Raw genomic sequence first — 57671 nt, 5'->3', positions numbered from 1 at the left:
CTACTAGCATTTTTATCATTGGTCTTGTTATCACTAGGCTTTTTATTAGCCTTGGCGCTATAAGCTCCAGCTTGTAAAGTATCAGTAGCAGTATCTTTATTAACATTAATATCTTTATTAATATCAGTATCGTTATCAACGCTAAATTCAGCTTTAAGTGACAACGATTGCTGCGACAATTTCACGTCATCAGCAACAGCCTGCGGTGCTGAAGCAGTCAGGAACCGTTTGAGTTTTTGCCATAAGCTGAGTTTATTATGTTGACTCATAGTTGTTGTACTAACTTAATAAATGAATAATATTAAAAGCTGATAAATAAGCTAAAACCTCGAATTAATTTTTGCTGAATACGAAACCATCTTTGATGTTAGGTTGCGCATAAAATGCTTGTAACATGTTATAGATATGAGTGGTAAGCCATGTACTTTCAAGAGCGTCATGCACGACAGGAAGTAGGGCGCTACTTAATTGCGTCATGGCCTCTTCATCAATATATAAGCTCGCTGCTACGCTCGCAATCGTATCCGACTGATGATTAGTGTACCAAGTGTCGACGCTAGCTGAGACAAGGCTGCGCAAGTAAGGCGACAAGCGCAGACGGTTATAGCTTTGTTGGATACTGGCTTCGATATGATCAATACTGCTATGGTCAGGCTCATCGTTTAAGTAGGTTTGTAGCTGGCTAATCGGTTGGTCTTTGATGCGTCCCCAACCTGTTATCAAGAGCCGAGCGACTTCTTCATTTGATAAGTGTGCTTGCGCATTCGCCTCTGCTCGGCGAGTTAAGTCTTTAATATTGCGATGCAAGTACGTCTGTAACTTTTCATCCAGGTTTCTGTTGGTTGCCTTCTCAAATGAGCTGCGTCCAAGCTTCATGAGCTTACCAACACCGCCTGCTTTATCCAGCGTGGTTTCCATAAAGTCGTTGATAGCGTGATATAGTGTTTGCGTCAACAAGTCTGCAAAGGTTTCATTGCCGACTAGCGTATGAATCAAGGCATTACGCTGCTCGTCATGGCTACCTATGTAATTGGCAAGAGTTTCAACCTGAGTATCATCCACTAGCTCAGATAAAGGTACGTTGTCGTTGACTGGATGATAAATGACCGTATGCAAGATATCGCGGATATCGGTGCGCATGACATCGCTCATCGGTTGGCTCAGTAGCCAGTCATTAATCAGGTGCTGCAAATCATCGGCGCTAACGTATTTATGTAGTGGCTGCGCGCCTAACCACTGCCAAGCCTCTAGAGCCATCGGCTCTGCTTGCTGCTGTAACCACTGCTGCATAAAGGCAACTTGAGCATCGATTAAGCTATCCATAGTTAGGCTAGCAGCTGATAAGCTTGCGCTAGGATGAGCAGTTGCAGCACCTGTATGAGGCGTTGGAATTTGAGTGTCTGATGCTTGAGTGTTTAGAGTTTGGTTATCTTTTGAAGTCTGCATAGGTTTTGAGGTCATAGTAATCGACAATTTGTTATACTGTGTGGATATAGTGAGCATAAAGTATTATGCCATGAACCATGTATTCGTTTGTGATGAATATTGCTTAGCGCTTGATAAATAATGAGAGATTTAATGACGGCTGTGGATGCACCCTTACTTGTGCTCAATGAGCTGACGGTTCAGCGCGGTGAAATACCTTTATGTGAAGGGGTCACGCTCAACTTACCTGCGGGAAGCATCTGTCATTTAGTTGGTGCAAACGGTACCGGTAAAACGACGCTACTGATGCAACTGGCGGGATTGTTGCCAGTGATGACGGGCAAGGTTCACTACCAAGGCGTAGCAAATCTGCCTATTCAGCCTTTATATGTCTCGCATCAGTTAGGCATTCATCCCAATCTGACGGTCGCGCAAAATCTGACCTTTCTGCTGAACCTATATGGCATTAGCCCAAGTATCGCTGATATTGACGACGCTCTCGCTTGGGTGGGATTGCAAGGCTTTGAGACGATTAGCTCAAGCCATTTATCTGCTGGGCAAACGCGTCGCATCACCCTTGCAAGACTATATTTGTTGACGCCGGACGTAACACCATTATGGTTACTGGATGAGCCTTTTACCGCACTTGATGTCGATATGGTGGCACGAATGGAAGACAGGTTGCGCGAATTTTCCCATACTGGTGGTGCCATATTGATGACCAGTCATCAAACTGTCGGCGTCGCCAATCAGGTGCTCAATTTGTCAGATTACATGGTATAAGCGCGACAAATATAAGTGAAAGGACGAATAATGACAGACAGTCCATTACAAAATAGTCCATTACGAGATAGTCCAGTGCAAGAGAGCACCATGCAAGAAAACCTAATGCAAGACAGTCCAGTACAAGTAGCGAATAAAAGCTCAAACGTTAGCGCATTAGCTGCGCGTGGTATCAGTTTTAGACAGTTATGGCGGCGCGAATGGCACGTGAAGCAGCAAGGTGCCGTGCAGTGGTTATACCCTTTGGTACTGTTTTTGGTAATTATTACCTTATTTCCGCTAGCCGTAGGTAGCGAGCCTGCGCTGTTGCAGCGTCTTGGGGTCTCAGCTGTGTGGATTGCTGCTCTGTTGTCACTGGTGATGGGCGTTGATGGCTTATTTAAACCTGCTCTCGATAATGGCACGCTCGCGCAGTTGGTCGTCGCCAAAGCGTCGCTACCGTTATGGGTACTTATCCGCTTGGTTATCCATTGGATTTTTAGTAGTGGTATTGTGGCCGTGCTCAGTTTACTTGCCGTGCCATTGTTTCAACTTAGCTGGTTTGAAGCGTGGATATTGATGGCTTCTATTGTGACAGGTAGTCCGATGCTGTTGATGTTGTCAGCGGTCGCCAGTAGCTTGACGCTGTCATTAAAGAATGGCGCGGTGCTAGTGCCTTTGATTGCTTTGCCAATGCAGTTGCCAGTACTGATTTTTGCGACAGGAGCAGTTGACTTATTTGCTACTGGTCTTAATGGTTTGCCGATATTGGCTTTATTATTGGCAGGTAGTATTATCTCGGTACTCGTGATGCCATGGGTGATTGCTATGACCCTAAAAATGGCGTGGCTAAATTGAAAAAACCTTTATATTAACAGCATGTTGAAAACGGGCAACTTTGCTATAATAGCCAATTAAATCCATAACAAGTCACTTGTAGATTCTATCCAGTGTTTAACGCCAGCAGGTTAGCAGATAGTAGCGTTCATGATGTAGTATCTGTATAACCAATATGCTGTGCAAATAGGTTTATTCCCATGCCCAACCTGAATAATGTCTCATCTCCTAGCCTATGGCAGCGCATCTGGCAAGGCTTCTTGACCACTGTGGGTACCAAGCAGTTTTTTCGCATCTTTGCGCCTTGGGTTAAGTGGTTGGCAATATTAGCCAGCATTTTTCTACTGATCGGTAGTGTTTGGGGTCTCGCTTTTGCGCCGCCTGACTATTTACAAGGTAATAGCTACCGCATTATTTTTATTCACGTGCCAGCGGCCAGTATCGCTATTTCTATCTATTTTGCCCTCGCCGTATTAGGGGTTATCTTCCTTGTTTGGAAAATCAAGACGGCCAGTCTGGTGGCGCAGGCGCTTGCTCCATTGGGCTTTTTGCTCTGCGTGATTAGCTTAATCACCGGCTCTATTTGGGCAAAACCTACTTGGGGTACTTACTGGGTTTGGGATGCGCGTTTAACGTCTATGCTGATTTTGGCGTTTTTATATGCAGGCGTGATGGCGTTGTTTGCAGCGTTTGAGCATACCGCTAATCGAGGTAAAGCGGCGGCTATTTTATCCATTGTCGGCGCAGTGAATCTACCTATTATTAAATATTCGGTACAGTGGTGGAATACCTTACATCAAGGCTCAACTTTTACCTTAACCGCCGCACCAAAAATGTCAGCCGATATGTGGATGCCATTGCTACTTATGATTATCGGTAGTTACTTACTAGTCGCGACATTAACGATTTATCGTACTAACACCCTCATTTTGTACCGAGATCAAGGTAAAGCGTGGGTCAAAGAATATATTCGTGGACAAGACAAATAATGGCTAGGAGCTGATTATGCAGCCTTACTTTTATAGCATATCTGAGTTTATCGCCATGGGTAAGCATGGCGTGTTTGTCTGGTCGTGTTGGGCAATTACGGTGGGCGTGATGCTGGCTTTTATTATTTATAGCCGTAAGCAGCGACAAACACTTATCAAACAGCTGACCATTCAGCAAGCGCGTCAAGCTCAGCGTACTACTAAAAACCCCAATTCTGTACCCGAGCAAACGTTATAAAAAATATTTTAATATCATTGCCTTAGCATATACTATTACATTTTTTTAAATGATGAAAACATAAGCTTATTAGTGTTTAAAGGCTTATTGATTTGTTTGAAAAATGCTACCATATAACCATTAGAAAACTACGATTAGAAAAATATTTTAAAAAATTTTTCTAATCGTAGTTTCTTTAATATTTTCTGTTTTATAGATTTAGATGGTATTGCCTATATCTTGTAAGGCAAAGACTCATTAATGAGGTAATAGTATGAATGCAGTTCGTCGCAAAAAACTGATGTGGGTAATGTTTACGTTAGCAGGAGCAGCAATTGCCGTGGTACTGGTCATTTATGCTATTGGCCAGCAGACTGACTATTATTTTGATGCGACCGCTATTGCCGAGGGCGAAGCACCCCAAGATAAGCGTATTCGTGCAGGTGGTATGGTCGTTGCTGGTAGCGTACAGCGGGCGCCAGACAATCCATTAAATGTTGAGTTCGCGATTACAGATTTTGAATCAACGGTTCCGGTCACTTATCAAGGTATCTTGCCGGATTTATTTGCTGAAAATTCAGGCGTGGTCGCCACTGGTAAAATGCAGGGCGAGACTTTTGTGGCCGGTGAAGTGCTAGCCAAGCATGACGAAAACTATATGCCACCTGAGGTTGCCAAGTCTATGAAAGCTAATAACCGCAATGGATTGACACCGACTTCTGAGCAGTACAATCCAGCAGAGCCAATCCACGAGTCCAAAACGTTGCAACAGTAGTCTTAAACATCTACTGACAGCAAAAGCGCCGCTAATATTTTATTAACGGCGCTTTTTTTATATGGGTGTTGATATAAAAGTTAGTCATCCCATACAGGAGTATAATCAGGATGTTCGATTTTACGGCCATCGCTACGAGCCAAGTTGCCAATTTTTTCTAATTCATCGGCGCTAAGCTGGACTTCGATAGCATCCAAGTTACCTTGTAAATGATCAGGATTAGAAGTCTTTGGAATAGCCACACGGTCTTTATCCGATAGTATCCAAGCCAATGATATTTGGGCTGGAGTCACGTTATGCTTGTCTGCAATCTCTTTGATAACGTCATTATTAAACACGTCACCGCGTGCGAGTGGTGAGTAAGCTTCCAATAAAATATGGTGATTATTCAAAAAAGACTGCAAGGTGTTTTGTTTGATAAATGGATGAAACTCGACTTGGTTGACGACAATAGGGACATCAGCATGTTTCTTTGCTTCAATAATATTGGCGATATTAAAGTTAGAGACGCCGATATTGCGTGTTAAGCCTTGTTTTTGCAACTCGCACAATGCAGGAATGGTCTCAGATAACGGTACACGGGAATCTGGCCAGTGTAATAGCAATAGGTCGACATAATCGGTATCGAGATTTTCTAAAGAACGTTTGGCCGCTGCGATTAACTTTTCTGGCTCAAACTTCATATCATCAGGGAAAATCTTCGTGGTCAAAAAGAACTTATCACGAGCCACGCCTGATTGTTTGATACCTTTTCCGACTTCGACTTCATTATCATAAGCTTGCGCAGTATCAATATGCTCATAACCCATTTTTAGTGCTTGACTGACGACATCAATACAGTCTTGTCCTGTTGATTGCCAGGTACCAAGTCCTAATACGGGAATATTGGCTTTGCCTGCGGTACGAATTTTATAAGTTTTGGTACTCATATTATTATCCTTATTATGTGTTATTTGTGGTTTTACAGCTTTTTAAATAATTCATGATACGATCTGAGTTAGCAGCTTCTAAACCTGAGTTAACAATCGTTATATCCTAGTATTAATTATAAAACCTAGCCTGATAGAATGACTAAGCAACCCAGCTACTATAGAAAAAAATAGAAAAAAGTGAAAGAGTAAGTGACGGTTTTCTACAAAGGACAAACAGGCTGTAACGTCATTATATGTTTTAAAAAAGCATTGCAATAGTACAGTACGATATCGATTTTGAAGGTATTTAGTTTCTATTTCTTAATCACTTATTAGTCAATAACAGGAGTTTGTCATGATCAAATTTACTAATGCAAATATCTATCGCAATAGCGAAGCTAATGAGATTTTAGTCAAGGACGGAATCATTGAGCAGATTGGTAGAGGCTTGCCTGCCGCTACGGAGGAGATTGATTTAAAGGGCTGTTTGGTGGTACCGCCTTATGTGGACTCACATCTGCATCTTGATTATGTTTATACGGGTGGCGGCGATGATGCCAAGAACGCCTCAGGAACGCTGTTTGAAGGTATTGCACGCTGGCACGATGTCAAAAAAACGCAGTCTTTTGAAGAAGCTAAAACGCGTATGTTAAAAGGTATTCAAGAAGAAGTCTCCAAAGGGGTGCAATATATTCGTACCCATATTGACGTTTGTGATCCTGATCTGACTGGGCTCAAAGCGATGCTGGAGCTGCGCGAAGAGTTAAAAGACAACTTGACTATTCAAATCGTTGCTTTCCCGCAAGAGGGCATGTATGCCTACAAAGGCGCTGTTGAGCTGATAGAGGAAGCTCTCAAGATGGGCGCGGACTGCGTCGGTGGTATTCCACATTTTGAATGGGCGTACGAGTTTGGGCAAGATTCTGTACGTAAAACGGTTGAGCTTGCGCTCAAGTATGACAAACTCATCGACGTGCATTGTGATGAGACCGATGACCCGATGAGTCGTCACGTGCAATTATTGAATGCTTTGGTCATGATTGAAGGTATCGGTGCGCGTACAGCGGCTAGTCATACTTGCTCATTTGGTTCTGCAGATGATGCTTATGCGTTTCGTATGATGGGACTGTTTGAGCAATCAGGTATGAACTTTATTGCACTGCCGACCGAAAACGCTTATCTGCAAGGTCGCCAAGATACTTATCCAAAACGTCGTGGCCTCACGCGAGTGAAAGAATTCTGGGAGAATGGTATTAACATCTCTTTTGGTCAAGATTCCATCAATGATCCTTGGTATCCAGCGGGCAACGGTAACATGATGAATATCTTGGATAATGGTATTCACTTAGCACAAACCATGTCATTACCGCAGCTTGATGTCTGCCTTGACTTCATTACCTTTAATGGCGCGAAAACCTTGAACATCGAAGAAGAGTACGGTATTGAGGTGGGTAAGGCAGCAAACTTCCTAGTATTGGATGCGACAAGTCCATTTGAAGCGGTGCGCCAACGCGCGGATGTACTGGCCTCAATTCGTAATGGTAAGTACCTGTTTAAGAAACCTGAGCCTAGTTATGATATTGAGCTGGACTTGTTTAGAAGCACTATCTAACGATTAGTACAAAAGCTAAATATAAAATTTAGAACGTAAAAAATGCCCATTACTCATAAGTAGTGGGCATTTTTGTGTTTACGACTTGTCTTATTAGCACTGTTAATTAATTCAAATTAGCAGTATTTAATGGTCTAAAACTTTTAGCCATTAAGCTCTTGATTACTGAGCTGCTTCTGCTTCTACAGGAGCAGTGCTTGCAGTAGTTTCGGTAGCTGGTGCAGTGTTACCACCCCAGATTTTTGGATATTTGTAGCCTGGGAAAGTATTATGAGCATACTTTTTGAAGGCTTCTGAGTTATAAGCGTTGGTGACGTCTTCAACCCATTTTTTACCAGCATCAGCAGATTTGACCGCTGACCAGTTAACATAAGCAAAGCTTGGCTCTTGGAACAACGCTTCGGTTAGCTCAATACCAGCATCTGTTGCATAGTTGCCATTGATAACAGCAAAGTCGACTTCGTCACGGGCACGTGGTAATTGAGCCGCTTCTAGTTCAATGATGTCGATGTCATACTTACTGTTATCAGCGATATCAGTTTTTGAAGCAGTCAATGGATCAATATTGTCTTTTAGTGTGATCCAGCCCAGATCGTCCATCATTACCAAGGCACGGGCAAAGTTACTTGGATCATTCGGTGCAGAGACGCTCATGCCTTTGTAGACATCATCAAGAGTGCTTTTTTTGCCTGAATAGATACCGAGCGGAGCGGTTGGTACTTGGAAAACTTCGACCAAATCAAGGTTATTTTCTTTTTTGAAGGTATCAAGATAAGGCTTATGCTGGAAGATATTGATGTCCAAATCACCTTCAGCCAGTGCAAGGTTAGGGCGTACATAGTCAGTAAAAGGTACTAACTCAACTTCATAACCTTGCTCTTCTAGTGAGGCTTTAACTTGATTACGTACCATATCAGCAAAGTCGCCTTCGGTCGTACCGATGACAATTTTAGTGTGTTCAGGATCGATATTGCTAGCAGCAGTTTGAGCTGTTGAACCCTCAGTAACCGCTTCTTTATTTGCTTCTGGTGCAGATGAGTTATTACAACCGACCAACACTAGGCTCGATACACCAACAGCGGCAAATGCAGTCGCCAACTGACGGCTAATATCTGTTAATTTCATAATATTTCCTCAAATAAATAATAAAGTAACCATTAAAAAAGCAACATTATGGATAGTAATGCTGCCTCTACAAAAAATTGGATGACGGTCAAATTAAACCTAGTCGGCTACAATGTCAAGTATTCTACAAAGTGGTTTAGCGTTTATCCAAGCGAGTCGCCAGCCAATTACCAAAAGCTTGAATTGAGATGACCATGATTGATAGCATAATGACAATAAAAATCATGACTTCTGTTTGATAACGGTAATAACCATAACGAATCGCCAGATCACCAAGGCCGCCCCCACCGATCATACCAGCCGCCGCTGAATAAGAAAGTAGGCTGATACATAAAATAGTGACGGATAACACCAGTCCTGATCGCGCCTCATTAAGCAATACTTTAATGATCGTAAAAGGACGTGCGCCCATCGATTCGGTTGCCTCGATAATACCACGTGGTACTTCACGCAGATTTTGCTCGACCAAACGCGCAAAGTAGAACGAGCCGGCAATTGCTAGAACCAAAGAGGCAGCAATAGGACCAATACCTGTGCCGACAATCGCCTTGGTAAATGGACTCATGGCAATCATCAAAATGACAAAAGGGAAGGCACGCATAAAGTTGGTGATACCGCCTAAGATTGCATACAATCCTTTATTCTGTAAAAACTGCCGATCGCTGGACAAAAATAAGAATATCCCAAATAGCCCGCCAATCGTAACAGCAGCAGCGGTCGAGATACCAAGCATGACAAAGGTATCAAACGATGCTTGCCAAATCTCTTTACGCAGCGCATACAGCTTATCTACTGAGGCGGATAGTTCAGTACCAGTTAACATATCTGTTTATTTTACCTCATTAATCTTCAACGACTAAGCCTTTGCCAATCGGAGTGGTTGCTTGAATCAGACCTTCTTTTACTGCTGCAACTTCAAGCAATTTTCCTTGATGAAGTAGTGCTGCTCGATCACAGAGTCTACGAATCACGCTCATCTCATGAGTGACAATCACGATGGTTACGCCAAGCTGGTCATTGATATCACGCAAACAGGTCAGCAAACTGCGAGTCGTTGCAGGGTCAAGCGCGCTGGTCGGCTCATCAGCGAGCAGTACTTTTGGGCTTGGTGCAATGGCGCGAGCAATACCAACACGTTGCTTTTGACCGCCTGATAGCTGCGCAGGATAATGACCTGCACGATCAGTTAGATCCACAATCTCAAGACAATCCATGACACGTTTGCGTACATCGCGACTAGGATAACCTGACACTGTTAAGTTAAACGCCACATTATCAAAGACGGTGCGATTGGACATCAAGTTAAATTGCTGGAAAATCATACCAATATTGTGACGCGCAACACGTAGGTCACTGGCGGACAACGTCGTCAAGTCAGTACCATCGATAATAACCTGACCTGAATCAGGACGCTCAAGCATATTGATTAATCGTAATAAGGTAGATTTACCAGCACCTGAATAGCCCATCAAACCAAAGATTTCACCTTGTCGAACAGACAGGGACGTCGGTTCAACCGCAGTAAACCAATGCGGCTTACCATCTTTGTCTTTTATGGATCGGTCGCTTAAAAAGCTTTTGGTCACGTCATTTAGGACGATCATATCGCTCATGGAATGCTCGAAGTTTAGTAAATAAGGTAGCGGTGATAATGTCGATATACTATTGCAAGATGACAGCGTCAAATCTATATCAATGGCTATATGATAAGGGGCAGTAATATAGCATATTTCTAGACGTTTTGGATATGAACATTCGAGAACCGCTTATAACGATATGGATATTAGCCTTATGCAGTACTCGACGTATAAAGGATATTCATAGAGTCTTGAGATACAGTAGTGGATAGATACAAACAAGTATTAGGTCGAAAAACAGAATTGTTTAGCTTATGTCAATAACTAGATTGGCCATACCTAATCACGGTTATCGTGATTTTTATGTGGGTTATGCTTGACTGGAATGACAACCAAAAACCTAGTATGTCCATTAATAGTATCAGTAATTATTTGGCCTTGATGAGCCGTGACGATTTGTGATACCAGTGATAAACCTAGACCGGAACCTTTGTTTTTTTGCTGTAAGCGCACAAACGGGCTAAAGATTTCTTCGCGCTTGTCTTTCGGGATACCAGTACCTTCATCAATGACTGCAAGTACTGCATATTTTGGTAAAGGGCGTGCATCTTCAGATTTGACTTTTTTAAGATGTTTCTTAAATAGGCTTTCTTTACGTGGTGTGTTATTGCCATCACTATCAACGTTGCTGTTGCTAGCATTACTGTCTTTGGTTGAATTGCCTTTATGGTCAGCAGTATTTGCCTTTTCAATTACTCGCTTGTGAGTGACAGGTTTGACTAGAGCATCACTTAGCTCGCCAGTCTTTAGATGTTGTTCTTGCGATTCTGGGACGATATTCCAAACGACTTTTTTGATTCTATTGGTTAAATCAGAAGCAAGTTTATAGTGGTCATTACGAAGTGTCTTACTATTACCATTGGGAGCTAGGATATCCGCTGTCTGCTTTTGACCTTGGTTATTATAGTTATTATCAGATATGTCTCTTAACTGATCGGTCTCATTATGATCGTGACTGTTTTTATCGTTTTCTTCATCATGACTAACAAGCGTTTCGCCATTTTTAAAAATAACCGGTGCTGGTATGATGTCAGGCTGTTCTGATGCATCGGATGAGGTCTGTTCAACAGACTGGATAGAGGTAGGGCTGTCTTCTTGATCGTCTTTAGACTGTTCTATTATATCGATAGGTTTATCATAAGTTGGGTGACCATAGTTTAAATGACCATAGTCAGCAAAGCTACTACATACGAGCGAATCTAACAAATATTCGGGTAGGGTATCTGCTTCTGCAAGGGTTTGTGCGCCATATAACAAAACAGTTACTGGAGGAACACCATGCAACATAGCGTTATTTAGTAGGTTGCGAATAAGATGAGTCAACATCGGCGGTTGGCCATCGATTACAATATGTTCGCCAATCAATGTTGCCTCTGGATAATGCTGTCGCTCTTGATTCACTAAGTCATATAAGTCCACACGTTCAACCTGCTGCATCGCATGACCTGCATCGAGTCGACTCACTAACAAGATGCTTTCCACCAAATCGTTAAGCCCTGATAAATCACGATTGATCGCTTGGGCACGTTTATCAAACTTTGCCTTTGTATCGCTTGGCATCGAACCTGCCAACATGTCCATCATCTCTATCTGTAGACGAATACGGGTAATGGGTGTGCGTAGCTCATGTGATGCATGTGCCAATAATAAGTTATTAGCGTCAATCAAATGTTCGATTTTTTGCGCTGCTTGGTTAAACCCACGAGCAAGAAAAGCAATTTCATCATTACCACGACTATTGACACGTACAGTAAAGTCACCGTCACCAAGTTGACTCATCTGCTGACTCATGTGATTGATACGCCATGTCATTGAACGTGCAATCCACCATAGTACGCCTGCCATAATCATAAGTAAGAGTAGGGTGCCGGTGAACAAGTTTAGCGCCGCAGATAAAGCTGGTTTTTTGGGCGATAGTCGTGACTCATACAGCAATGTATAGCCTGTACTACTATAGACCTGAGCTTGTTGAGTAGGAGGCGTTTCTGAAAAAGAGGGGAATATAATGGTTAATAACGAAGGCGTTGCAGGTAGCTCTAAGGGCAGATCACTGTTGTCGGTTTGCATGAGCAGACGACCTTTACTGTCATACAGTCCCATTTTAGCTTGCAGTGATTCATCAAAGATATCAAAGCTTTTTTTGACCACGGCTAACATAAAACGCGATTGCAAACGGTTATTCTTACTAACGGCCGTATTTAGTTCATGCAAAAAAGGATCAATTTGTCCAAGTATTTGAGTTGCCACCACCTCAGAGCGAATACCAGCATTTTTATCATGAACGAGCTGTGTCAATAACACCATAGCGACTGCGAACAAAACAAGTGCCAGCATCACACTAGCAAATAGTTTGGCAAACACGGAGCGAAAACCCAACTGCTGCATTATATGCTCTCTATTAACGAACGCTTATATCAATGACTAACAAATAGCCATCGCGGTTGACGTGATGGCTATTTTTATTTGGTCATTACTTCAATAGTTTATTCAAACCGATTTGACGCATCAGATAAGTCGTTAAACCTGATCAGTTGCAAATTGATAACCAACACCGCGCACAGTAATGATACGTTTTGGCTGACGCGGATTGTCTTCAATTAAGGCACGTAAGCGTGAAATATGTACATCAATTGCGCGGTCAATGTTATCAGAGCTATCATCGTTTGGCATTGCCTGCCACAACTGCTCACGATTGAGCACTTTACCAGAATGAGTCGCAAAGTAGTGTAATAGTTGGAACTGATGAGTGGTTAGACGTACTGGCTGCTCATCAATGGTCACTTCATGGCTATCAGGAAACACACTCAAACGCCCAAAAGTTAAACTATCAGATTGACTGTCAGCTTGATTGGGCTGCTCATGGCGACGAACCACAGCACGTATGCGGGCTAGTAGTTCTCGCGGTTCAAAGGGTTTGGCGATATAGTCATCAGCACCCATCTCTAGACCCAGCACCCGATCCGTTGTATCGCCTTTTGCAGTCAACATAATGATGGGTACTTTATTAGTCATGTTGTTTTTGTTGCCACGTATCTTTTGACAGACCTGCATACCATCCATATCAGGTAGCATCAAATCTAGTACAACCAGATCAATGTCACGCTCTTTAGTATCCAATATATCCAAACCTTCTTGACCTAACCCTGCATGATGAACGTCGTAATAGTTCATTGTCAGGTAATCGCTAATCAATTCAGCCAAATCTGGATCGTCTTCAATTAATAGGATTTGTTTACTCATGAGCTGTCCTTTATTGGTGGTCATTATTCAATAATTGTTGTTTTAGTCGTCGTGGTTATTTTTCTGATTTTTCTAAGATACATAGTACTATATCGTATCCATAGCAACAGAAAAATGAGCAATACAAATGTTACTGGCTCTATTTTGCCTAACTTAGGCCTTACCACACAAGATGCGCTTTGTTAATATTTCTACACAATGTAACTCGCGACATCGCTAATATATTTTATGAAGTCGCTATTTTAGTCAGCCTAAATAGGAATACAACGTAGAAAGCAGATAAAATGAATGATATTTTGTTCTGAAAATTCTAAAGTAAAGCTTGAGCATTGGATGGAACAACGTTATGAAACAATTACCTTTTTGCCTACTGACTCTATGGGCAAATCTGCTAAGCAAATGAGGCTATCATTACTAATACCAGCAACCAGATATTGTTCAGTGCTAGGATCGTACTTGATCACTTCTACTGACAAACGAGTTAAGCGTTGATCTTGTTTGATTATCCAAACGTTAGCAGTGATTGGCATAAGCGACTGATAAGGGGGCTTTTTTAGTGCCGACAGATCAGCATCATGGATACCATATTCAGGCATAATGGTACCGACTTCTATCTGTCCATAATCAACCCGTCCAGAAACGAGCATATCAGGTCTGAGCTTATCACGACTGGCTTCGTTTTTGACGACATGAACATAGACCTGTAGCTTGTCGGGCTGATTACTCACGACTAGTTTCCCAACTTGACCAACAAACTTCTCTGATGCGTTCTTGGCTGTAAAATTCACAGTTTGCCCGACTGACAGTTGCGGTTTCATTTTTAGAGGAAGCGTGGCAATAAACTGCAAGTTTTTATCATCGCTTAAACGTAATAAAGGCGTGCGAGCAGTAACTGGTTGGGCATTTTTTACATGTAATTTATCAATACGTCCAGAAAAGCTTGCTCGTACTACAACAGACTGTGCTGTTAAATTGGTCGGTATGGTTTGCTCTACAGTGGCTGTATCTTGATCGTTGTTAGGTTTTTCACTATCTATACTGCTATCTACCTTGTCATCTGTTACATCACGATGGGTCAAAACCTCCTCTATCGACGCTACATTATTATTCGATTCTTCATCATTACTATCTATGTCTTCTTCTTTTGGCATGTTAGTAGCGGGTTTCACCTTGCTAGTAACACCCTTTTCTTTTTGTTCAATATCTTCAGTAGCTGCAGAAGTTGCACTGACTTTATCAACAGACACTTGACGCTTTACTATTAATAGTGGGGTACCTTCCTCTATCCATTGTCCTTCTGTAACCAATACTTTTTGCACAATGATGTCATGCACTGCGACAAAACGTGACTGCTTAGTAGGTTCGATTACTCCTTGCAAGCCAAGACTTGGCTGATAGCGAGAGGGTTTGATATTCAAAATATAATCAGACGCCATAGTGACACTATCGGCACTAGCGATAATAGGAGAGTCTGCCTGTACATCTTTTTCGTTAAGCGGTTGATTGTCTACAGGTGCTGGAGGCTGGCAAGCAATTATAAGTAAGCTACTTAACAAGAAGGCACAGTTCTTGCAGTTGTTAGAAAGTCTTATACGCATCGTCATTAATCATTATGGTGAACGTCATTTTATTATATAGATAAAGAATGAAAGGTGCGATAACTAGTATCTATCTAGATAGCAGTTATTAACGACATCTATGAGACGGAATCATAGAGTGATGCGGGCAATGTAAGACAAAACAGAGCGATCATATCAATTATCCCAATTGTTGTATGCATGGTCTGAGCCATTAAAAGTTTGAGTGAACTATGACAAAACGGGCTTAAGGTATTTTGTTTATACAATATAGTTACAAAACAGACTTAAATATTGGTCGAAAAATTACTGAGACTACTTAATGAAACTCTTGTTTTGTAAGGGTTTGTCGAACAGTAAGTAGCAACCATGTCAAGAATAAATATCTATTCATAGGAAAGTAATAATGGAAAATAATTTTGAAGGGTTAAAGGTCATGGTCATTGATGACTCAAAAACCATTCGTCGTACCGCTGAGACTTTACTACAAAAAGCTGGCTGTGAAGTCGTCACTGCAATTGATGGTTTCGATGCACTTGCAAAGATTGTTGACAATAATCCTGACATCATTTTTGTCGATATTATGATGCCACGTCTTGACGGTTATCAGACCTGCGCCCTGATAAAAAACAACTCTGACTATGCAAGTACCCCCGTCATTATGCTGTCCTCTAAAGATGGACTGTTTGATAAGGCGCGAGGACGCATTGTGGGTTCTGATGAGTATCTCACCAAGCCATTTAGTAAAGATGAGCTGTTTGAGACTATTAACCAGTACCGCACCTAGCTTATATATCGACTCATTATAAAAGATATCGAACCTAAATATGTAACGACCAATTATAGCCAACAACGAGTGATCGTTTATTCAGATGTTTTGAAAAAAAGGCAATACCTCACTGAACGCATTACTTAATGGCTTTGATAATTTATCCGAATGGATAAAAACGACAATAAAAGGAATAACCATGACAACTGTATTGGTCATAGACGATTCGCCATCTGAAATGGCAAAATTTCGCGACATTCTAACGAAGAACAACTTTCAAATACTAGAAGCCAGTAATGGCGAAAAAGGCTGCTCAATGGCTGCTGAATATTTGCCAGATGTGGTGTTAATGGATGTGGTGATGCCTGAAATGAACGGCTTTCAAGCGACTCGCAAAATTACCCGTGGTAAGACAACGGCTCATATCCCTGTCGTCATCGTAAGCACTAAAAACCAGGAGACTGATCGGGTATGGGGCAAACGTCAGGGGGCTAGAGAGTACCTAGTCAAGCCAGTCGACGAAAATGAGCTTGTACGTATTATCCGTACAGTAACGGAGTAAGTTGTGGCTTCCAAAGGATTTATCGAGCTTCTACGCTTAGCTGATCTTGCCCGTGCCCGTAGTAGTGGTCGTCAAGGCGGGCAGGTGTATGATTGGCGTGGCATAGTCTTTGAAATCGGTGGTCAGCGTCTGGTTGCGCCCATGGGAGAGGTGTCTGAGGTGTTAGCTATGCCTGAATATACCAGTATGCCATTAGTAAAGCCTTGGATGCTTGGCATTGCCAACGTCCGAGGACGCCTGCTACCAATCACTGACTTGGCGCAATTCTTGCAAATTCCTAGTCAGCAGCAGAGAAGCCATCGTAAGGTAATAGTTATCGATCATAGCTCAGTGTTTTCAGGTTTATTGGTTGATAGAGTCATTGGTATCGAACAGTTTACTCGTGATCAATATCGCGCTGAAGCCATTGATAGTGACTCGCCATTTGCAGCTTATAACCATGGCAAGTTCTCCAAAGATAGTCAAGACTGGTATATTTTTATGCCGAGTATGCTAGCACGAGATTTAGACTATATTGATGCTGCGATATAAATCAGTATTTGTAGGTAATCGTAACCACTCAATATCTGCCACTAAGTTTGTAGAACTTAGGCAAGAGCATAAAAGTTATAAAGACTGACATTAAAGATGATATGTCAGCATTAAAGAAGATTTTATTAATAGAAATTTTGCCAATGATCGCTAGAAACTATCATTGGACGATGATCATTAACAACGTCAGTCACGATATGACTTAAACGACTGTTTGAAAGGAACGAGCGCAATGAGTGATGTTATAGAAAACCTTACGACTGGTAGCAATCAACAAACATCAGGCCCTAACAATAATATATGGAAGATTCTATTAGGGATTTTCACCTTAGCAAGTGTGGCTTGTTTGATTCTGCTTATTAATACGCTATCGACAGTAAGTAACTACTTAAGTAACGTCAATCAGTTAGAAGTCAGTGCAGCTAACATTGTAAAAAACGTTAATGATGCCACTTTTTCGCGTGACGCTGATGTAAGCGCTAATGCTTATGACGCCTTACAAAATAATGTGCAACGTTATCAAGTAGCATTGATCTCAGCTCAACAAAACGCCACTGATCATAGAGCGGTCTTTGGTGAGCTTAAGACCGAATGGCAAGCCAATAAAGAGAAGATTGATTACGTCCTCAATCATCGCAACGATGTCAATGCACTACAAGACATAAAAGATAATGTCGCTACGGCTACTAAACAGATGCAAAGCGACTATAGTCAAGTTATAGAACAGGCGGTCGCAGCCAACATACCTGTTGCAGCCATCAGTGATATGCAGACTCAGAGCTTACGCGCTGAGCGTTTGCATACTGAGATGGATAAGCTGACTCGTAGTATTGATGGTACGCCAGCAGAATTTGCAGAGCAAGCAGAACTATTTGCTCAAACGTTAGACGTACAACAGCAAAACTATGGTGAGTCGTTACCTGCCTTACAAAGTATATCTGAAACCTTTAATACTGCTGTTGCCCCTGTGGTACAAGAGCTTGCTTCATTAAATAGTCCTGCTATCGAGTCTCGCGAGAACGCGCGTGCTCTAGGCGAGCTTGCTACTAATACTCAAGCACAGTTGGCTAGTATAGATCGTGATATCTTGACACGTACTGGTGTGATGTGGCCTGCGCTTATATTCTTACTAGGTTTGCTTGGTGTTATATACGCGCTCTCCCAACTATTAAAGCAACAAGGTGGTACTGAGCGAGTATTGATTGAAAAAGAAACCCTACGTCGTCGCCAAGAAGCAGAAACTGAATCTGAGCGTGCACGACAAATTCAAGAAGAAAACGAACGTAACCAGATGGCTATTTTACGTTTGCTTGATGAGCTAGGTGACTTAGCGGAAGGTGATTTGACTGTTAATGCAACGGTGTCTGAAGATTTTACTGGTGCGATTGCTGACTCAGTAAACTTCGCCATTGACCAATTGCGTCAGCTGGTATTGGTTATTAACAGCACCGCTGAAAAAGTCTCTCAATCTTCTGAACAGACCCAGATGAATGCCGTTGAACTTGCCGAAGCTTCTGAGCATCAGGCGCAAGAGATTGCTAGTGTCTCTGCTGCGATTAATGAGATGGCAATATCGATTGATCAAGTATCAACCAATGCGACCGAATCTGCATCAGTTGCACAGCGCTCAGTTGCCATTGCCCATAATGGGGGCGACGTGGTACAGCGCTCTATCGAAGGTATGAACGTAATTCGCGATCAGATTCAAGAAACCTCAAAACGTATCAAACGTCTGGGTGAATCATCACAAGAGATTGGTGATATTGTAAGCCTTATCAATGACATTGCAGATCAGACCAACGTTTTGGCATTGAACGCTGCTATTCAGGCATCCATGGCGGGCGACGCTGGTCGTGGTTTTGCGGTAGTTGCTGATGAAGTTCAGCGTCTAGCAGAGCGTTCAGCAAATGCCACCAAGCAGATTGAAACCTTGGTTAAGACCATTCAGGCAGATACTAGTGAAGCAGTTATGTCAATGGAAACAACGACTTCAGAAGTTGTACGCGGGGCACGTTTAGCAAAAGACGCTGGAGAGGCGCTAGAAGAAGTGCAAAGCGTTTCTAATACGTTGGCTGATTTGATTCAAAACATCTCAAATGCGGCGCAGCAACAGGCAGAGTCTGCCGGTCATATTTCTAATGCGATGAATATTATTCAAGATATTACGTCGCAAACCTCATCAGGAACAATGGCAACTGCGCGTTCAGTTGGTGAGTTGAGCGAAATGGCAGCAGCGCTTCAAGAGTCAGTAACAGGCTTTAAATTATCTGATGATGATGAGCAGTTGCATGATTACGAAGAAGACTTTCAAGATCATACTTCCGCTATGGCGTAGATAAAAAATGTCATTTATTACATCTAACGTGGGTACGGATATACACAAGGTAAATGGCTTAAGATCCAGTAAGTTTAAGCTCAATCATTTGAGACGCAACCATCTAAAAATAAATGAGCCGACCCTTTTTCGCTTAAAAGACAGGCCAATTGCAGTTGTTCAGTGGCAACGCTATATAGAACAAGAAATTGGTTTTGTCTTGCCAAGTGAGCAGTCTCAGTGGTTGTTGAATGCGATTGAAACCACTGCCACAGAAAATGAAATGTCTGTAGCAGAGCTTTGGGAAGCTATAAAAAAAGATAACAAACTGAACCAGCAGTTACTTGATACCGTACTTATTCCTGAAAGTCGTTTTTTTCGGCACGAACCTTCAATAGCGTTTATAACATCGCTTGCAAGTCAGTACAGTGCTCGGCTATCGCAAAATATTATTGAAGACTATGCTAACGATAGCATTAGTAGTAACGGTAGTAATACAAGGCTTTTTCGCATATGGAGCGTCGGCTGTGCTACAGGCCAAGAAGTGTGGTCGTTGGCGATGAGTCTAGCTGCAAAAAACACCTCAAATTATGTGTTATTGGGCTCAGATGTTAGTCAAAAAGCGCTCACTAAGGCACGTAAAGGACAATATGATCAGCGACAACGACGACTTATTCCGTCAGTGTATCAGCACTTTACGCAACCATTAGCCGCTACCGACCAAAACGAAAATTCAACATATTGGCAAGTAGTGCCAGAGTTGCATGAACAAGTCAGTTTTATCTGGCACAACATTTTTACTCAGGGTCTAGCGACCTTGCATCTGCAGCAAGTGATTGTATGTCAGAACGTGTTGATATATTTTCGACAGTTTGATCAGCGCGATATTTTGACAAGACTGTCTGCACAGTGTGCGATAGGCGGTTATATCATATTGGCTCCAGGAGAGGCGCTGTTTTGGCGACCTTCAAATATGCGCCGCATTGCCCATCCACAGGTTAATGCATGGCAAAAAATTAGTGCCTAAACGAGTTAGGATAATCCTATGAAAAACCAGCCAAATGAAATGGTGACGCTAGAATGGCTTCTCCCACTTTTTGATCAGCAGTTATCACTAGTGTCTGAGGACTGGCAGTTAGATACTTATCCTGATTTTAAGCGTATAGGAAGAGATTACCACGAGATCAGTGGTGCATTAATAATGGCTAACTTGCCCCAACTGGCTACTTTGGCTACAAAGCTTAGCTTATTAGCCTATAGTAAGAGTGATGGTACACTATTAACTGCTCAGTATTTCCGAGTAGGGCGATTTGCTCATCAATTGTTGCAATATGAGCTGACTCAATATGTTCATACAGGAAGTTACCGAAGTGCGCTTATTGATAGAACGATTGATAAGCTTACACATTTATTACCGCAACAAAATACAATAATAGATAATAGTTTATCGCCAAAGAGCATCTCAGTTGTTGATAAACATCACTTTCCTGCCCAAACAATCGATGTAGCAATACCCAACGCTACAAAGACGAGTGGCTCTTTTTTATCATCCTTATTACCTGAGCAATATAAACAGTTGTTACTGGTATGGCGTCAACAAGTCCAGCAGTTGTTGGCCATCAATAACAATGATGCAACTGTCCTACTGAGCTTAAAAAAGGTTAGTCACTATTTATGGCAAGCTGTCAGCTTACAGCATACAAATAATACCGACGCTCAACAGCGTTTATGGTTTCTAACAGAGCTTTGGTTGAGTAACCTAGCAGACAATTCATTACCACTACCAGCTATCTATGCGCAGCTACTATCCCAGTTAGACGAGGTCTTAGCTAGCCGGTATCAGCAGGCTATCGATGTAAGTAAGCAGCCAAATAACTCATCAAGCAGTAGTATAGATTCTAATCTAATAACTGCTAAAAAAAATGAGAATAAACAAACAGCTCATGAAGATATCGAAGGTTTAATAGCTGATATCTATATACAAATAAGTGGTCTTGAGAATATTGATCAACAGACACATGGTTTGTTAAGTCATTTATCAAAATCGACCGAATCTACATTGCGTTTTTTACCACGTATATTGGTGGAGCTTGAGTCTATAATTTTAGGTCTCAATAACCCACAAGCAGTTATAGCTCCTTTGCAGCAACTCCAAAGACAGCTTGAATGTCGTGGTTGGTCTCGCTACGAAGCACAAGTAACACAAATCTTGCTCGACATTGACAATAACATGATATCAGAGTCGTCATTTGCAGAAGTAAGTGAGCAGATTGAACGTCAGCTTGAAGAGTTATATAGTGCCATTTACAACACTGAACAGTCTATTCATACCAAAATTGGCGATAAAGCGTCTTTTGTGACTTTAGCTGCTTCCGATGATACCGCTATTGATGAGAATGCCCTAAATCCTACCACCTTTACCAATGATAATTTACGCCAGCTACGTATTGCAGTTGAAGACCTAAAACATAATTTTAACGATTATGTGTATCAGCAACAAACCTACCTTTTGCCAACAGCCACTGCTTTTGATGAGATCGGTAATGCTTTTGAAGAGATGGGTTTGACGTCAGTACAGACAGTTAGTGACAAGCTTGCAAAAGTATTTGCTAAATTAGAAACCCACAAAGTAAAAAATATCAGCTGGAATCTAACGCAATCTTTAGCGGAGAGTGTGACAGCGCTTGAGCTATTGCTAGATTATTTAGCCCAGCAAGTATTTGATCGTTCTTTATTGCAGCAAGCCAATGAGCATATAGAGCAGGCGCAAAGATTGGTAGATGCATTGATAGCAGCGCCTGATAAAGTAGTGCCTGCTTTTATAGCAAATGAGACAATGTTATCCGATGTTGTTCGCTATGACGACAGTGGTGAGATCGTGCCTACTGACGAGGCGTTAAATAAAAACGTATTAGATGATGATGCTGGTGTCCAAGTAAGCGCTGCGAAAAAAGTGGATGCTATCAGTCGAGACAGCAAAGAGCTACAAGCTGCACGTACGCAAGTAAAACCTGATAATTTTGATATAGATGAAGAGATTCGCGATATTTTTATCGAAGAAGCAGACGATGTACTTACTGATTTAAAAGACTTTTTACCTATCTGGCAGCAAGATATTCAAGATTTGTCACCATTGACCGAAGTGCGCCGCGGTTTTCATACGTTGAAAGGATCGGGACGTATGGTAGGGGCCTTTACTGTTGGTGAGATGGCATGGGCAATTGAGAATCTATTAAACCGAGTTTTAGATAAGACGTTAGCCGTCACAGAAGACGTGGTCACGTTAGTGACTCAAACAACTGCGCATCTATCAGTGCTGGTCGCAGATTTTGCAGCATTACAAGAGCCTAGTATCGATCCTGCTATTACTATTTTGCAAAGTAACAACCTACTAGCAGGAAAGTCATTATTGGCTGGTTTGGATACATCTGTAGAGTCAGGTTTATTGACATCTGAGTATTCAAAAGAGATTCAGGTCGCGCCAACTGACGCGCAAAACATGGTAGGCCAACATAACACTGCAGCAACTAACTCTACTTCCAAGTCCCAAGACGCTATATTGGACAGCGCTGCCCAAACAAACAATGCCCAAACAAACAATCCTCAAACAAACAAACCAAACATTCCTATCGTGCTTGAACCTTTTATACAACAAGCTCAACAATTACCTGTTGATGCTCAAGATAGTGATCCAGAAATTAAAGAGATCTTTATCGAAGAAGCAGAAGAGGTATTGGATGAAATTACACCAAAATATGAGCAATGGCGTCTAGCGCCTTCTGACTTAACGGGACTAAAAGAAATACGTCGAGGTTTTCATACTTTGAAAGGTTCAGGACGTATGGTTGGCGCTTACTATACAGGTGAGCTTGCTTGGGCTGTCGAAGATATGCTTAATCGTATCTTAGACCATACTATTATAGTGTCTGCAGATATCGTACAACTGGTAGCTGATGTCCTAGCCACTTACCCAGATTTAGTGAAAATATTTGCTAGTAATAGCGAGGGTCACGATGCGGACTACCCAGCGGTAGTACCCTTATGGGTCGCCTGTGCTAATGCGTATAGTAAAAAGCAGGGCGATAAATTTAGTTATGTTAGCCTACGTAAAGTATGGTCCTTAGATAACAAAAACAGTTTAGACAACCAAAATAATATTGGTATGTATGATAGTAAATTCGCTGATGATGATGATAAAAAGCATGGAGACGACAGTAGCGACAACATGCTAGAGACCATTCATTCTATCAATGAGATGATGGCAGACGCACCAGTGGTAATAACACCGCAAAGTGCTGAAGAACAAACTTTTTACAAAATCTTCGTTGAAGAGGCGCATTCACTATTACAGGACATCAATAAGTTTGTCAAAGCTCATGATGGCGCTGAACACATTGAAGTCACTGATGAGATTGTACGCGCCTTCCATACTTTGCGAGCAGCTTCTGGCTCTAGTGCACTCATCTCAATTAGTGAAATTAGTGCAACTATAGAGCATAGCCTAGAGCAACTACAAAATAATGATACACCGATGAGTGATCATCACTTACAAGCGTTAGCGCAATCAGTGAGATTAATTGAAGGGTATCTGGACGCCTATCAGCAAAGTTTGGAGCAAGATTTAACTGATGAGGGTCTACATAATGAAGAAGACCTTATGTCTTTGCAAAAAATACTGAATGAATCCAATGCAGCGCATACATCAGCAGACAATAAACTAAGCGTGGCGAAGCTACTAGAAACAGACGTTGATACCCTATTAAATGCTGAATGGGAGCTGGGTGAAGCATTAAACGATGGCCGTATTGAACATGTCCAAAACTATGTTCAAAAACAAGTTGAACAAATCAATCAGTTGGCAGGCCAGACTAAAGAGTCGCCAAAATTTACCTCGTTATTAGCAGCTTTAAACTCAGCGTATAGCTATCTTAATAGCAATATTGAAGTAGCTTACGACGCAAAAATACAGACAGTATTGTTTGCAGGTCACCGCCAGTTAGTGGGCTTGTTCGATGCTTTGGCAGGTAGCATGTCTTTAAAAGTGGATCAGCAAGTACTAGACGACTTATCTGCAATTGGTACAGCAGATATTGGAAGCAGCTCAAATGTTTCAGATGATAATCTAATAGTATATCAGGAAACAGAAGAGGCCGAGGGTGATGAGTCAACGACGGTAAAAAGCATACAGGCCAATACCTTACAACTTGAAGCAATCGATACCGATATTGAGTTGTTGGAGATATTTTTAGAAGAAGCACAAGAGCTTGATAGTGCTATCGCTCAGTCCTTTAGCAAGTGGCGTGCTGATAGTGGCAATATGGCAGCGTTAAAAGTACTACAGCGTCATCTGCACACCATCAAAGGTGGTGCGCGCATGGCAGGTATCCGTAGTATCGGCGACCTGACGCACGAGGCTGAAAGTATTTATGAAGCGTTTGTTGAACAACGATTGCACCCAACAGCGCAGTGGCTGACCATTATGCAAATGGTACAAGATACTCTGTCTTTACAGATTGATTATGTTGTGCGCTATCAAGAAGCATTTTTTGCTGATGATCTCATTGGACAGTTGCAAGAGTTTGAACGCAGCGCTCAGCTACCAAGAGTTATTACTTTGGTTTTACCAGCGCTCCAAAACCATAATAATGATTCAAATGAGACGCAAGACAGTCATCAAGAGAGCGAGCAAGCTTCTGATACCGCCAGTTTGGATAGCATCATTGCTGAGTCTTGGACAGATGGTCTACCGGATCCTGATATTTTAGAAGTCTTTTTAGAAGAAGCAGATGAGATAGTTGTCAGTAGCAATAAGTATTTGCAGCTGTTTTTAGGCAACGTCAGTGACGTGGCAGCATTGCAAGCACTGCAACGAGATCTGCACACCATTAAAGGCGGCGCACGTATGGTGGCGGCGAATGGTATTGCTGATCTTGCGCATGAGATGGAGACAGTATACGAAGAGTTGGCTATTCTGAGAAAGCCTGCGACCAAAATGATCTCACAGCTGCTAACAGACTGTCATGATTGGTTGGCTGATGCGGTGTTTATCCTAAAACAGCAGGTCAATCCATCAACACCCAACGCATTAATCTTGGCGCTAAAGCAGTTTAGTAAAAACCCTGATGACTTAAAACATATTCCTAATGAAACGTTGCAAGCTCAGCGTAGTACGATTTTAGCAGCCAAAATGCTACAACAGTCAGGTCGTGTAGTCGAAAATTTAAAAGAGATGCCATCTATGGCAGGTAGCTTTGCAGAGCAAGAGCAAAGCACCAGTAGTAACGAGATGATTCGTATCTCTGGTGGTTTGGTTGAACATATGATTAACCTATCGGGTGAGTCTGCAATCAACCGTGCACGTATTGATATGGGTATAAGTAGCTTAACCAATAGTATTGAAGAAATGGGCACTACCGTTCAACGCTTAGCGGATCAGCTACGCCGAATGGAGATTGAGCTTGAAGCGCAAATCTTATCGCAAATTGATGATGATGAATTGGTGAATAACGAGGACTTTGACCCATTAGAGATGGATCAGTACTCTTCATTAAATCAGCTATCTAAATCGCTCACAGAATCAGCTTCTGATTTGATCGAAATCAACAGCACTATGTTAGAAAAGACACGTGATAGTGAGGGTTTGCTGCTGCAACTATCGCGTACCCAAACTGAACTGCAAGATGGGTTAATGAATTCGCGTATGGTGCCATTCACACGTGTGACACCGCGTCTTGAACGTATTGTACGTCAAACTGCTAATGAGCTTAATAAGTCGGTAGAATTGACAATTATCAATGCTGATGACGAAATGGACAGAACCATTCTAGAGCGCATTACCTCGCCATTAGAGCATATGTTGCGTAACGCAGTCGATCACGGTATTGAAAATGTTCAAACTCGTCTAACAGCTGGTAAAAACCGTAGCGGTCATATCACTTTAGAAGTCCTACGTGAAGGCAGTGAAGTTGTCATCAACCTTAGTGATGACGGTCGCGGTATCAATGTTGAGGCAGTCAGAAATAAAGCAATTGCTCAAGGGCTTATTGATGCAAGCGATAACAGTCTGACTGATTTAGACATTATTCAGTATATTTTTAATGCCGGTCTTACGACTACCCAGCAAGTCACCCAAATTTCAGGGCGCGGGGTAGGAATGGATGTAGTTATCAGTGAAATTCGTCAGTTAGGCGGTATGGTAACCGTCACATCTGAGGAAGGTAGAGGATCGCGCTTTACCATACGTTTGCCATTAACAGTGGCGGTATCTGATGCTTTGGTAGTACGTGCAGCGGATCGTTACTACGCCATACCTTTGGTACAGATTGAGCGAGTAATACGAGTGAATCCAGAAAGGCTATATGATTATTATGCATCTGGTGCTACCACTTTACATATCGAAGATGAGGATTACCGAGTCCGTTACCTAAATGAAATCTTATCTGGTAGTAAGCTGAATGAGCTGATGGTCAGTACCAATACTAGCTTACCGCTTATCGTCATTAAAAACCGTGCTGGTCAAAAAATGGCCCTGCAAGTGGACCAAATTGCAGGCTCTCGTATTGAAGTGGTGTTAAAGCCACTTGGTCGTCAGTTATCACATTTGGCAGGTATTTCGGCTGCGACTATTATGGGTGATGGATCGGTTATGTTGATCTTAGACCTTATCGCGCTAATGCGTAATGCATCGACGCAAAACATGGTTCAAATACCAAAGCCTGAACGTAGTGGAGTGGAAACACAAGTGACTGTGCTTGTAGTTGATGACTCTGTGACGGTTCGAAAAGTCACGTCACGTTTACTTGAGCGTCAAGGTATCAATGTAGCTCTTGCAAAAGATGGTGTTGATGCCATTGAGATTTTACAAGAGACCATACCTGACTTGATCTTATTGGATATAGAAATGCCACGTATGGATGGTTTTGAAGTGGCAACACAAGTAAGGTTCGATAAGCGCTTACGAGATATTCCAATCATTATGATAACGTCACGTACTGGTGAAAAACATCGCGAACGCGCATTAGATATTGGGGTAAACGATTATATGGGTAAACCCTTCCAAGAGACTGAACTACTAAATAGAATGCAGATGTTACTTGGTCAAAAGATAAGCTTGAGTCATGATGGATAAAACCTATATGTCCAATGTTATTGATAAAGATAACAAAGACATCAGAGTACTAGTAATTGCAGAACATCAACATCAGCGTTTGGCTTTCACTGATACCGTACGCAGTTTAGGATTTATGCTAATCGATTGCTTATCGCGGCAACAGTTGCAAGATAAGAGTAAGTTATATGGCGTTCAAGTCGATATTTGGTTGATTGATGGCGATTATGACGACAGCATAGCCAGTTTTATTATGGCATCTCAATCTAGTGCAGTGCTGGTAGGGTTTAGCCCAGCACCGTACCTAAATGAGATGCAACATTATGCAAAATGGCAGCGCAAATTAAAGCGTAAACTGGCTAAGCTGCTAAACAAGCCAGCATTGTTAGACAATCCACCGATCGACAACAATCCTGCGCCTTGGCGTTATGTCGTGTTTTTAGGAGCATCTATGGGTGGTCCGCATGCAGTAAAAACGTTCTTAGACAACTTATCGCCTACGCTACCTATCTGTATCTTACTCGCGCACCATTTTAACCAAAATATGATAGAGACCTTACCTCGAATATTAAATCGCCATAACGATTGGCGTTGTCAAGTGATTACGACAACTCAGCGCTTGCGAACAGGACATTGTCTAATCGCACCCATTGATCGACAGATTATATGTGACTCAGATGGTCGAGTCATATTAACAGAACAAACATGGTCAGGAGAGTACAAGCCTGGTATTGGACAGCTGCTCCAAAACACCAGTGATGTTTACGGTAGTGATCTTGTGAGCATTATATTTTCTGGTATGGGCAAGGATGGTGCTCAATACATAGATTTAATTCAAGATAATAACAGTCAGCTATGGGCGCAGAATCCAAGTACAAGTGTTTGTCCTAGTCAGCCACAAGCCATTATTGATTCTGGTCACTGTCAATTTATTGGTAGTCCTGAATTACTTGCCCAAAAACTTACCAATTATATTAGTGAGATGACAGCGGGTATCATTTCACCTTCATTTACTGTGAGCGATGTATGAGCCAAATTATAAAACATTCATTTGAAGCTGTCAGTCTATTGACGACTGATAATGGCATGCTAGAGGTTACTATTATTCCTGCTGCAAATCAGCCAGATTGGATTATTCCAAGCAGTTTGATTCTAAGTGTTGATGACCATAATGAACGTGTATGGGTATATGAGTGGGAACAGACAAAAGTTGCGGTATTTCACTTGTTACCCCATGATCAGCCTATTGATAAAACCATTGTGTTAGAAGGCAATACCAATGCGCATCGATTTGCTTTACAAACAGCAGGGGATTTACATCAAATGAAAGTCAGTATTTCAGAAGTTAAGGATGCTGAGTTGCCCGAACATCATATACAAGTCCCTGTAGACGATAATAATAATATCCCTACCAGTAGTGAGAAAGAGGAGGAGACAGTAAGCGCTCAATTTAAAGAAAATGTCATTACCTCTTATATGTTTCAAGTAGTCACTATCAATGATACCCTTTACTTAATACCAGATTTGGATAAGATTGCTCATCAACTGATCGGTTTAAGTGATGAAGCTCTACTAGATACGCCACGCTCAGCTACCTCAGATTGAAAGACAACTCATAGCTTTTTTTGAAAACGTTGAACTGATTTGCATAAATGGTTGTGCAAAATATATTTTAGAGGTATGGTTTGAACTATTTACTAAAGTGATCTTAATAGGTCAGTAGTGTCAGAATCAAACGGCATGGAATGTTTTATGGATAGTAATAATTCAAACGTAAAAAAATGGTCAGTTAGTAGTCGCATATTCCATTGGATTAGCGCCATTTTACTGCTAGTAACTTGGACAATGATGTTTTTATATAACAATTCTGATAGTAATCTATATATTGGACTACATAAAGCCTTTGGCGTTAGCTTATTGTTTTGGATGATTGCACGAGTGATCAATCGACTGCTTACCAAAGCGCCACCGCCAGTACCAATGCCAAAATGGCAGTTACTGATGTCGCAATTGTCACACTTTGCGCTCTATACACTGTTGATTGCGATGCCGATTGCAGGGCTACTTATGTCTGTCTATGGTGGTCGACCTGTCGACATTTTCGGGCTGTTTCAGATTCCAGTGTTTGTTAATCCAGATCGAGGCCTAGCACGTTTTTATAACGATCTACATACCGACATTATATGGCCGATGATTATTGCCTTTACATTAGTTCATATTGGAGCGGCTTTGCATCATCAATTTATCAAAAAAGACGGACTGATAGCACGCATGAAATAACGACAGATTAAGTTATATACAGATAGTTAAATAAAAAGCCCCCAGTAATTTACTGAGGGCTTTTTTAGTGATAGATGGTTTTGAGATTTAATGCAAATCAAGCATTTATCTATCCGATTTACTTTTTATGTTCAGGCAAACTGATATTCATTTCAAGGACATCAAGTGTATCCTCAGAGCGATGATTGATATTGACGTCGTCAATTTGTACGCCATTAACGTACTTATTGACTACTTCTAATATTTCACGTTTCATCTTTTCGATACGATCAGTGGTCAATCGATTGTTTAACCGATTTTCACTTGCAACAATGACCTTTAAGCGCTCGGTGGCCATATTGGCACTACCTGCATGACTGTTATCATCGGTACCAAACAGACTACTCCAAAATCCTTTCTTTTTACTCATTATTAACCCCCAAACCAGCGCTGTAATAGACTCTTTTTCTTCACGTCGAGATGACGTAATGGACGCTCTTCCCCTAAGAAACGGGCAACGATATCGTCATAGCACTGACCAGCGACCGAATCGGTATAGTGAATTACCGGCTCACCGTGGTTAGACGCTTCAAGCACTGAATGACTTTCAGGAATAACACCAAGTAGTGGTACTTTTAAAATATCATTAGAGATGGTATCAATGTCCATCATCTCATTGGCTGCCGCACGCTCAGCATTGTAGCGCGTGATAATCAAATGCTCACGTATAGAACCTTGGTTTTCTTCTACCTTTTTAGTACGGCTTTGTAAGATACCAATAATACGATCAGAGTCACGTACTGAAGAGATTTCAGGGTTAGTAACAATAATGGCTTCATCAGCATGATACATCGCTAGCTGCGCACCGCGCTCGATACCAGCTGGAGAGTCACAAATAATGTAGTCAAACTGCTTAGATAACTCAGATATAACTTCCGTTACACCTTCATCTGTCAAAGCATCTTTGTCACGTGTCTGACTAGCAGGCAAAATATATAGATTCTCTAATTGCTTGTCTTTGACTAATGCTTGCGATAGACGAGCATTACCGTTGATGACGTCAACGAAGTCATATACGATGCGATTTTCACAGCCCATAATCAAATCTAGATTACGTAAACCCACATCAAAATCAATAACAACCGTCTTATAGCCACGCAATGCTAAACCTGCGGCAAAAGAGGCACTGGTCGTGGTTTTGCCCACGCCGCCTTTACCTGAAGTGATTACAACAATCTTCGCCACAATGGCACACTCCTATAATTCAATGGGATATTCGATAGTTAAAAATCGTTTAATAAACGTGAATATAATGTTGATGCTTACAGCACTGGATATCTATGATTCAGTATTTAATAATAATTATGTATCGTTAAACATAACAAGCATAATACGACTACTATCTGCGAGCGTAAGCCTAGCATAAATCAACAAAAATTTATAGCTTGTCTATAACAAACACTAAAAACCTGTTGAGATAAACCCTATTTTATATAATTGTTTACTAATCTTGTAGATAGTGGCTGACTTACAGATTTATAGTAGGATAGTTTTGTTAAATTACCTTACTTGAATATTAACGAAGTCTTATGTAAGTACTTTTTAACTTTCGCCAAAATAAAAAACAGCCTTAACTATCAAATAGTTTGGCTATTTTTACATAACATAGTTGCATATTAAGTGCTTTCCATGACGGTAAACACCAAGCCTTCCCCTTCTACAAAACGCACTTGTACTGGTTTGTCGATAGTATTTTCAGGCAGGTTGTCACGCAAGCAATAAGTGCCAGCGACAGAGACTAGGGATGGATTAAATACCTGACAAAATATACGCGCGTCTTTGTCGCCCGTAGCTCCCGCAACTAGACGACCTTGGGCGCGCCCGTAAACATGTAAGCTATTATCTGTGATGGCTTCAGCACCACTATTGACACTATTGGTTAGGATTAAATCACCACCAACATGGTTTATACTTTGGCCTGAACGTAGCAGTTGATCGTAAATCATACTGGTGATGTGCTCACTACTGAGCAAGGTCTCAGCCGAAATATCTGCAGTGCTATTATCTTTGTTTACGACTGTATCGTCAGCACTGCTGTCTGCTTTAGCTTGTAAATCTGCTGTTTTTTCAGCGTTGGTTTGGCTCAACTGAGTGACTGATTTTTTACTAGACACAATACGCTCTATGCGTTTGCCATCTGCTGGGAATATCGCCAGTCTTTGAGCCTGCGCTTGCCTATCAAGCAATCCTGTTACGACACCGATAGGCTGTAAACCCCACGACCACAAAAGCTCAATCAAAGCGGACAAATCTTGTTCAACGCTACTGTCGATGATGACAGGAATCTGACTGCTCTTGTTGCTTAACATGTCTGATAAATGTGCTTCAATAGCGGTTAAATCATTGGTTCTCAGTTGCAGGCGTGAAAACGTCAGCATCTTTCCATAAAAGGTTATCGCAGGTTGAGATGTCATATCATCATGCTGGCCTGTATTCGAAGTCGTCATAATGCAAATCCTTAAAAGATACTAATAACGCTGCGATCACGGCGCAGTTGTTACTATAAATAAATCGTTAGTTTGTTCGCTATCAACGAGCAGTGTACTAAGGGTTGCTGGTATTTAACAAGCCCCTAGTCATACAAAAATTGACATAAATAGTTACATAAAAATTGAAATCCGATCATCATAAAGGCCTGTTTTTAGCAGTACCTAGGTCATAGAAGTTATAAATTGAGCATATCTTGATGTTTCCATTGCTGAATTTTGATTTGTGCTTCAAATTCGCTCAAGCTATCATTGATGATACTTGCAAGCAACGCCTCCAGTGCTGCATTATTGATATCAATATTTACAATACTATGGGCAATATTTACCATCAATGCGTCAATATGCTCAGCTTTCAGCAGACGCTCGTTGAGAGAGTAGACGACATTTTCTCCAATATTATGCCCAATATGTTGAAGTTGTGATTCAATGAGGCTACCTGCAATCGGAATCAGACGCAGGTAACGCCGCAGCTCAGGAGTGTTAGCGAGTCCGTCTTGAATGGCATTACCAACCTCGTTTGCTATCATCTGACCACCTTCTGATTTATCAGTAAGCTTTTGAAGCATGGGCGCAAGCTCTTGACGTAACAACGATAACAACATCGCTTCGATCTGCTCGCGATTGCGCTCAATAGTCGATTTAATCAGCGATTTATGAGCGTTAGAGTCAGTAAGCTGTTGCCGAAAGTTATAGATAGTCGTCAAAATGACACGATCAGACAGTTCTTCTAGTAACACATCGATATAAAACTTGATACGGTTGATCCAGGGTTGCGGTAGTACCTGATAACCAAGCTGATGCAAGCGTCGACCGATTATCACAGCTCGAAACAGACGTAGTGCACGTAGCTGCGGGAAGCAGCCAAGTACTTCATACCAATGGACAAATGGAAAGAAAAACCATCGATAATAGACCTTATCTTTAATAGCAATTGCCCAACGTACCAGCAGCTCAATAATCAAAAATATGGTAAAGAACCCACCTATGGTACGTAGCGGATCGTGCAAGCTGGTCTGATACCAGCTAAGTCCATCACTAATCGCCAACCATCCTGCCACATGGCTACTAAAGTTACTCATCAAAATTGCATCGATGCTAATAAATAGTAGGTCAATACTAATAGCGATAAGCATCACAATATCATAAGCCAACTTTAACCGGTTCGGCTGTGGACGCCTAGGAGGCTTTGGTTCTGATAACGAGGTTTTTAGCTGATTGGGCAGCGGCTTGGTATCTGTAACAAAAGGAGTAGTAGAGGCGGACACAATCATACCTTATATCGTCGATGGTTATATTAGAGCAATTTAGTCTTAAGCATTGTTAGGTTCAGAGTTGGAGACAAACTCAGCGAGCATAGTATCGATACGTTCATTTTTTTGTTGCCATACGTCCCCAACCCAATCAAACATCTCAGCTTTAATCGATTCATCTTTTTCGTAACCACCTTTTTGGATAGCAGTGAACAGCGTGTCAGGCATCTCGATATAGCGGACATCGACTCCCAAGCGTTTGATGTTGCCTTTCCACAAATCGCTATAGCTTGGTATGCCATCAGGATAAACGATGGTCATGTCTAAAATACCATCGATATCCTCACCCAAAGCATTAATAGCGAGTGCAAGACCGCCTGCACGAGGCTTGAGTAAATGACTATAAGGCGATTGCTGCTTAGCGTGTTTGGCTTTAGTAAAACGCGTACCCTCTAAGTAGTTTAATAGGGTAAAAGGTTTGCTTTTTAACAAAGCACAAGCACGTTTGGCCTCCTCTATATCCTTACCTTGTAGAGCTGGGTTTTTCGCTACCGCTTCTTTTGAATGCCGGCGCATCATAGGAAAGTCTAAAAAATAAAAGGCTTGTCCAATGACAGGAATATAGATCAGCTCAAACTTGGTAAAAAAACGCGTTAATGGTAAGCGCTTTTCGCTAACATACTGTACGATACTGGTATCGACCCATGATTGATGATTACTAATCAGCAAGTATTTACCCTTCGAATGCACGTCATCAGGTAGGTTAATACGCCAATCTTTATTAGGTAAAATATTATCAATCAAAGCATTATTGCTATTTATCCAATAATTGGTCACTTTAATGACAGTATCATCAGCAATTTTCGCGCCAGTAATGGTTTTGGCAGCGCCCATAAACCATATAGGTATGCTCGCGCCGATACTATTCCCAGTAATAACACCCGTAGCCGTCGCAAGAGAGAGGGCTTTGCCGAGTCTGGGAGCGCGCTCATGCAGTTTTTGAATAGTAGAAGTCAATTGCACGATAAGTCCTTTTTTATTTGTCGTAGTAATCGTTGCTAATGTTATAAGGGCTGCTAATACTATAGAGAAAATACAAGTGGTTTATATAGATATAGCAACGTGAGCCATATAAATTTAAATAAAACGATAAATTTATAGTACTAAGCAGGCACGAGTTTAGCAGAAAGCAATAACAGTGTACGAGTGTTAACATCACTTTCGGTAGCAAATACTACAAATATTTCGTTATATTTACGGTTATAACTATTGGCTAAAATCGAGAATATTTTGAATAATAATATTTTTACTATTTAGAAAAAAGTATATATTGAGGACGTTTTACAGTATTTACTGCCTTTATATAATCGTATCGATAACAGTGTGTGTAAGGTCTCATGCACTTCTTATACATAGATGTGACAAAATATTACACATAGACAGAACTTGCTTGCGATAATAATGACGAGTGTGAATAACACCTAACAAGCTGTTTAATGTTTGGTATCTTGTGAACTTATACGACTGTCAAATATAACTGCTTTTGATTCTTTTCAAAAACGTTATAATCGTTAACTGTACTAAACCCTAATATGTCGCATATCAATCATATTAATAGCGTGTTTTTAGAGGAAAAATTCTAGAATACAACAGAGTACAATGAATAAATTTAACTTAAGAGGGAATATTATGCGTAATAAATTAATGATTGCAGCAGTAGCATCAGGTCTAGCATTGAGCGGTTGTACCACTGATCCAAACACTGGACAACAGCGTTTGAATAAAACGGCTTTGGGTACTTTAGTTGGTGCAGCAGGTGGTGCGACAATCTCAAAGGCTACTGGTGGCGATAAGACTGGTCGTGATGCTGCTATCGGTGCGGCGCTAGGTGCTGGCGTTGGTTACTATATGGAACGTCAAGCAAAGCAGCTTGAGCAACAAATGGCTGGCACGGGCGTCACGGTCGAGCAAAATCCGAATACGGGTAACATTGACTTGGTTATGCCAGGTAATATTACTTTCTCATTTGACGATGCAACATTGAGTTCTTCTTTCAAGCCAACATTAGATAAGCTTGCATCAACAATGAACCAATATAATAAAACGACAGTAAATATTGCAGGCCACACTGATAGCAAAGGTTCGGATGCTTATAACATGCGTCTATCGCGTGACCGCGCTTACTCAGTCGCTAACTATTTGACTGCACGTGGCGTATCTTCCAACCGTATCAATGTGGTTGCATATGGCGAGTCTCGTCCAGTTGCTGATAATGGTACAGATTATGGTCGTCAGCAAAACCGCCGCGTAGAGTTGACTATCAACTCACCACAAAGCATAAACTAAGCACCAAATACGTATTTGTATCGAATAACATTTTATTGAATAACGAAAAAAAAGAGCTGGCACTTTGCTGGCTCTTTTTTTTGCTGTAAATTTATGAAAGGTAGAGAGTAGTTATTGAAAAAATATTAATATTAAATTAAATATTGATAATGATTATCAATAACTTTATACTTCATTAGTATTTATTATGGCTGTAACGCTAACATTTTTATTATGCATAATTAGATGTATGACTAAAAAGAGTCGTCATATAAAGATAAGTGCGCTTACGACTCTAGGGACAAAATGCCTAATAATATTTGGTCAAACTTTAGTATTTGGTCAAAATTGATAAATTCTTTTGCAAAAATTTTTGAGGATGTGTATGACATTTACCACAGTAACGAGCCGCAAGATTTTACCAACTACTTTAGCTACTGCACTTACCGCGATACTAATGGTGTCGGGTTGTACCAAACAGACAGAAGAGGACACTACTGTTACACAGACAGAAGTGCAAAGCGCAGAAACATCTGATGATGGACAGCGCTCAGCTGCCGAGCAAGCTCACATTGATCGACTGGTAAGTAGCTATGCCAATATGGCACATGCTGCCTATAAAGACTCACTAGACACAGCAAAAGCCCTACAAACTGCGGTCGAAACCTACGTAGCAACACCAACTAAAGCTAACCTAGATGCTGCAAAAGCTGCTTATAAAGCGGCGCGTCAGCCCTATTCACAAACCGAAGTGTTCCGTTTTGATGAAGGTTTTGTCACGGCTAATGACGAGCGTGCCATCGGCAGCGTCGATGGGTGGGAAGGTCAAATAAATGCATGGCCACTTGATGAAGCGTTGATTGATTATGTCAGTGATAGCTATGAAGGTGAGTACAATAGCCAGGACAATATTATCAATAGCGATAGTATTACGGTTGGCAGTATTAAACAAGATACCAGCGAAATTACCCCTGAGCTACTAGCAGAAATGAATGAGATCGGTGGTAGTGAAGCCAATGTCACAACAGGCTATCATGCAATTGAGTTTATGCTATGGGGTCAAGACACCAATGGTGTGAGTGCGGGTGCAGGAGAGCGTCCAGTGACTGACTATGCCACTGAAGCTGGGCAATGTACCAGTGGTGATATCGTCAATGATGACGCCAGTATATGTGAACGTCGCGGTAATTTTTTAAAGGCGGCGACTCAGCTATTGGTTGATGACTTAACAGCGATGGAAGCTGAGTGGCAACCTGATAGCGAAAATACTTTACGTAGTGATCTTATAGCGCGTAAAAATGATAATGCTTTACGTCAAATCATGTATCAAATGGGCAGCTTAGCACTGGGTGAGCTGGCTTCTGAGCGCATACAGGTAGCGTTTGTGACTGGGTCAACAGAAGACGAGCACGAATGCTTTAGTGATTTGACTCACTTAAGTTATGCCAATAATGCACGTGGTATCCAAAATGTATTCAGTGGTAGCTATCAAACAGTCACTGGCGAAACCGTTGGGGGTTACGGTATTCATCAGTATCTTATTGATAACGGACACTCAGACGCCGCTGATAAATTGGCCATTGACTTTATCAAAGTAGAAGATGCTTTTAATTTCATCGTTAAAAAAGGCGAAGAAGAAGGCATTAAGGTTGATCAAATGATTGCTACAGCAGGTCAAGTGAGTAAACAAGGTATCTCGGCTGAAGAGCAAAACACGCGTCGTGGCTGGATTGAGAGTAGCATTACTAGCTTACAAGAACTGACTGCTGGTATCGAAAATGCAGCAAAAGCGGTCGGTATCGACAACTTAGATGCCGATGCAGGCTCTCAGTTTTAAGTTGACGCTTATCTGTTTAAATAGATTGGTTTATACTGCTTGTCATGTCTGTTGAGTCATTATAAGTTTGTAAGACAAGTCCTGATAAAAGCGTCAATCAGATATAATATATACGTTGCTGGCAATGGTTGGCAGCGTATTTTTGAGCATTAAAATAAGCCGATAGGCCAGTGTGTACCAGTATATCAGTCAACAGACTGATTAAAACCGTATAGCATCTGATTTTAATGGTTCTACTTGTGAACTAAGGCAACTTCTATGAGCGTCACTTCTGCCAAACCCTCTGCCATCCCTGCTTTAATCCTCCAACGTACTATCTATAAACTTACGCTAACACTCATAGGCGCAGTGGCGATCAGCGCTTGTCAACCGACTGATAGTGTATCTGAAAATAAAAACGAGGTAGCGGATAGCGCAGAGGCACAAGCGGTCACACCTAAGCGTGCTCAAGATATTGAAGCGCTGGCGGGCGTGCCAATGACGCAGCTTGCGACATTTGACCCGCAAGAGATCAAGCAAGGCGGTGATACTGGTATTAGCATTACGAGTAGCGAGAGTTACTCTAAACCGTCCTCCAATCTATCGGCCTCACGTAAGGGTAGCTTTTTTATTGGTAATGCGTTCTTTCGCCAGCCATGGGTCGTCGCCCCTGCCAGTACCGATAGCCGTGATGGTTTGGGCGCGTTATTTAACGTCGCTGCCTGCCAGTCTTGTCACATCAAAGACGGCCGTGGTCATGCGCCGATGAGTAGTGAGGACGATGCCGACAGCTTGCTGATTCGTCTAGCGATGCCTGCGACTACAGCTGAGGAGCGTCAGCAGCTGCAAGACTCGCTGATCGAAAAAGTCGTCCATCCAATGTATGGCGGCCAACTGCAAGATCGCGGTATTCAGGGCGTGCCCGCTGAAGCACGTATTAGTGTGCAGTGGACCGACAAGCCCGTTACTTTTGCTGATGGTCACGTTGAGACCCTGCGCGCGCCAACCTTTGATCTGACACGCCCAGGTTATGGCGCGTTTGATGACGAACTAATGGTGTCGCCGCGCGTTGCTCTACCGATGATAGGGCTTGGGCTGCTGGAGCAAATACCTGACGACGACATTAAAAAACAAGTAGTGGAAAATAACAGTGACGATATCAGCGGTAAGTTTAACTGGGTTATGGATCCACAAACAGGTAAAACTGCATTGGGACGCTTTGGTTGGAAGGCCGGCCAGACTAAGCTTTTAACACAAAACCAAAGCGCCTTTAATGAAGATATGGGGTTGACCTCTAACATTCGTCCTCATGAATCCTGTATGCCAACGCAGACAGCGTGTGTCAACGCGACCACGGGCGCTGATGAGCAGGTCAATGGCAAGCCGCCTGTGGAAGTCAATGATGAAGTGGCCAAGTTTGTCGAATTTTATACGCGCAATCTTGCCGTCCCGCATCGCCGCAATGCCGACGATAAACTAGTACTTGCGGGCAAAAAACGCTTTTATGATATGGGTTGCCAAAGCTGTCATACGCCAAGATATCAGTTGCCAAAAACCGACGATGACCATCTTGAGCAGCATGGACAAGTGATCTATCCTTATACTGATTTGCTGCTGCATGACATGGGCGACGAGCTTGCCGATCGGACGGCCGCTGGTAAGCTGCCGCCAAAAGACACGCAAGTAGAGTTTTTAGCCAATTCCTATGAATGGCGAACGCCAGCTTTATGGGGGATTGGCCTTGCGCAAACGGTCGATCCACAAGCGACGTTTCTACACGATGGCCGCGCTCGTACATTGATGGAAGCTGTACTTTGGCATGGCGGTGAGGCAGAAAAACAAAAGCAAAAAGTACTACAGCTAGATAAGCAAGGACGCGCTGAATTGACAGCGTTCTTACAATCGTTATAAAAAGAGCCGTTATAAAAGCGCGGATCAGCGTTGATCGTTAACGGCTACAATTTTAATGACTGAATATATTGATATTACTGTGATTGCTTTTATCAACTTTTCAGCCATCATGTTCATACAAATACCGAGAAACTTATGAAAATAAACCATGCTTTAGCGATGACGCTCTCTGCTTTGAGTGCTGGGCTACTGATCAGCTGTGTCAAACCTGCAGATGAAAACAAAACGCCAGAGACTGATAGCCAAAAAGTCGTACAAGATAGCGCTACTACGTCTTCTGTAAACGATAAAAATAATAGTATAGAGAAAATTGTCGCTGTCGATATTAGTGCTGAGACAGAAAAAACCTATCTGACTCACGTGGCAAATGATATCGTTATTCCCGCCTATGCTGATGCTGTAGAGCAAAGCGAGCTGATGCATAAACTGGCGCAAAAGCATTGTCAGTCAGGAGCAGTCAGCGGTGATGAGCTACAAGCGCTGCGTGATCAATGGCTGATGTTAGCCCAAGCGTGGGCGCGCGCTGAGATGATCAATTTTGGCCCTGCGACCGCCAGTATGAGCAACTTATATATCAATTATTATCCTGATGAGCGTGGACTGGTACATAGTGGTGTGGCAGATCTTATCGCTGCCAATCCAAACCTAAGCGCTGAGCAGCTCGCTAACGAAAGTGCCATTGTACAAGGAGTGCCAGGGTTGGAAGAGGCACTTTATGCTAACGAGAGTTTGGATGCTGGCCAGTGTGCTTACGTGATAAGCGCAAGTCATGCCTTGAGTACGCGCTTACAAGATATCGGAAACCACTGGCAAAAGAATGCCACTGAGCTGTTGGCAATTGATAAGACGGTAGATAGCGATCAAGGCTTGAACCAATGGTTTAATTCTTTGTTGTCGTTGGTTGAGACCATGAAATCTAACGCCGTTGATCAGCCTTTGGGACTGACGGGTAAAGCCAAAGGTCATCTACCAGCCGCGACAGCGGGTCAAAGCCGCGCCATCATCAATACCAAATTAGCCACGTTAAATGAAGCGCTGACTGATCCTGTCTTAACCGCTATCCTCGGCAGTAATAGCGAAAACGAAGTCGCTGATAATTTATCAACGGCACTTGTAGACGCCACCACTCTGTTGGCACAAATGCCAGAAGATATTGCTACAGCTGATAAGGCCGTGCAGCAAGAATTATATGATCATCTGACTACCATTACCCGTATTATGAAGCGCCAGATGATTCCGACACTCGGTATTCGTGTGGGCTTTAATAGTACTGATGGTGATTAAGCAATGCATAAACGTATTAATGAAACGAAGACTAGCATGTTGGCGCTTGATATTAGCGATCAGTCCAGTCAGAGGTTATTAACGTCATCTGTGCTGACAGCGCTCGCTAGTATCACAGGCACGGCAGCACTGGTCGGCATCCATCATTATTATCGAAAGCGGCACCAGCCCGATGCAAGCTTGCAAGATTACGTGACCGGTGTCCGCGCACAGTGGCAGGCATGGCAGCAAGCGTATCAGCAGTATTATCAAGAGACAACAAATGCTCCTGATTTTACTGCTTTGCATACCACCACCATGGTGGCACGTCCCGTAAGCTGGGTAAGCGGTGTGGCATCTATGCCAAAGAATATTACTGGTGCTAATAGCTCTAACAGGCAGCTTGACAGCGACTTTGGTGTCGTCGGTATCGATGCTGATAGACAGATCGTCTGGCAGACCACCATGCCTGAGCGTGTGCACGATATCGTTGTGCAGCCATCTGTTGATGATTTATGTGGTATGCCGCATGTTACTCAAGATAGCGTGAAAAATCAGCCTCCTTGCCGTGATGTCGTGGTGATGGGTCGTCGCCCTAGTGAGAGGTTTTGGGTGCTAGACACCGCTAGTGGACAAGTCACGAACGCTATCAAAGCGGTAAGCCAGCGGCATTTTTATGGTCATGCTTGCTATAGCTTAGATGGAAAGCTTTTATATGTGACTGAAAATGATACAGTAAGCCTAGATGGTAAAATCGGTATCTATGACGCTGCTGATGGCTATAAGAAAATCGCAGAATATGACGCTTATGGTATCGGCCCTCATGAGCTGATTATGCATCCTGACGGCAACACACTAGTGATCGCCAATGGCGGTATCAAAACCGAGCGCGCGTCTCGAGAAGAGCTAAACCTCGATAGCATGCGCCCTTCGCTTGTGTATCTCAATCGTCATACTGGCGCATTGCTGGAGCAAGTTATCCCAGCGCACAATCAGATGAGTGTGCGTCATCTCGCTATGCATGACGATGGTACAGTGATGATTGGCATTCAGTTTCAAGGGGATAAACATATCAATGTACCACTGGTACTGACGCATAGGCGCGGTGATGCTAATTTTGAACCGCTCATCATGCCTCATGATCAGTGGCAGCGCTTTCACCAGTATATCGCCAGTGTCGCTGTCGATAGCGAGTGTGATTTATTGTGTGTCACCACGCCCATCGGCGGCTGTGCGGCGATTTACGATTTAGATACGCGGCAGCTAATTGATGATGTCAGTTTGCCAGATTGTGCTGGAGCTTCTATGTTAGCCAGTCAAGCCTTTAAAGAGCAAACTTCTAAAAAGAGTGGCAGCGAAAAATCAGGCTTTATCGTTAGTGATGGACAAGGGCAGTTAACGACGTTAGAAATACAAGATACGTTAGCGTCAGGCGCAATCGACACGCGTAAGATTGAAAGAGTTCCGCGTATTATCAAAGACAGTCAGGTGCATCAGATGTCTTTTGACAATCATTTGCAAGCACTGCAACTGGGGTAAGTGCTAAATAAAAAATCATAATAATGGTCGATGGGCATAATCGTCCTTATGTGCTGCGAAAAGCTTATCTTCGTAGCTTTTATTTAGTAGCCCTTATTTTTCAGTGGCGCAACTCTAACGATGACTAAGCAAGGAGATGTGGCATCAGTTTACATACGATTAGACAACATCTTGCGCAGGCCGGCATTGAGCTATACGTGACCAAAAAACGCGTCAAAAATATCAATTTTCGCTTGAAACCCTATGCTTTGATGGTGTCTGTCCCAGTATTTATCAGTACAGCGCAAATTGAGCAAGCTGTTGCCAAGCGCATACCTTGGGCGCTTGCCAATCATGCCCAAGTTTTAGAGCAGCACCAGCGTAAACAAATCCATTCAGCACAATTTTCAACCGCTGACAGCCCTGTTTTGCTTTGGGGTACCGAGCAATCTATCACCCTCAGCCATGATGAAAAACTCGCCTATTATCGGCAACATCTCGCTTCTATCATGCCATCGCTGTTTGAAAAGTGGCAACCAGTGATCGGTGCTTATGCCAATGAAATACGCCTAAAAAAAATGCATACGCGCTGGGGCAGCTGCAATACGCGAGCGCGGCGAATTTGGCTGTCTATATATTTGCCAGCCTATCCGATTGAGTGTACTGAATACGTCATCGTTCATGAGCTGTGTCACTTACATCACGCCAATCATAGCCATGCTTTTTGGCAAACGGTGGCGACAGCGATGCCAGATTATCGGCACTGGCATGATATGCTGGCAGGTAGGACAGGGCAGTTGGATTAGGGATGGTATATTAATAATAGAGTCAATTAACCTGCATAATACTGATATGATAGCCCATAATGGTACAAAGCGTATTACTTAAAACAAGTAAGCAAGGATAAATATCATATGGAAAACGTCAATCAAGCCGAGTTTTGGCAGCAACGTTATAAGACGGGCAGTATACAATGGGATATGGGGCAGGTATCACCGCCGCTCAAAGCTTATGTAGATCAATTGCCTGAATCTGCTAAGCAGCAGGCCATTTTAGTGCCAGGGGCAGGTAATGCTTACGAGGTTGGCTATCTGCACGAGCAAGGCTTTACTAATGTCACGTTGGTGGACTTTGCCCCAGCGCCAATTAATGACTTTGCCGAGCGCTATCCTGACTTTCCGACTGAACATTTAATCTGTGCTGACTTTTTTGAATTGTCTGCTGAGCAGTATCAGTTTGATTGGATACTTGAGCAGACGTTTTTTTGTGCGATAAATTCGTCACGCCGTGATGAATATGTCCAGCAAATGGCAGCGCTACTAAAACCGCAAGGCAAGTTAGTTGGCTTATTATTTAACGTCGATTTTGGACGTCAAGAACCACCTTTTGGCGGTACAAAAGAAGAGTACCAACAACGTTTCGAGAAGCATTTCGATATTGAAATAATGGAAACGAGCTATAATTCACATCCTGCACGGCAGGGCAGTGAATTATTTATTAAGCTGCAAGTAAAGTAAGTTCGCGTTTGATATTATCCCGTGCTTGCATCTCAAGCCGCTCATAGTAATAGTTGGTCAGATAAAGTTTAGGATGCGCCAAGAGTCCGTTTAATACAGCCATTCGTCCCGTACAATAATCCGTCAGCGGAACGTGACTATATTCTTGGCGTACGGCTTTTGTATATTGTTCATACTCAGGCCAAGACGCACCCAAAACACTCAAATCCATATCTAGTAAATAAGCGGCATCACTGATTTTGTTAGGGTTTGCCAACTCATCAAGCTGATGGTTAGCGGTCATCATGATAAGCGCTGAGATATACTGGCATTGTTCAACGCTTAGGTAGTGACTTAACGCTTCTACAGCATGTTCTGCACTTTTTTGTTCGTTATTAGTGCTTGTTGGATTGTATATCACATCATGATAATAAAGCGCTAATGCAATGATATGTGGCTCATAAAGCTTATGCTTAACCTGTTCAAACTGTGCAAACAATTGCTGAAGGTGGCGTAGAGTATGATAAGCACGTGTTGCTTCATTATAGCGAGTAGCGATATCTTGCCAAAGCGCATCAACCTCCGCCGACTTGATATCACTATCAATCGCAGATAAGTGCCTTGCAAAACCAAGACCAAGCGCAGCTTCTGTTTGCGACAAATCGTCCATATTTTACCTTTATGACGGTTAATGAGCTAATACACTATACCGCCCTATTACTCTTTGTCAGCAGCTTCTTCAAACGCTTGTTTAAACACTTTACCGAGCAAGTTAACATCATCGACGCGCGCATAGTTTAGTCGAGTTACAAAGGCGATATGACGATGGGGCCCTTCCTCTGCTAGCGGTACAGCGACTGCATTTTGATTTTCTAGATGCAGCTGATCTAACGCCATTTCTGGTACTAACGTCGTCCCCATATTGGCAAGTGCCATCTGTATCAAGGTATTTAAACTGGCATCGGAAAAGCTCGATTTCATTTGCTCACGATCAAAGTGACAGACCGATAATGTTTGATCAGTCAAGCAATGTCCTTCACCAAGTAGCATCAAATTGGCTGTCGCGAGCTCATCAGCATTGATGGTCTCAAGCTTGGCATGGTTATCATCTTTGGGAAATACAGCAAAAAAGTCCTCACTCCAAAACTCAAAACTATGCAGCCCATCGACGGCATATGGTAGGGCAATAATGGCAGTATCGATATGTCCGTAGCGGACCTGTTCGAGTAGGCGCTCGGTTTGTTGCTCAACGATGGTCATACGAAACTCAGGATAATGCTGTCGCAGTGCGGGCAATACTTTGGGAAGTAAGTATGGCGCAATCGTTGGAATAATCCCGACCGTCATCGGATAAGCAAGTGGCGTCTGATGGCTATGCGCGCGCGTGGTCAGATCACTGACTTCAGAGAACACCCGCTGCGCTCGCGTCAAAATATCTTGTCCAATCGGGGTGATAAGCACTTGCTTGTTATTACGCTCAAAAATCTGCGTATCAAGCTGCTTTTCTAACTCAGCGATACCGAGGCTGAGCGCAGATTGTGAAATGTTACACTCTTCAGCTGCGCGTTTAAAGTGACGGTGTTTCGCAACGGCTAAGGCAAATTCAAGTTGACGTAAAGTAATCATAAAACCTCTCTATTAACGAGCTTGTTAACACAATTTATTATAGTAATTTAACCGAGACAATAATTTGACACAAGGTGGTGATTTACCTATAAAACACTGATGATAAAAATTAGAGATAATAGTTTAACAAGTTTAATAAAACAAAACATCACATTAAAAACTTTTAACTGGATTAACCATAAAATTCGCGTATAGTTTGTCTGGTAGCCAAGAGAGTTAAAGGCTTAGCAGAAATAGTCAAATATATGACCAAAATTTATTTTAAGAACATTCAATCAAAAAAGGAGCCAATCATGGCAGCTATTATCAATCAAGAAATTCCAGAATTCTCAACAGAAGCTTTTGTAAATGGTGAGTTTAAAACAATTACTTCAGAAGACGTAAAAGGCAGCTGGGCGATCTTTATGTTCTACCCACATGACTTTACCTTTGTTTGCCCAACTGAATTAGAAGACATGGCCAACCATTATGAAGAGCTAAAGGGCCTCGGCGTTGAAGTATACGCAGTATCAACTGACACGCATTTCGTACACAAAGCATGGCATGATTCTTCAGAAGCGATTGGTAAAGTACAGTATCCAATGCTAGGCGACGGTACTGGTAAAATTACTCGTGGCTTTAACATCATGATCGAAGAAGACAACGCTGCGCTTCGTGGTACTTTCTTAGTAGATCCAGATGGCCTAATCAAAGTTGCTGAAATTCATGACTTAGGCATTGGCCGTAGCGCAAAAGACATGGTTCGTAAAGTAAAAGCGGCCCAGTATGTGCGTGACAACGACGGTGAAGTATGTCCAGCAGCTTGGGAACAAGGTCAAGCAACGCTAAAACCAAGCCTTGATTTGGTTGGTAAAATCTAAGTAGTCGATTTATTATTTAGATACTTCTATAGGACTGGCTACTAAGTACGTTTAGAGCTAGTAACATAGACAAAGACTCTATCAGCAGATGTTGATAGGGTCTTTTTTTACATCTCGTCTACAGGCTGACACCAGATTTTACCTAATCCTTATTTTAGATTCTTTAAGCTGATAACAAGCTTTAAACGATAAGAAGCGGTGGGTTATTCAAAAGCTCGTTTAATCACGACTACTATAAGAATGAATATGATAATAAAGGAGTAAAATCATGAGTAATCAATCAGAAAATAAAGATTTTCCTCATCAAGAGCAGTCTTTGCCAGGTTCGCAAAAACAACAACACCCAAATCCTGAAGTATTGCCGCGCGACTATCCAAACGGCAAGCTGGCTGGAAAAGTGGCGATTGTGACGGGATCCGATAGCGGTATTGGCCAAGCGGTAGCTATTTTGTTTGCCAAAGAAGGCGCAGACGTGGTGGTAAGCTACCTTTGTGAAGATGAAGATGCCAAAGTGACTAAAAAGCATATTGAGTCTTATGAGCGCCGCTGCCTATTGGTTGCCTCTGACTTGTCAAAGGAGGCTAACTGTAAAGAGCTGATAGACAAAACGCTCACTGAGTTCGGCCGTATCGATATTTTGGTCAATAATGCGGGCCGACAAGTCGAGCAGCAAACGCTAACGGATATCAGCACCGAGCAGCTCAACGAGACAATTCATACCAATTTTTATCCGCATTTTTGGCTGAGTAAATATGCCCTGCCACATATGCAGGTGGGCAGTAGTATCATCAATACTACCTCTATCACCGCCTACCGAGGTAGCGATCATCTCATTGATTATGCAGCGACCAAGGGCGCTATCTTGTCCTTTACCCGTGCGCTCTCCAACAATTTGATGGGTAATGACAAAGGTATTCGAGTTAATGGTGTCGCACCAGGACCGATCTGGACACCGCTTATCGTGGCATCATTCACGCCCAATGAGGTCGAAAAATTTGGTCAAAGCTCGCCGATGGGACGGGCGGGTCAACCGAACGAGGTCGCGCCTGCTTACTTGTACTTAGCAAGTGATGATGCAAGCTATGTGACAGGCCAAGTGATACATGTCAATGGCGGCGAAATCATAGGCGGTTAATAATTATTGATAAATATTCAAAGCGATTCGTTAGTTGTGCTATGAAATAAAACCCCCATCAGTAAAAGTTGATAAGGGTTTTATACTATTAAAAAATGTTTGTATTTTTGCACTAATAAGATATGAAGCGCTAAGCCTGAGATTGTAGTTTATTTTTATCAATTATTTTATAAATCTCATCTTTTAAATATAGCTTTCGTCGCTTCATTTTTTCGATTTCGTCATCTCTACTTGCATGTGTAACCATATCTTTATCAAGCTGATTGATTTGCTGATCAAGCGCTGTGTGTTCATCAAAAATACTGGCAAAATGGCTATCTTTCTGCTTAAGTTCGGCAATAATGTCTCTATTGTCTTGTAACGTATCAGTCTTTCTCATATTGTCATCCTTGTTATAAAACACAACCCTGCAATAAGCATCAGTGTCTTGTCTTAAAGGTTGTCATGATGCATTGCTCTGATTGTAAGTCTTAGGTTTTATTGAACCTAGTTGAGGTTTGATTCAATAGTGATAAAGCTTAATATCAGCAGAAATGTCTTTCGATAAACCAGCATAAAAGCGAATCTGCCACTAGACAAATAGGAACTCTTCCTATTCGCTTCATTTGATTGTAGCGAAAAAATCACGGCTATACCATGGTTATTATTCGTCCATAAGTTTATATTTAATTAATTAAACGTATTTACGATTTGTTTTATAAAACATAAAGTTTGAGTTTACCAGCTTGCTCAAAATCATGAAACCTATGATAATAGGGACATTAAAGGGTATCAGCCTATTGTTTATAAGATATTAAACAAAATTGTTAGTACTAAAAAATTTGTATTCAAACGTACAATAGGCGCATTGCCGTTACATAACCAATAATGATAAGGAACAAATATGATAGATCAAAGCTTATTAGATGCTGTCAAAAGCTATAGTGAAAACATGACTCGTCCGATTACCTTTGTATTGGGTAGTGGTGAGCATGAAAAACGTGACGAGTTGGTTGATTTTTTGACCAAAATTGCTGGTACCACCGATAAGATTAACTTCGATGCACAAATAAACGACGACAGCTTGCCAAGCCCAATCAGCTTTGCGGTTCGTAGTCATATTGATGAGACACCTACCGATACAGGCATTGTATTTAGCGGTATCCCAGGCGGTCACGAATTTACGTCGCTTATCTTAGCAATTCTTCAGGCTGGTGGACATACATTAAAGCTAGATGAAGGCATTCAAAAGCTCATTAAGCGTTTTAATAAACCATTACAGTTCCAAACCTACGTATCGTTGTCTTGCCACAGTTGCCCAGAAGTTGTGCAGGCGTTGAACCAATTCGCACTCTTAAATGATGATATCAGTAACGAGATGATCGATGGCGCGCTGTTCCAAGAGCAGGTTGAGGCGAACAATATCCAAGGCGTACCAGCTGTATTTTTAAACGGTAAGCCATTTGCGAATGGTCTGATTGATACCGCTAAGCTGATCGAAAAGCTACAAGAGCAGTTTCCTGATTTATTAGCAGAAGCGGGTGGTGACGAAGAGCAGTTAGAGCAGCAGGATGTTACTATTATCGGTGCGGGACCTGCTGGGGTAGCGGCAGCGATTTATACTGCGCGCAAAGGTCTTAAAGTGACGATGGTCGCTGACCGTATTGGTGGACAGGTAAAAGACACACAGGATATCGAAAACCTGATTTCTGTACCCTTAACTAACGGCACTGACTTATCGACCAATTTTGTGAAACACCTACATGAATATAATATTACGTCAAAAGAGCATGTCAGTGTTAAAGAGATTGGCGAGACCAAAGACGAAAATTATAGCATCCATCTTAACACGGGTGAGACGTTTGAGACTCGCAGTATTATTCTAGCAACTGGTGCCCAATGGCGTAAGCTTGGCGTACCAGGTGAAGAAGAAAATGTCGGTAAAGGTGTTGCTTACTGTGCGCATTGTGACGGTCCTTTTTTCAAAGGTAAAGATATTTCAGTCATTGGCGGCGGCAACTCAGGTGTGGAAGCGGCGTTAGATCTTGCAGGTATTGTGAAGCATGTAACGGTACTCGAGTTCGCTGATGAATTAAAAGCGGATCAAGTATTGATTAATAAAGCTAAAGAAAAAGACAATATCGAATTTATCACTGGTGCAGCGACGCAAGAGATTAAAGCGACTGATGGCAAAGTGACTTCTATCGTGTATCAAGATCGCAGCTCAGGTGAGACCTATGAGCGTGACTTAGCAGGGGTGTTCGTACAGATTGGCTTAGTGCCAAATACTGGATTTATCAAAGGCTTTGTCGATTTAAACCGTTTTGGTGAGATTGAGATTGATGAGCGTTGCCGCACTGACCGAAAAGGTATCTTTGCTTGTGGAGACGTGACGACTGTACCCTTTAAGCAGATTAATATTGCAATGGGTGAGGGTAGTAAAGCAGCACTGTCAGCGTTTGAATATTTAATCATGCAGTAAGCTGTTCAGCTACAAAGTTAGTTTAAGAAGCCACCTCTTTTGAGGTGGTTTTTTTGTCAGATATAATCAGTTCTTATTTCGAATCAAAGCAATAATCGGTAGCGCAATCACATACATGAGCACCCCATATACGGCGGCAGGTAGGGCGATAGCGGGTAAACCAACCGCTGTTCCCATAATAATAGGGGCTAAAGTAATCGCAGTTGTACTGTTTTGAATGCTGGTCTCTATCGAAATCGTTTTGGTGTCAAACCAGCTAAGTTTTGACACCTTAGACGTTAAAATGCTTAATACAAACAACGCCATAATAATAAGAACTAGCTCAAGTCCCATCGATGTTAACTGTGACTTTAGTAGTTCCCAGTTAGAAGCGATGGCTGCAAAAACAATCAACACAAAAAAGATACTGGCCAAGCTATTTAGAATGCTGCTCCTACGCACCATAAAGCGAGTGAATTTACGGCGAGCGAGCATGCCGAGGGTCACAGGTAGGGTGGTCAATAAAAACATGACAAGACCAATTTTGATAGCACTAATAGAGCCTGCTTGCCCTTTCATAAAATGATTAAAAGCCAGAGTGATCAAGATAGGCAAGGTGACGACTGATAACAAACTGACCACACCAGTGAGCGCAACAGAAAGTGCAACATTACCTTTAGCATAATAAGTAAGCATATTACTGGTCACGCCGCCTGGGCAAAAACTAATCAGCATAATACCAAAGGCAATTTCTGGTGGCGGTGCCATTACTAAGACAACTGCTAAAGCAATTAAAGGGACCAAAACGACTTGATTCATTAAGCCTACAAAAAAGGCTTTGGGATAGGTAATAATAATTTTAAAGTCGCTAGGTTTTAGCCCTGTTCCTAAGGTAAACATGATATAGGCGAGTGCCAGAGGAAGTAGCGCCAATGCGGTATTACTCATGAAACGTTCCTTGTAAAATTAACAGTCATATCAGAATGACTCTTTAAATAGCCCACAATCCTTGTGGCAATAACATTATAAATATACCCTAAAACATACTTACAGATACAATAAAAGCCCATATATTTATATGAGCTTTTAGTTATTTCGCTAAGTTTTGACTGTCAGGATTTATCTCAGTAGTATTACATCGGTTTTGAATTGCATTATCTATCCTAAATTGGATAGATCAGTCGTCTAATAAATCCATACGCTTAGCAGCTTCATAAATACCTGTCGAGCGATTGCCCGTACGGCAGAATATGAGCATTGGCTGCTCGGCTTGATTAAAAAAATCTGCAAATTCTTCGACGTGATTTTGATTGAGATCACTACCTGCAAATGATACTTCTTTATAAGCAAGACCTGCATCGGTAGCAGCCGCTTCAATATCAGCACTGGTTGGCTGGCCTGGCTCTTCGCCATCGGGACGATTATTAATAATGGTCTTAAAGCCATTCTCAGCAATCATAGGGATTTGATCAGGGGTGATTTGTCCAGTAATACTAACTTGATGGCTCATAAGAGCTCCTTTTTTAGAATGATTTATTAAATGTAGTTAGTGTCTGTTTAAGACGTTACTTTCTCAGATACGTTATTTCTTAACAGATACGGTTTTTGAGACCCATTGTTTTAAGCTAAATATATATAAACGTTATAACAAACCTTGCATCAACGCACTTTGGTACAGTAGCTTGGCGCGTGCCCCAGTCCCGCAAAACATCAATATAGGTTTGGGTGCGGTACGATAAAAATCAGCAAATTGCTGCACAGTCATCATACTCAAACGCTCATCATCAAAAGGTAGATGATGATAAGTTAGGTTTGCTTGCTCGGTAGCTGTGGCCAAATCACAGCTATTAGGCTGCGTATCAACCTCAGCATCAGGACGTATATTGAGCACTGAGCGATAGCCAAGCTCGGCGATTTTGATACATTGGCTTGGATAAATTTGTCTATAAATGGTTATATCATTGGTCATAACTGTATTCAATTGAGTTTGTTAAAGTAGGGTTATCAAAGAAGATTGTAGCGTATTAAACCAGTAAAGATATGGAAGCTAATAGAGTCTATTTCAACCAATTTGTCTATACAACAAGATAGCATAATACGTACTCTATCATAACGATATTTTGTGACAGACGACACCAGCAATTGATGCTATGTCGTAAAAACCCAGTCATCGCTCGCTATCTTTTAGTGCATTCTTTTAATGCGTTGACGGCATCTAAAGTGCTTAGATACACCTGCCCTGATAGCTTGGTAATCAGTGAAGTATGACCAATGACATCCATGACTGGCCCTTTTACAAAGCTAAAATGCAGGCGTTTATTTTGCAGCGCTAGCTCATCATTAAGTGTGCTGAGCATTTCTTGCGCAGTCAGGTCAATATGATTGACTGCGGACATGATTAAGATAAGTTCATTCGCGTCTGGGTAGCGCTGCAAAGCGTTTAAAATACGCAGGTGTACTGACTCACTATTACCAAAGAATAGACTCTCATCAATACGCAATAGTAATAAATTATTAAAGGTCACTACATTATGACGGTTGATATTGCGAAAGTGTCCTGTACCGTTTAACTGTCCAACGATGGCAACATGCGGCTTACTCGATTGCCAGATAAGGCTGGCGAACGATACCATCAAACCGATAACCAGTCCAATATTCAATCCGAATATTAGCACGCCTGCAAACGCGGCGATAAAATTTGCTGCATCCAATCGATCTCGCTGCCACGCAGACTTTAACGTGTCAATGTCAATCAGTCCAATAATGGAGGCCATGATAGTTGCACCAAGCAAAGCATAAGGTAGTGGAGCAAGTACATGACCAAAAGCGATCAGTGCGGCAATCATCACTAACACCGTAACCAGACTGGCCACCGGAGTTTTAGCGCCTGAATCAACGTTGATAGCAGTACGTGAAAAGCCACCAGCGACCGCAAAACTTTGAAACAGTCCGCCAGATAGATTGGCAAGTCCAAGTCCAGTCAGCTCGCGGTTGGCATCGAAGTTTTCACCGCGTAGCCGGGCATAAGTGCTAGCAACTGAGCTGCTGGACACAAATATAATAAGCGCCATCAGTCCTGCTGTTGGTAGCAGTCTAAGCGCTTCTTGAACATCTGGCACATGAGGTACCGTAAAGCTTGGCAATCCTTGCGGAATACTACCGATGGTTGCCACTCCTAGCGCATTCCAGTGCAATGCCATACTCAGCAAAATTGCGATACCAAGTAAGATAAGTGGGAACAAGCGCTCCGCCCATTTGGTATAAGACGATGATAGCCATGTGCGCCATACCCATCTGCTCGCATAGCGATTTGTTACCAAAAGCGCGAAGGCGACAGTACCAATAAGTAGCGTCAACGGATGTAGCTGACGGGCATACAACTGCATACTCGACAAATAGCTGATTAAGCTGCTACCAGAGACGGGGATATCGGTTAAATATTTAAGCTGGCTGATAAAAATTAGAACAGCGGCTCCGCTCACGAACCCTGCTGAGACCCCGCGACTGATAAACTGCATGATCCAGCCAAGCTTAAGACGCCCAGCTATCCATAGCAGCGCTCCTATCATAAATGCAAGAAGGCTTGCCATCAGCGCATACTGCTCAGCACCCTTATCGGCATAAGGTAGTAGGCTACTGGCCGTCATGATCGCAGTGATGGCGACGGGACCGACCGCTTGTACATTACTAGAACCAAGCCAGGCATAGACGATGACGGGTACAATCGCTGCATATAGACCATAAACGGGCGGTAACCCTGCCAGTACAGCATAGCCAAGGCTCTGCGGAATGACGAGTACCCCTACGACCAATCCAGCGATGACATCAGTTGGTAAGGTCGTAAGCTGGTATTGACGCAGCCATGTAGGAATCAAGCGAGCAGCGATAGTAGGCATGTCAGTACGTCATCACATCAAAAATCGTTATCACAATGGATAGCATTTTTATACTAAGTTCAAGTGTTTGAATGCAGCACTATATTATTGCTCTGCCTTGGCACAAAAACGTTGATACAGTAACTCTAGTACCGCTAAAGCATCATCGCTTGCGATACTGTAGTAGATTTGCTTGCCCTCACGGCGAGTAGCGACCAGATCATCTTTACGCAATATCCCTAGCTGTTGTGACAGACTTGGCTGCCCGACACCGACCAAGCTTTCAAGCTCGCCGACGCAGTATTCACCTTGAGTTAGCTGACACAATAATAGCAGGCGATCAGGATGTGAGAGCGATTTTAGTAGTTGGCTGGCTTGCATGGATGCTTGCTGCATTTGTTTGGCAAGATCGATAGGGGCAAAGTCTGCTGAATTAGACGATGCATCGTCATCTATACTGTGAGTAGATGTACCCAGTGCTGAAATAGAAGTAGTCAGAATGAGCTCCTTAAATAAGATAGCAATATGTTTTGGATTATTATCTAACAATATATGGTTCATTATCAATGATATCACCAATTATATCAAGTTATCATTATTTACATTATATAAATTGATAAATTGTATGATCATTGTTATATTGTTAGACATAGATAAGTAGTCGGTATGTCAAATATTATATACGATTCAATATCATACTTAAGTGTTATTTAAAGTTTCAAACATTCTTATAGCGAGGTTGGCATGCAAGTTCATTCTTTCTTACATAACGATACTGAAACGTACACACACGTACTCGCTGATGTTGAGCAAAAGTTATGTGCCATCATTGACCCGGTATTAGACTTTGATGCCAAATCTGGCCACACTGCCACCAGCAGCATCGATGAAGTCATTGCGTTTGTCCGCGAGCAAGGCTGGGAGCTGGTCTATGTTATCGAAACGCACGCCCACGCCGATCATATATCAGCGGCCATTCATGTCAAAGAAATGCTTGGCGGTCAGTTAGTGATAGGTCAGCATATCACTGAAGTACAAAAAACCTTTAAACAAATCTTTAACTTTGATACCCGTTTTCGTACCGATGCCAGTCAGTTTGATATCTTGATAGATGATGGTGAGATATTAGAGATTGGGAGCATTACTATTACGGCGATGTATGTGCCAGGTCATACGCGTGCTGACATGGCCTATATCGCTGCTGATAAAGAAAATACCGTGGTGTTTGTCGGTGATACTTTGTTTGCCCCTGATGTAGGTACAGCGCGCTGTGACTTTCCAGGTGGTGATGCTAAAGCACTGTATCAGTCTATCCAAAAACTGTTGGCACTTCCTGAGGATACCATCATGTATCTATGTCACGACTATCCAAGTAAGGGTCGCAAGCATTGTCCAACTACTACAGTTGCAGCGCAAAAAATGGGTAATATCCATGTAAAAGAGGGTATTAATGAGGCAGAATTTGTGCAAATGCGCGAGCGCCGTGATGCCACTCTTGAGATGCCGCGTCTGATCATTCCAGCGGTACAAATCAATATTGATGCTGGTCATTTACCGTCGCCAGAAGACAATGGTATTCGCTATCTAAAGGTACCGATTAACGCATTGGGATAAAGCTACTGGCTAACTTGTTTTTAAAATACTAAGTGATAAAGCTTAAAGAGTCAGAAATGAAGGCAAATGTCGGAAGTACTGAGAGAACGTTACGTATTATAGCTGGGTTGATCATTATTGGGCTGGGAGTGTATTATCAAAGCTTATGGGGTGTGCTTGGGTTAATACCTTTGCTAACAGGATTATTTCGTTTTTGCTCTTTGTACAGAATGCTTGGCATGAACACTTGCAAGCGTTAAGCTACTACTACAAGTCTCAGCATGAATAAATGAAGACATAAGAAATAAAGATCTACAATGCTATCAATAATTGTCTTTGCTATTTGTATTTGTATAGGAGTTCTATAATGAATGAGCAAAATTGCCATCTTGTCTGTCCACATTGTCAAGTGACCAATCGCGTGCCAGCCGCACGGCTTAGTGCTGCACCAAATTGTGGTAAATGCAGTCAACCATTATTAACTGGCAGCCCACATGAGCTAAACGCACAAACGGCTAGTAAAGTCATTCAAAAAAATGATGTGCTGACTATCGTTGATTTTTGGGCGAGTTGGTGTCAGCCTTGTATTATGATGGCACCGCAGTTTAAAGCGGCTGCCAATCAGCTGCCACAAGTAGTCTTTGCTAAAGTCCAAACGGACAAATATGAGCAAGCTGCCGCGCCCTATAATATTCGTAGCTTACCGACGATGGTGGCTTTTAGAGGCGGCAAAGAGATCGCGCGACAGTCGGGCGCGCTGCCAAGCCAGCAGATCGCCCAATGGGTACAAAGCTTACAAACATAACAACTGGTTTAAATTTGTTTTTTGCAAACCAAAAAAGCCAATACGTTGATGGCGTATTGGCTTTTTTTAGTGACTTAAAGACAGTATTTTATCAGTACTGTATGCAAATTATTTTAACTTATTCGCCATAAATTTTGATGCCATTGACGAAGCTACAGCGCTGGATACGAGCAGATTGGACTATCGCATCACGTTCGCCGTAGAGCCGTGAAAGTTTAGCATCGCGGGCTTTGGTATTGTTGCTTTTACCTACACCAAAGCTGATATTAGGCGAGATACCCCAGCGCCCAGCAGAGACACCAACACCTACCCCTGAAGCAGACAACGTTGATTGCTGATTACGAGCCGATTCAACGTAACGGTTTATACGGTTATATTCTTGACTAAGTGCTTGGCAGTCATAATTTTGATAGGTACTTGGTGGCACATATTGCGGGGTAATATTACCAGTTGAGGCGCAGCCAACAAGACCAAAAGCGCCAACTGTTGCCACTAGGGTTGCGGCGGTAAGAATGTTCATAATGGCTCCATAAGGCTAAGTTGTTGTAATTGCTATTATTGTACTCTTAATGAACATACTTTCAATCACTAACATTTAAAGTACGCTGATTATTAAATGATCTTTTATAGGCTCATTTATACGTAAATATTGTGTATTAAATTAATATTACTTCAATATCAAAACAAGTTTGCAGGTTTTGTGAATGCAAGTATTACAATACCGATATACGCAATCGCTGAAATTAAAATCCCTGTCTTTCTTTGAATAGGTGTTGCATGATTGTGAAAGGCTTTTATGCTTGCACTGATGGCAGCAACAAGTAAAATAATTTTGGCAAATACCCATTGTATAGGGGCGTTTGCACTCATTAATTGCATCAACATTAAAGCCCCTGAGAAAATAACTAAAGCATAAACAATATGATTGGCTACTTTTACCATCTTTGGCGCGCGTCTGTTGGCACTTAATACTAGATAGCTTTGATATAAGAACAATACAATTACCAATACTGCCATTAGCATATGCAAGTGTTTCATTGAGTATCGTCTCCTCTAAGGTTACGGCAATTAGACTTATTATTTGTGTCTGATGATTGTTCAAGTAGGGTTTATTATTTGTTTTGTCCAGCACACAATGGGCTGTCTGGACTTTGACCTTGCCATTCTGTTGGCGTATAGGCATGAATAGCCAGTGCATGCACCGAGCCGCCTTGAGAAGTAAGTAGGGGCGCGACTAGACCATAAACCAGTTGATGACGAGCAACCAAACGCTTACTCTCAAAAGCATCGCTTACGATGGTAAGTTTAAAATGGCTTTCTTTGCCTTCAAAATAACCAGCGTGGTTCATTGATTCATTGATTAGCTCAATATACTGCGGTTGTAATGATTTTAGCTCAGCATTTAGCGCATCAGCGGTAGGGGTAGTACTCATAGCAGTCCTTTTTTATATCGTGTCAACGTCTATTACGTATTAGCACCTTTCGGTGATTTATGATCGCTATTATAGCAGACACTACCAATGATACTTTGTCATTCAATAGACATTAAGCTTGTAACGA

The 57671-nt window shown here is 42.1% G+C and carries 53 protein-coding genes (1 of these 53 running past the window's edge); 28 read left to right on the top strand and 25 right to left on the bottom strand.

The annotated features are described in order from the left end of the window. Together ACS8FC_RS02725 and ACS8FC_RS02720 are read right to left on the bottom strand one after the other, a co-directional pair. A protein-coding gene (locus ACS8FC_RS02725; protein ID WP_439295794.1) for a YbjN domain-containing protein crosses the window boundary here: on the bottom strand, nucleotides 1–269 show its 5' end (the start). 640 nt of this gene lie to the left of the window's left edge; the window shows 269 of its 909 coding nt (coding positions 1–269); its start codon is at nucleotides 267–269; the stop codon falls past the left edge of the window. A gap of 64 nt (nucleotides 270–333) precedes the next feature. Further along, nucleotides 334–1446: a hypothetical protein gene (locus tag ACS8FC_RS02720; protein WP_439295793.1), complete on the bottom strand. Its 1113-nt coding sequence runs from the start codon at nucleotides 1444–1446 to the stop codon at nucleotides 334–336. A gap of 132 nt (nucleotides 1447–1578) precedes the next feature. Here ACS8FC_RS02720 and ccmA point away from each other — a divergent pair, with 132 nt between their 5' ends. From ccmA to ccmE, 5 genes are all read left to right on the top strand, one after another. Then, complete coding sequence (ccmA, locus tag ACS8FC_RS02715; RefSeq protein WP_439295792.1) at nucleotides 1579–2208, top strand: heme ABC exporter ATP-binding protein CcmA; 630 nt, start codon at nucleotides 1579–1581, stop codon at nucleotides 2206–2208. A gap of 105 nt (nucleotides 2209–2313) precedes the next feature. Next, nucleotides 2314–3045, top strand: coding sequence for a heme exporter protein CcmB (locus ACS8FC_RS02710; protein WP_439295811.1), 732 nt, complete (start codon nucleotides 2314–2316; stop codon nucleotides 3043–3045). 179 nt (nucleotides 3046–3224) lie between these two features. Next, nucleotides 3225–4013 (top strand): heme ABC transporter permease CcmC, encoded by a 789-nt coding sequence (ccmC, locus tag ACS8FC_RS02705; protein WP_439262042.1) that lies wholly within the window; start codon nucleotides 3225–3227, stop codon nucleotides 4011–4013. A gap of 16 nt (nucleotides 4014–4029) precedes the next feature. Further along, complete coding sequence (gene ccmD, locus ACS8FC_RS02700) at nucleotides 4030–4251, top strand: heme exporter protein CcmD (protein ID WP_439262040.1); 222 nt, start codon at nucleotides 4030–4032, stop codon at nucleotides 4249–4251. A gap of 253 nt (nucleotides 4252–4504) precedes the next feature. After that, a complete protein-coding gene (gene ccmE, locus ACS8FC_RS02695) occupies nucleotides 4505–5005 on the top strand; it encodes a cytochrome c maturation protein CcmE (protein ID WP_299217813.1) in 501 nt (166 codons plus the stop codon). An 80-nt stretch (nucleotides 5006–5085) separates the two neighbouring features. Here the strand turns inward: ccmE and ACS8FC_RS02690 are convergent, their stop codons facing one another. Beyond that, the gene (locus ACS8FC_RS02690) at nucleotides 5086–5934 is read right to left on the bottom strand and encodes an aldo/keto reductase (RefSeq protein ID WP_439262038.1); all 849 of its coding nucleotides are present in this window, start codon (nucleotides 5932–5934) and stop codon (nucleotides 5086–5088) included. A gap of 337 nt (nucleotides 5935–6271) precedes the next feature. On the opposite strand from ACS8FC_RS02690, the gene ACS8FC_RS02685 reads away from it, so the two are divergent. Continuing rightward, nucleotides 6272–7528: an amidohydrolase family protein gene (locus ACS8FC_RS02685; RefSeq protein WP_439295791.1), complete on the top strand. Its 1257-nt coding sequence runs from the start codon at nucleotides 6272–6274 to the stop codon at nucleotides 7526–7528. Between the two features lie 162 nt (nucleotides 7529–7690). Here ACS8FC_RS02685 and ACS8FC_RS02680 read toward each other — a convergent pair whose 3' ends face one another. From ACS8FC_RS02680 to ACS8FC_RS02655, 6 genes are all read right to left on the bottom strand, one after another. Next, a complete protein-coding gene (locus tag ACS8FC_RS02680) occupies nucleotides 7691–8653 on the bottom strand; it encodes a MetQ/NlpA family ABC transporter substrate-binding protein (RefSeq protein WP_439295790.1) in 963 nt (320 codons plus the stop codon). A 136-nt stretch (nucleotides 8654–8789) separates the two neighbouring features. Next, nucleotides 8790–9476 carry a methionine ABC transporter permease gene (locus ACS8FC_RS02675; protein WP_420884158.1) on the bottom strand — a complete coding sequence of 229 codons (687 nt, stop codon included), beginning with the start codon at nucleotides 9474–9476 and terminating at the stop codon, nucleotides 8790–8792. 19 nt (nucleotides 9477–9495) lie between these two features. Continuing rightward, entirely contained in the window at nucleotides 9496–10266 is a 771-nt protein-coding gene (locus ACS8FC_RS02670; protein WP_439295789.1) for a methionine ABC transporter ATP-binding protein, read from the bottom strand. 303 nt (nucleotides 10267–10569) lie between these two features. Further along, nucleotides 10570–12675 carry an ATP-binding protein gene (locus tag ACS8FC_RS02665; protein WP_439295788.1) on the bottom strand — a complete coding sequence of 702 codons (2106 nt, stop codon included), beginning with the start codon at nucleotides 12673–12675 and terminating at the stop codon, nucleotides 10570–10572. Nucleotides 12676–12807: 132 nt separating this feature from the next. Continuing rightward, nucleotides 12808–13530, bottom strand: coding sequence for a response regulator transcription factor (locus ACS8FC_RS02660; protein WP_299186927.1), 723 nt, complete (start codon nucleotides 13528–13530; stop codon nucleotides 12808–12810). Between the two features lie 344 nt (nucleotides 13531–13874). Then, the gene (locus tag ACS8FC_RS02655) at nucleotides 13875–15128 is read right to left on the bottom strand and encodes an HlyD family efflux transporter periplasmic adaptor subunit (protein ID WP_439295787.1); all 1254 of its coding nucleotides are present in this window, start codon (nucleotides 15126–15128) and stop codon (nucleotides 13875–13877) included. Between the two features lie 385 nt (nucleotides 15129–15513). On the opposite strand from ACS8FC_RS02655, the gene pilG reads away from it, so the two are divergent. The 9 genes from pilG to ACS8FC_RS02610 all read left to right on the top strand — a co-directional run bounded on the left by pilG (nucleotide 15514) and on the right by ACS8FC_RS02610 (nucleotide 29670). Continuing rightward, nucleotides 15514–15894: a twitching motility response regulator PilG gene (gene pilG / locus ACS8FC_RS02650; protein WP_299217802.1), complete on the top strand. Its 381-nt coding sequence runs from the start codon at nucleotides 15514–15516 to the stop codon at nucleotides 15892–15894. Between the two features lie 181 nt (nucleotides 15895–16075). Continuing rightward, nucleotides 16076–16438 (top strand): response regulator, encoded by a 363-nt coding sequence (locus tag ACS8FC_RS02645; RefSeq protein ID WP_299217801.1) that lies wholly within the window; start codon nucleotides 16076–16078, stop codon nucleotides 16436–16438. Between the two features lie 3 nt (nucleotides 16439–16441). After that, complete coding sequence (locus tag ACS8FC_RS02640) at nucleotides 16442–16969, top strand: chemotaxis protein CheW (RefSeq protein ID WP_439262024.1); 528 nt, start codon at nucleotides 16442–16444, stop codon at nucleotides 16967–16969. A 232-nt stretch (nucleotides 16970–17201) separates the two neighbouring features. After that, on the top strand, nucleotides 17202–19304 hold the full coding sequence (locus tag ACS8FC_RS02635; protein ID WP_439262022.1) for a methyl-accepting chemotaxis protein: 2103 nt from the start codon (nucleotides 17202–17204) through the stop codon (nucleotides 19302–19304). A gap of 7 nt (nucleotides 19305–19311) precedes the next feature. Next, nucleotides 19312–20310, top strand: coding sequence for a CheR family methyltransferase (locus ACS8FC_RS02630; protein WP_439295786.1), 999 nt, complete (start codon nucleotides 19312–19314; stop codon nucleotides 20308–20310). A gap of 18 nt (nucleotides 20311–20328) precedes the next feature. Beyond that, nucleotides 20329–27411, top strand: a complete 7083-nt coding sequence (locus tag ACS8FC_RS02625) for an Hpt domain-containing protein (RefSeq protein WP_439295785.1) — start codon at nucleotides 20329–20331, stop codon at nucleotides 27409–27411. 7 nt (nucleotides 27412–27418) lie between these two features. Then, entirely contained in the window at nucleotides 27419–28420 is a 1002-nt protein-coding gene (locus ACS8FC_RS02620) for a chemotaxis protein CheB (RefSeq protein WP_299217794.1), read from the top strand. Continuing rightward, the gene (locus ACS8FC_RS02615; protein WP_439262014.1) at nucleotides 28417–28995 is read left to right on the top strand and encodes a hypothetical protein; all 579 of its coding nucleotides are present in this window, start codon (nucleotides 28417–28419) and stop codon (nucleotides 28993–28995) included. Before ACS8FC_RS02620 ends, ACS8FC_RS02615 begins: the two co-directional genes overlap by 4 nt. Nucleotides 28996–29142: 147 nt before the next feature. Then, the gene (locus tag ACS8FC_RS02610; RefSeq protein ID WP_439262012.1) at nucleotides 29143–29670 is read left to right on the top strand and encodes a cytochrome b; all 528 of its coding nucleotides are present in this window, start codon (nucleotides 29143–29145) and stop codon (nucleotides 29668–29670) included. Nucleotides 29671–29788: 118 nt separating this feature from the next. On the opposite strand, the gene minE is transcribed toward ACS8FC_RS02610, so the two are convergent. The 5 genes from minE to ACS8FC_RS02585 form a co-directional block, all read right to left on the bottom strand. After that, a complete protein-coding gene (gene minE, locus ACS8FC_RS02605) occupies nucleotides 29789–30079 on the bottom strand; it encodes a cell division topological specificity factor MinE (RefSeq protein ID WP_299217788.1) in 291 nt (96 codons plus the stop codon). A gap of 2 nt (nucleotides 30080–30081) precedes the next feature. Next, nucleotides 30082–30894, bottom strand: coding sequence for a septum site-determining protein MinD (gene minD, locus ACS8FC_RS02600; RefSeq protein ID WP_058369466.1), 813 nt, complete (start codon nucleotides 30892–30894; stop codon nucleotides 30082–30084). A gap of 431 nt (nucleotides 30895–31325) precedes the next feature. Continuing rightward, nucleotides 31326–32156: a septum site-determining protein MinC gene (gene minC / locus ACS8FC_RS02595; protein ID WP_439262009.1), complete on the bottom strand. Its 831-nt coding sequence runs from the start codon at nucleotides 32154–32156 to the stop codon at nucleotides 31326–31328. Between the two features lie 218 nt (nucleotides 32157–32374). Continuing rightward, on the bottom strand, nucleotides 32375–33469 hold the full coding sequence (locus ACS8FC_RS02590; protein ID WP_439295784.1) for a hypothetical protein: 1095 nt from the start codon (nucleotides 33467–33469) through the stop codon (nucleotides 32375–32377). Nucleotides 33470–33508: 39 nt separating this feature from the next. Further along, entirely contained in the window at nucleotides 33509–34471 is a 963-nt protein-coding gene (locus ACS8FC_RS02585; RefSeq protein WP_439295783.1) for an acyltransferase, read from the bottom strand. A 666-nt stretch (nucleotides 34472–35137) separates the two neighbouring features. Here ACS8FC_RS02585 and ACS8FC_RS02580 point away from each other — a divergent pair. From ACS8FC_RS02580 to ACS8FC_RS02550, 7 genes are all read left to right on the top strand, one after another. After that, nucleotides 35138–35794, top strand: coding sequence for an OmpA family protein (locus tag ACS8FC_RS02580; protein WP_299217780.1), 657 nt, complete (start codon nucleotides 35138–35140; stop codon nucleotides 35792–35794). Between the two features lie 364 nt (nucleotides 35795–36158). Further along, nucleotides 36159–37610 carry an imelysin family protein gene (locus ACS8FC_RS02575; protein WP_439295782.1) on the top strand — a complete coding sequence of 484 codons (1452 nt, stop codon included), beginning with the start codon at nucleotides 36159–36161 and terminating at the stop codon, nucleotides 37608–37610. Nucleotides 37611–37868: 258 nt separating this feature from the next. Next, nucleotides 37869–39500: a di-heme oxidoreductase family protein gene (locus ACS8FC_RS02570; RefSeq protein WP_439262001.1), complete on the top strand. Its 1632-nt coding sequence runs from the start codon at nucleotides 37869–37871 to the stop codon at nucleotides 39498–39500. A gap of 135 nt (nucleotides 39501–39635) precedes the next feature. Beyond that, nucleotides 39636–40784 (top strand): imelysin family protein, encoded by a 1149-nt coding sequence (locus ACS8FC_RS02565; protein WP_439295781.1) that lies wholly within the window; start codon nucleotides 39636–39638, stop codon nucleotides 40782–40784. Nucleotides 40785–40787: 3 nt separating this feature from the next. Beyond that, a complete protein-coding gene (locus ACS8FC_RS02560) occupies nucleotides 40788–42302 on the top strand; it encodes a DUF1513 domain-containing protein (RefSeq protein WP_439295780.1) in 1515 nt (504 codons plus the stop codon). 197 nt (nucleotides 42303–42499) lie between these two features. Continuing rightward, a complete protein-coding gene (locus ACS8FC_RS02555; RefSeq protein ID WP_439261995.1) occupies nucleotides 42500–43087 on the top strand; it encodes a M48 family metallopeptidase in 588 nt (195 codons plus the stop codon). A gap of 108 nt (nucleotides 43088–43195) precedes the next feature. Continuing rightward, nucleotides 43196–43798, top strand: coding sequence for a methyltransferase domain-containing protein (locus ACS8FC_RS02550; protein ID WP_439295779.1), 603 nt, complete (start codon nucleotides 43196–43198; stop codon nucleotides 43796–43798). Here ACS8FC_RS02550 and ACS8FC_RS02545 read toward each other — a convergent pair. Both ACS8FC_RS02545 and ACS8FC_RS02540 read right to left on the bottom strand, forming a co-directional pair. Next, the gene (locus tag ACS8FC_RS02545; protein WP_439295778.1) at nucleotides 43779–44447 is read right to left on the bottom strand and encodes an HD domain-containing protein; all 669 of its coding nucleotides are present in this window, start codon (nucleotides 44445–44447) and stop codon (nucleotides 43779–43781) included. The genes ACS8FC_RS02550 and ACS8FC_RS02545 overlap by 20 nt on opposite strands. A 47-nt stretch (nucleotides 44448–44494) precedes the next feature. After that, nucleotides 44495–45403 (bottom strand): hydrogen peroxide-inducible genes activator, encoded by a 909-nt coding sequence (locus tag ACS8FC_RS02540; RefSeq protein ID WP_299217766.1) that lies wholly within the window; start codon nucleotides 45401–45403, stop codon nucleotides 44495–44497. 293 nt (nucleotides 45404–45696) lie between these two features. On the opposite strand from ACS8FC_RS02540, the gene ahpC reads away from it, so the two are divergent. Both ahpC and ACS8FC_RS02530 read left to right on the top strand, forming a co-directional pair. Then, nucleotides 45697–46263: an alkyl hydroperoxide reductase subunit C gene (ahpC, locus tag ACS8FC_RS02535; protein ID WP_439261989.1), complete on the top strand. Its 567-nt coding sequence runs from the start codon at nucleotides 45697–45699 to the stop codon at nucleotides 46261–46263. Between the two features lie 268 nt (nucleotides 46264–46531). Beyond that, entirely contained in the window at nucleotides 46532–47398 is an 867-nt protein-coding gene (locus tag ACS8FC_RS02530) for an SDR family oxidoreductase (protein ID WP_439295777.1), read from the top strand. Between the two features lie 130 nt (nucleotides 47399–47528). On the opposite strand, the gene ACS8FC_RS02525 is transcribed toward ACS8FC_RS02530, so the two are convergent. After that, entirely contained in the window at nucleotides 47529–47777 is a 249-nt protein-coding gene (locus ACS8FC_RS02525) for a YdcH family protein (protein WP_439261986.1), read from the bottom strand. Nucleotides 47778–48281: 504 nt separating this feature from the next. On the opposite strand from ACS8FC_RS02525, the gene ahpF reads away from it, so the two are divergent. Then, nucleotides 48282–49859 (top strand): alkyl hydroperoxide reductase subunit F, encoded by a 1578-nt coding sequence (gene ahpF / locus ACS8FC_RS02520; protein WP_439295776.1) that lies wholly within the window; start codon nucleotides 48282–48284, stop codon nucleotides 49857–49859. Between the two features lie 66 nt (nucleotides 49860–49925). Here ahpF and ACS8FC_RS02515 read toward each other — a convergent pair whose 3' ends face one another. The 5 genes from ACS8FC_RS02515 to ACS8FC_RS02495 all read right to left on the bottom strand — a co-directional run bounded on the left by ACS8FC_RS02515 (nucleotide 49926) and on the right by ACS8FC_RS02495 (nucleotide 54274). Further along, nucleotides 49926–50786, bottom strand: a complete 861-nt coding sequence (locus ACS8FC_RS02515; RefSeq protein ID WP_439295775.1) for a bile acid:sodium symporter family protein — start codon at nucleotides 50784–50786, stop codon at nucleotides 49926–49928. 229 nt (nucleotides 50787–51015) lie between these two features. Further along, nucleotides 51016–51348 carry a protein tyrosine phosphatase family protein gene (locus ACS8FC_RS02510; RefSeq protein WP_439261980.1) on the bottom strand — a complete coding sequence of 111 codons (333 nt, stop codon included), beginning with the start codon at nucleotides 51346–51348 and terminating at the stop codon, nucleotides 51016–51018. Between the two features lie 132 nt (nucleotides 51349–51480). Then, nucleotides 51481–51807: a protein tyrosine phosphatase family protein gene (locus ACS8FC_RS02505; RefSeq protein ID WP_299217749.1), complete on the bottom strand. Its 327-nt coding sequence runs from the start codon at nucleotides 51805–51807 to the stop codon at nucleotides 51481–51483. Between the two features lie 208 nt (nucleotides 51808–52015). Further along, on the bottom strand, nucleotides 52016–53734 hold the full coding sequence (locus ACS8FC_RS02500; protein WP_439295774.1) for a SulP family inorganic anion transporter: 1719 nt from the start codon (nucleotides 53732–53734) through the stop codon (nucleotides 52016–52018). A gap of 84 nt (nucleotides 53735–53818) precedes the next feature. Then, on the bottom strand, nucleotides 53819–54274 hold the full coding sequence (locus ACS8FC_RS02495; protein ID WP_439261976.1) for an ArsR/SmtB family transcription factor: 456 nt from the start codon (nucleotides 54272–54274) through the stop codon (nucleotides 53819–53821). A gap of 183 nt (nucleotides 54275–54457) precedes the next feature. On the opposite strand from ACS8FC_RS02495, the gene ACS8FC_RS02490 reads away from it, so the two are divergent. The 3 genes from ACS8FC_RS02490 to trxA all read left to right on the top strand — a co-directional run bounded on the left by ACS8FC_RS02490 (nucleotide 54458) and on the right by trxA (nucleotide 56111). Continuing rightward, on the top strand, nucleotides 54458–55327 hold the full coding sequence (locus ACS8FC_RS02490; RefSeq protein WP_439295773.1) for an MBL fold metallo-hydrolase: 870 nt from the start codon (nucleotides 54458–54460) through the stop codon (nucleotides 55325–55327). Nucleotides 55328–55383: 56 nt separating this feature from the next. Next, nucleotides 55384–55566 (top strand): YgaP family membrane protein, encoded by a 183-nt coding sequence (locus ACS8FC_RS02485; RefSeq protein ID WP_439295772.1) that lies wholly within the window; start codon nucleotides 55384–55386, stop codon nucleotides 55564–55566. 107 nt (nucleotides 55567–55673) lie between these two features. After that, entirely contained in the window at nucleotides 55674–56111 is a 438-nt protein-coding gene (gene trxA / locus ACS8FC_RS02480; protein WP_439295771.1) for a thioredoxin, read from the top strand. Between the two features lie 118 nt (nucleotides 56112–56229). On the opposite strand, the gene ACS8FC_RS02475 is transcribed toward trxA, so the two are convergent. The 3 genes from ACS8FC_RS02475 to ACS8FC_RS02465 form a co-directional block, all read right to left on the bottom strand. Continuing rightward, nucleotides 56230–56631, bottom strand: a complete 402-nt coding sequence (locus tag ACS8FC_RS02475; RefSeq protein WP_439261970.1) for a hypothetical protein — start codon at nucleotides 56629–56631, stop codon at nucleotides 56230–56232. A 158-nt stretch (nucleotides 56632–56789) separates the two neighbouring features. Beyond that, on the bottom strand, nucleotides 56790–57149 hold the full coding sequence (locus tag ACS8FC_RS02470) for a SirB2 family protein (protein ID WP_439295770.1): 360 nt from the start codon (nucleotides 57147–57149) through the stop codon (nucleotides 56790–56792). A 74-nt stretch (nucleotides 57150–57223) separates the two neighbouring features. Then, a complete protein-coding gene (locus tag ACS8FC_RS02465) occupies nucleotides 57224–57544 on the bottom strand; it encodes a BolA family protein (protein WP_439295769.1) in 321 nt (106 codons plus the stop codon). Between the last annotated feature and the right edge of the window lie 127 nt (nucleotides 57545–57671).

The organism is Psychrobacter sp. 1Y4, from assembly GCF_051847555.1.
The sequence above is the reverse complement of the archived record's forward strand: the minus strand, read 5'-3'. Positions and strand labels throughout refer to the sequence as shown.

What these genes read in the sequence shown, in the direction of transcription:
- ACS8FC_RS02720 (WP_439295793.1), bottom strand. Translation starts at nt 1,446, where the DNA reads ATGCAGACTTCAAAAGATAACCAAACTCTAAACACTCAAGCATCAGAC.
- ccmA (WP_439295792.1), top strand. Translation starts at nt 1,579, where the DNA reads ATGACGGCTGTGGATGCACCCTTACTTGTGCTCAATGAGCTGACGGTT.
- ACS8FC_RS02710 (WP_439295811.1), top strand. Translation starts at nt 2,314, where the DNA reads ATGCAAGACAGTCCAGTACAAGTAGCGAATAAAAGCTCAAACGTTAGC.
- ccmC (WP_439262042.1), top strand. Translation starts at nt 3,225, where the DNA reads ATGCCCAACCTGAATAATGTCTCATCTCCTAGCCTATGGCAGCGCATC.
- ccmD (WP_439262040.1), top strand. Translation starts at nt 4,030, where the DNA reads ATGCAGCCTTACTTTTATAGCATATCTGAGTTTATCGCCATGGGTAAG.
- ccmE (WP_299217813.1), top strand. Translation starts at nt 4,505, where the DNA reads ATGAATGCAGTTCGTCGCAAAAAACTGATGTGGGTAATGTTTACGTTA.
- ACS8FC_RS02690 (WP_439262038.1), bottom strand. Translation starts at nt 5,934, where the DNA reads ATGAGTACCAAAACTTATAAAATTCGTACCGCAGGCAAAGCCAATATT.
- ACS8FC_RS02685 (WP_439295791.1), top strand. Translation starts at nt 6,272, where the DNA reads ATGATCAAATTTACTAATGCAAATATCTATCGCAATAGCGAAGCTAAT.
- ACS8FC_RS02680 (WP_439295790.1), bottom strand. Translation starts at nt 8,653, where the DNA reads ATGAAATTAACAGATATTAGCCGTCAGTTGGCGACTGCATTTGCCGCT.
- ACS8FC_RS02675 (WP_420884158.1), bottom strand. Translation starts at nt 9,476, where the DNA reads ATGTTAACTGGTACTGAACTATCCGCCTCAGTAGATAAGCTGTATGCG.
- ACS8FC_RS02670 (WP_439295789.1), bottom strand. Translation starts at nt 10,266, where the DNA reads ATGAGCGATATGATCGTCCTAAATGACGTGACCAAAAGCTTTTTAAGC.
- ACS8FC_RS02665 (WP_439295788.1), bottom strand. Translation starts at nt 12,675, where the DNA reads ATGCAGCAGTTGGGTTTTCGCTCCGTGTTTGCCAAACTATTTGCTAGT.
- ACS8FC_RS02660 (WP_299186927.1), bottom strand. Translation starts at nt 13,530, where the DNA reads ATGAGTAAACAAATCCTATTAATTGAAGACGATCCAGATTTGGCTGAA.
- ACS8FC_RS02655 (WP_439295787.1), bottom strand. Translation starts at nt 15,128, where the DNA reads ATGCGTATAAGACTTTCTAACAACTGCAAGAACTGTGCCTTCTTGTTA.
- pilG (WP_299217802.1), top strand. Translation starts at nt 15,514, where the DNA reads ATGGAAAATAATTTTGAAGGGTTAAAGGTCATGGTCATTGATGACTCA.
- ACS8FC_RS02645 (WP_299217801.1), top strand. Translation starts at nt 16,076, where the DNA reads ATGACAACTGTATTGGTCATAGACGATTCGCCATCTGAAATGGCAAAA.
- ACS8FC_RS02635 (WP_439262022.1), top strand. Translation starts at nt 17,202, where the DNA reads ATGAGTGATGTTATAGAAAACCTTACGACTGGTAGCAATCAACAAACA.
- ACS8FC_RS02630 (WP_439295786.1), top strand. Translation starts at nt 19,312, where the DNA reads ATGTCATTTATTACATCTAACGTGGGTACGGATATACACAAGGTAAAT.
- ACS8FC_RS02625 (WP_439295785.1), top strand. Translation starts at nt 20,329, where the DNA reads ATGAAAAACCAGCCAAATGAAATGGTGACGCTAGAATGGCTTCTCCCA.
- ACS8FC_RS02620 (WP_299217794.1), top strand. Translation starts at nt 27,419, where the DNA reads ATGTCCAATGTTATTGATAAAGATAACAAAGACATCAGAGTACTAGTA.
- ACS8FC_RS02615 (WP_439262014.1), top strand. Translation starts at nt 28,417, where the DNA reads ATGAGCCAAATTATAAAACATTCATTTGAAGCTGTCAGTCTATTGACG.
- ACS8FC_RS02610 (WP_439262012.1), top strand. Translation starts at nt 29,143, where the DNA reads ATGGATAGTAATAATTCAAACGTAAAAAAATGGTCAGTTAGTAGTCGC.
- minE (WP_299217788.1), bottom strand. Translation starts at nt 30,079, where the DNA reads ATGAGTAAAAAGAAAGGATTTTGGAGTAGTCTGTTTGGTACCGATGAT.
- minC (WP_439262009.1), bottom strand. Translation starts at nt 32,156, where the DNA reads ATGACGACTTCGAATACAGGCCAGCATGATGATATGACATCTCAACCT.
- ACS8FC_RS02590 (WP_439295784.1), bottom strand. Translation starts at nt 33,469, where the DNA reads ATGATTGTGTCCGCCTCTACTACTCCTTTTGTTACAGATACCAAGCCG.
- ACS8FC_RS02580 (WP_299217780.1), top strand. Translation starts at nt 35,138, where the DNA reads ATGCGTAATAAATTAATGATTGCAGCAGTAGCATCAGGTCTAGCATTG.
- ACS8FC_RS02575 (WP_439295782.1), top strand. Translation starts at nt 36,159, where the DNA reads ATGACATTTACCACAGTAACGAGCCGCAAGATTTTACCAACTACTTTA.
- ACS8FC_RS02570 (WP_439262001.1), top strand. Translation starts at nt 37,869, where the DNA reads ATGAGCGTCACTTCTGCCAAACCCTCTGCCATCCCTGCTTTAATCCTC.
- ACS8FC_RS02565 (WP_439295781.1), top strand. Translation starts at nt 39,636, where the DNA reads ATGAAAATAAACCATGCTTTAGCGATGACGCTCTCTGCTTTGAGTGCT.
- ACS8FC_RS02560 (WP_439295780.1), top strand. Translation starts at nt 40,788, where the DNA reads ATGCATAAACGTATTAATGAAACGAAGACTAGCATGTTGGCGCTTGAT.
- ACS8FC_RS02550 (WP_439295779.1), top strand. Translation starts at nt 43,196, where the DNA reads ATGGAAAACGTCAATCAAGCCGAGTTTTGGCAGCAACGTTATAAGACG.
- ACS8FC_RS02545 (WP_439295778.1), bottom strand. Translation starts at nt 44,447, where the DNA reads ATGGACGATTTGTCGCAAACAGAAGCTGCGCTTGGTCTTGGTTTTGCA.
- ACS8FC_RS02540 (WP_299217766.1), bottom strand. Translation starts at nt 45,403, where the DNA reads ATGATTACTTTACGTCAACTTGAATTTGCCTTAGCCGTTGCGAAACAC.
- ahpC (WP_439261989.1), top strand. Translation starts at nt 45,697, where the DNA reads ATGGCAGCTATTATCAATCAAGAAATTCCAGAATTCTCAACAGAAGCT.
- ACS8FC_RS02530 (WP_439295777.1), top strand. Translation starts at nt 46,532, where the DNA reads ATGAGTAATCAATCAGAAAATAAAGATTTTCCTCATCAAGAGCAGTCT.
- ACS8FC_RS02525 (WP_439261986.1), bottom strand. Translation starts at nt 47,777, where the DNA reads ATGAGAAAGACTGATACGTTACAAGACAATAGAGACATTATTGCCGAA.
- ahpF (WP_439295776.1), top strand. Translation starts at nt 48,282, where the DNA reads ATGATAGATCAAAGCTTATTAGATGCTGTCAAAAGCTATAGTGAAAAC.
- ACS8FC_RS02515 (WP_439295775.1), bottom strand. Translation starts at nt 50,786, where the DNA reads ATGAGTAATACCGCATTGGCGCTACTTCCTCTGGCACTCGCCTATATC.
- ACS8FC_RS02510 (WP_439261980.1), bottom strand. Translation starts at nt 51,348, where the DNA reads ATGAGCCATCAAGTTAGTATTACTGGACAAATCACCCCTGATCAAATC.
- ACS8FC_RS02505 (WP_299217749.1), bottom strand. Translation starts at nt 51,807, where the DNA reads ATGACCAATGATATAACCATTTATAGACAAATTTATCCAAGCCAATGT.
- ACS8FC_RS02500 (WP_439295774.1), bottom strand. Translation starts at nt 53,734, where the DNA reads ATGCCTACTATCGCTGCTCGCTTGATTCCTACATGGCTGCGTCAATAC.
- ACS8FC_RS02495 (WP_439261976.1), bottom strand. Translation starts at nt 54,274, where the DNA reads ATGAACCATATATTGTTAGATAATAATCCAAAACATATTGCTATCTTA.
- ACS8FC_RS02490 (WP_439295773.1), top strand. Translation starts at nt 54,458, where the DNA reads ATGCAAGTTCATTCTTTCTTACATAACGATACTGAAACGTACACACAC.
- ACS8FC_RS02485 (WP_439295772.1), top strand. Translation starts at nt 55,384, where the DNA reads ATGAAGGCAAATGTCGGAAGTACTGAGAGAACGTTACGTATTATAGCT.
- trxA (WP_439295771.1), top strand. Translation starts at nt 55,674, where the DNA reads ATGAATGAGCAAAATTGCCATCTTGTCTGTCCACATTGTCAAGTGACC.
- ACS8FC_RS02475 (WP_439261970.1), bottom strand. Translation starts at nt 56,631, where the DNA reads ATGAACATTCTTACCGCCGCAACCCTAGTGGCAACAGTTGGCGCTTTT.
- ACS8FC_RS02470 (WP_439295770.1), bottom strand. Translation starts at nt 57,149, where the DNA reads ATGAAACACTTGCATATGCTAATGGCAGTATTGGTAATTGTATTGTTC.
- ACS8FC_RS02465 (WP_439295769.1), bottom strand. Translation starts at nt 57,544, where the DNA reads ATGAGTACTACCCCTACCGCTGATGCGCTAAATGCTGAGCTAAAATCA.